Here is a 57,113-nt window from a genome sequence, read left to right as displayed (position 1 = left end):
GGTCAGCTCGGCGGGCTTGAGAACGATCGTGTTGCCGGCCGCTATCGCCGGAAGCACCTTCCAGGCGGCCATCTGCAACGGGTAGTTCCACGGCGCGATGGAGCCGACGACACCGATGGGCTCGCGGCGTACGTACGAGGTGTGGTCGGCGCTGTACTCGCCGGCGGACTGGCCCTGCAGATGCCGGGCGGCGCCGGCGAAGAAGGCGGCGTTGTCGACCGATCCGGGCACGTCGAACTCGCGGCTCAGCTTGAGCGGCTTGCCGCACTGCAACGATTCGAGGCGGGCGAACTCCTCCGCCTTCTCGTCGAGGACCCCGGCGAACCGGTGCATGGCGTCGGACCGCTCGCCGGGCGTCGCACCCGACCAGCCGGGGAAGGCCGCACGCGCGGCGGCGACGGCGGCGTCCACATCGGCGGTGCCCGCCAGTTCGTACGTGTAGACCTCCGCGCCCGTGGCCGGGTCGACGACGGCGTGGGTGCGGCCGGACGTGCCCTTGACGAGGCGGCCCGCGACGAAGTTCGCACCGTCCGCGAAGAGTTCCTGTGCCAGTGCGGCCACGTTCTTGGCCGAGGCGGGATAGTCCGAGGTGAGGTGGTCCGAGGTGGGGTGGTGCATGAGTGCTCGCTCTCGCTTCTCCTGCGTCGGCACGTTCCGGGGGCCGACGTAGCTCCAGCCGCAGCTCCGGCCAGCCGTGGCTCCAGCTCGATTTGAGTGCCGATCCTGACAGAGGACCATCGCGCCAACAAGTGATTCCGTTGTTGCCTTTTGGTTACGCGACGGAATCTGTCGACCGGGTGTCGAGTCCACCTGGAAAACGCAGGACGGATTGTCAGTGGTGCGTGCCAGACTCGCGTGTATGGAGATCGACAGCAGGGAATCGCTGGTCACTGCCCTGGCGGCGGGGACAAGTGTGCAGTACCTGCACTTCTGGGGGCATACGCCGCGTAAGGACGGTTCGATCGGGGCGAGTTGTCTGAGTCAGTGGTGGCGTTCGCCGTTCACGGTGGCGGGCGTGGAGTACGCGACGGCGGAGCACTGGATGATGGCGGAGAAGGCGCGCCTGTTCGGTGACGCGGAGGCGGAGCGCCGCGCGATCGCCGCCGGGCATCCGGCGGAGGCCAAGAAGGCGGGGCGGCTGGTGCGCGGCTTCGACGGCGCGGTGTGGGAGCGGGAGCGCTTCGGCGTGGTCGTCGAGGGGAGCGTCCACAAGTTCGCGGCGGATCCCGGGCTGCGGGAGTTCCTGGTGGGGACGGGTGACCGGGTGCTGGTGGAGGCGAGTCCGACGGACAGCGTGTGGGGCATCGGGATGGCGGCGGACGACGCGGGCGCGGCGGATCCGGAGGCGTGGCGGGGGCTGAATCTGCTGGGGTTCGCGCTGATGGCGGCGAGAGAGCGGCTGCGCTGATCCGGGGGCCGTCCCCGGGGCTCAGGCCAGGACGGCGATCCCGACCCCGACTGCCGACAGCAGCCCGCCCACACCGCAGATGAGCCCGCCCAGCGCCTGCCCGCCGTTGGTCGCGGCCCCGCGCCCGGCGCGCCGCCTGCCGACGACGCCGAAGATCACCGCGAGTACACCCGTCACGATCGCGAGCGGCCACAGCACGAAGCCGATCGCGGTGACGATGCCGAGCACGAGGGCCGCGACACCGAGTCCGTTGCGGGGCGGCGGGGCCCCCGGGACCCCGTGGCCGTACGCGTACCAGTAGGCCCCGTACGGGAACGGTGTCGGCCCCTCCGGGCCGATGGGCGGTGGCGGTACGGGCTCGTCCGGCGCCGCGTACGGATTGGCGTACCCGTACGCGGAGGGCGCGGGCGGCGCGCGCCACGGGTCGTACTCGCTCATCCGCTCATGCTAGGCACCCCGTCCGTGCCCTGGGTCTCCCCGCATACGATGACGAGGCCCCGATCAGCCGATCACCCAAGTTCCTGGGGAGGAAACCGTGAGCCAGAGCCCGAGTCACAGCGAGAGCCAGAGCCCGAGCCAGGGCCTGCAAGCCTTCATCACCGGACTGCCGAAGGCGGAACTGCACGTCCACCACGTGGGCTCCGCCTCCCCCAGGATCGTCTCGGAGCTCGCCGCCCGGCACCCCGACTCGAAGGTCCCTGCGGACCCCGAGGCGCTCGCCGAGTTCTTCACGTTCACGGACTTCGCGCACTTCATCCAGGTGTACCTGTCGGTGGTCGACCTGATCCGCACGCCGGAGGACGTCCGCCTCCTCACGTTCGAGATCGCCCGCGACATGGCCCGGCAGAACGTGCGGTACGCGGAGCTCACCCTCACCCCCTTCTCCTCCACGCGCCGCGGCATCGACGCCCGCGGCTTCATGGAGGCGATCGAGGACGCGCGCAAGTCGGCGGAGGCCGAGTTCGGCACGGTGCTGCGCTGGTGCTTCGACATCCCCGGCGAGGCCGGTCTGGAGTCGGCCGAGGAGACGGCGCGGCTCGCCACGGACGACGCGCTGCGCCCGGAGGGCCTGGTGTCGTTCGGGCTCGGCGGGCCCGAAGTGGGCGTGCCGCGCCCGCAGTTCAAGCCGTACTTCGACCGGGCGCGCGCCGCGGGCCTGCGCTCGGTGCCGCACGCGGGCGAGACGACCGGGCCCGAGACGGTGTGGGACGCGCTGAACCACCTGGGCGCCGAGCGCATCGGACACGGCACGTCGGCGGCGCAGGACCCGAGGCTGCTCGCACACCTCGCCGAGCACGGCATCCCGCTGGAGGTGTGCCCGACGTCGAACATCGCGACGCGCGCGGTCCGCACCCTCGAAGAGCACCCGCTCAAGCAGTTCGTGGACGCGGGCGTGACGGTGACCATCAACTCGGACGACCCGCCGATGTTCTCCACGGACCTCAACACCGAGTACGCGGTGGCGGCCCGCCTCCTCGACCTCGACGAGCGGGGCGTGGCGGAGCTGGCCAAGAACGCGGTGCGGGAGTCGTTCCTCGACGAGGCCGGCAAGGCGCGCATCGTCACGGAAATCGACACGTACACGGAGAACTGGCCCGCATAGAGCCCCTGCGGCGATTGAGCAGCGGGGTCCGGGGCAGAGCCCCGCGACCGATCGCCGGGTGACGCCCACCCACTGCCGCTCAAGGCCACAATGGTGGCCATGCGCACTGTGACTGCCGTGGCCCACCGAGGCGACCCCTACCGAGTCCGTGAGAACACCCTCCCGTCCCTGCGCTCCGCGTTGGAGCGGGGCGCGGACGTGGTGGAGATCGACGTACGACTGACGCGGGACGCGGTCCCGGTACTGCTCCACGACTCCACCCTGGAGCGCCTGTGGCAGCACGAACGCCCGCTGTCGGCGCTCTCCGGCGACGAGGTGCGCGGCCTTACGGAGGGCGGCGTGCCCACCCTTGCGGACGCCCTGGAGGCGTGCCGCGACGCCCGCGTCATGATCGACCTGCCGGGCGCCGACGCCCGTACGGTACGCACGGTCATCGGCGCCGTCCGCGACTGCGGCGCGGAAGACCGGGTCTACTACTGCGCGGGCGCCGAGACGATGCTCAAGGTGCGCGCCGCGTCGTCCTCCGCCGAGATCGCGCTCACCTGGACGTCGCTGGCCCCGCCCCGCCCGGCCGTCCTCGCGGCGATCACCCCCCGCTGGCTCAACTACCGCTTCCCGCTGGTGACCCGGGACCTGGCGACCCGCGTCCACCACGACGGCTACCTGCTGTCGGCGTGGACCCCGGACACCAGGCGCTCGGTACGCAGGCTGCTCGACATCGGCGTGGACTCCATCACGACAAACCGAATCGACGTCCTGACGTCGCTGCGCACGACCTGACCAACCGATGCGCCACCCCATGCGAGACCGCCGTCGCCGCGGCCGCCCAGGCCACCCCGGCGACGACGTCACGGGCCCGGCCAGGGCGCAGCACCCCGGCCTGCCCCAGCCGCCGCCGCGCCCACAGGGCGAACGGCACGACGAGTACCGGCGAGGTCGCGACGCCCGGGGTGTAGCCGCGCACGGCGAAGGACTGGCCGATGTGCAGCAGACCGTGCGCCCCGAAGCCGTTCAGCACGGCCTGGTACGTGGCGTTGCGGCCGCCACTCGCCCATCCGGCGAAGGCCCCCGCGCCGACGATCCCGGCCATGACGCCGACGGCGGCGGTGAACTCCCGCTCGTCGGCGCCCTCCACGACCCGCCACACCCGCTCGGGCGCGCCCGGCCACCGTTCGCGCAGCCGCGGCACGTTCTTCCGGATCCAGCGCGAGGCCGTGAGCACCTCTTCGGTGTCGTGCAGCGCCCAGGCGGCGAACAGCCCCAGGGTCACCGCGGCCCCGACGGACGACTGGTCATCAGCGGTCATGGCGACAGCTTATGGCGGCCTCAACTGGGCTCCCTGTAGGCCCTGTTGTGACGTGCGTCGCGGTTCACAGCCCCGCGATCCTGTTCCACCGCTTCGAGAACTCGGTCCGCTCCGCCGGCCTGATGTCGCGGGCGATCGCGAGCCGCGAGCGCATCCGGTCGTCGGGGAAGATCAGCGGGTCCTCGGCGAGCTCGGCGGTCTCCTTGTCCTTGGACGAGGCGAGCACGTCCCGAGCCGCCGGCACCGGGCACACGTAGTTGACCCACGCGGCCAGCTCCGCCGCGACCTCCGGCTGGTAGTAGTAGTCGATCAGGCGCTCGGCGTTGGCCTTGTGGTCGGCGAGGTTGGGGATCATCAGGGATTCCGCCCAGAGCTCGGCGCCTTCCTCCGGGACGACGAACTCGATGTCCGGGTTGTCGGCCTGGAGCTGGATGATGTCGCCGCTGTACGCCTGGCAGGCGAGGACGTCGCCGCTGGACAGGTCCTTGATGTAGTCGTTGCCGGTGAAGCGGCGGATGTGCTTCGCCTTCACCAGCTTCTCGACCTGTTCGCAGATCTTGTCGAAGTCGGCGCCGGTCCACTTGGTGATGTCGACGCCGTTGCCCTGCATGAGCAGGGCGAAGGACTCGTCGAGGCCGGAGAGCAGGGTGACCCGGCCCGCCAGATCGTCCGCCCACAGGTCGGAGACGTGCTTGATCTCGCGGCCCAGCTTCCGCTTGTTGTACGCGATGCCGGTGATCCCGGACTGCCACGGCACGGTGTACTTGCGGCCCGGGTCGAAGGCGGGCGAACGCAGCAGCGGGTCGAGGTACTTGGTGACGTTCGGCTGGTGCGCGCGGTCCATCTCCTGGACCCAGCCGAGGCGCACGAACCGCGAGCACATCCAGTCGGAGATGACGATGAGGTCGCGGTCGGTCTTCTGGTGGTTCATGAGCGACGGGCTGATCTTGCCGAAGAACTCGTCGTTGTCGTTGATCTCCTCGGTGTACTTGACCTGGATCCCGGACCGCTTCTCGAACGCGTCGAGGGTGGGCCGCTTCGAGGGGTTGTCGTCGTCGACGTCGATGTAGAGCGGCCAGTTGGCCCAGGTGAGCCGCTTCTCACCGGCGGACAGATCGTGGCCCGCCCGCTCACCCGGCGAGACGTACGCCGCGGGCACCCCGCAGCCGGCGGCGAGGCCGCCGACCGCCGCTGCCACGGCACCACCGCCCGCGGCGCGCAGCAGGGAACGACGGGTGGCCTGGTGGGATATCGGGTTCGCTGGCACGAACTCAGCCTCTCGCTCGGGCGCTTGGCCTCACAATGGACGCTGCGTCGAGCGGGGCCGTTCCCGGCGGACACCTTGTCGATGTCGAACGCCGCGCCGTTCTCACGTCACGGGGATCCGCCCCGGACCCCGCCGCTCAATCTCCCCCAGCTACCGCTGGGAGGTGCCCCCTGCAGAGGTTTGAATGGCCCGCACGTATCGGCCCGTCACCCACCTCTGCACGGCCCGCGCCGCCGGCCCGCCCACCCGTGCGTACCACCGCCCCGGCCGCGAGAACGCCCGGATCCGGAACCACACGGACCCGTCCGCATCCCGCTCGACGAGGAACGCCTCCTCGCCGCACTCGGGATGCCCCGGCAGCGTCCCGTACGCGAAGCCGATCCGGGATCCGTCACGCACGACCCGTACCACCCGGCAGGGAATCCGCAGGAACAGCGTCCGCAGCCGCACGTCCGCGCCCTCCCGGACATCGTCGCCCGGCGTCACCCGGAGCCCGGCCCCGCGCTGCGCGCCCCACGAGAGGACCGCCGCACCGGCCCGCTCGAAGCACTCCTGCCCCGAGCCGAGCCGGACGCGGCGGTCCAAGTGGGCGTACCCCGGCGGCAGTTCGCCTGCCACCAGGGTCGCGCCGACCTCCGCGTACGTAAGAGGGATCACGCGTCGAGCGACGTCATCACGTGCTTGATCCGCGTGTAGTCGTCGAAGCCGTACGCCGACAGGTCCTTGCCGTAGCCCGACTTCTTGAAGCCGCCGTGCGGCATCTCGGCGACGAGCGGGATGTGGGTGTTGATCCACACGCAGCCGAAGTCGAGGACCTTGGACATCCGCATCGCGCGGCCGTGGTCCTTCGTCCAGACCGAGGAGGCAAGGGCGTACTCGACGCCGTTGGCGTAGGACACCGCCTGCTCCTCGTCCGTGAAGGACTGGACGGTGATGACCGGGCCGAAGACCTCGTTCTGGATGATCTCGTCGTCCTGCTTGAGGCCCGAGACGACGGTCGGCGCGTAGAAGTAGCCCCGGTCGCCGACCCGGTGGCCGCCGGCCTCGACCTTGGCGTGCGCCGGGAGCCGCTCGATGAAGCCGGTGACCTGCTTGAGCTGGTTGGCGTTGTTGAGCGGGCCGTACAGGACGTCCTCGTCGTCGGCCGCGCCGGTCTTCGTCTCGGCGGCGATCTTCGCGAGCGCGGTGACGAACTCGTCGTGCACCGACTCGTGGACGAGGACGCGGGTGGCGGCGGTGCAGTCCTGGCCGGCGTTGAAGTACCCGGCCTCGGCGATGCCCTCGGCCGCCTTCTGGAGGCCGGCGTCCTCGAAGACGACGACCGGGGCCTTGCCGCCCAGCTCCAGGTGGACCCGCTTGAGGTCCTTGGCGGCGGACTCGGCGACCTGCATGCCGGCGCGTACGGAGCCGGTGATGGAGGCCATCGCCGGGGTTTTGTGCTCGACCATCGCGCGGCCGGTGTCGCGGTCGCCGCACACCACGTTGAAGACGCCCTTGGGCACGATCGAGCCGATGATCTCGGCCATCAGGACGGTGGAGGCGGGCGTCGTGTCCGACGGCTTCAGCACGACCGTGTTACCGGCGGCGAGCGCGGGCGCGAACTTCCACACGCCCATCATCATCGGGTAGTTCCACGGCGCGACCTGCGCGCAGACGCCGATCGGCTCGCGGCGTACGAAGGAGGTCAGGCCCTCCATGTACTCGCCGCCGGAGCGGCCTTCCAGCATGCGCGCGGCGCCCGCGAAGAAGCGGATCTGGTCGAGCATCATCGGGATCTCTTCGCTGCGGGTGAGCCCGAGGGGCTTGCCACAGTTCTCCGACTCGACGGCGATGAGTTCCTCGGCGCGCTCCTCGAACGCGTCCGCGATCTTCAGGAGGTACTTCTGCCGCTCGCCCGGGACCAGGTCGCGCCAGGCCGGGAACGCGGCCTCGGCGGCGGCCATCGCGGCGTCGACGTCGGCCTGCCCGGACAGCGGCGCGGTCGCGTACGCCTCGCCCGTGGCGGGGTCGACCACCTCGGTGGTCCGTCCGTCGGCGGCGTCCTTGAACTCACCGTCGATGTAGTTGCGCAGACGACGAAGCTCACTCGTGCTCACTGCCGGCCCTCCTGACTGTTCGCTGTCCAAAGATTGAGACGCCCACCCTAGACCGAGGACCGACGTTTTCGACACCCCCCACCCCTGCTGAACTACGGAATTAGTGAGGTTGAACCTCGCAGACAACGAATTTCATCGATCTGGGCTTGCGGAACAGCGGAGTCCTCGTGCACAGTGAGGCCGTGGCCAGTCGCAGCGCAGATCCCAAGGGGCCCAGTTCGAGGAACGGCAGCAATCCGCCGCTCGACTCCGTCTCCCTCGCCATCATCGAGCAGCTCCAAGAGGACGGCAGGCGTCCGTACGCCGCCATCGGAAAGGCCGTCGGCCTCTCCGAGGCGGCCGTGCGCCAGCGCGTCCAGAAGCTGCTCGATCAGGGCGTGATGCAGATCGTCGCCGTCACCGACCCGCTCACCGTGGGCTTCCGACGGCAGGCGATGGTCGGCATCAACGTCGAGGGCGATCTGAATCCCGTGGCGGATGCGCTCAGCGACATGCCGGAGTGCGAGTACGTCGTGATGACCGCGGGCTCGTTCGACCTGATGGTGGAGATCGTCTGCGAGGACGACGACCACCTTCTGGAGGTCATCAACCGACGCATCCGGGCCCTCCCCGGCGTGCGCTCCACCGAGAGCTTCGTCTACCTGAAGCTCAAGAAGCAGACCTACATGTGGGGAACCCGATAGCCGTGAGCAAGGACCTCAGCCGAACCGCGTACGACCACCTGTGGATGCACTTCACCCGCATGTCGTCGTACGAGAACGCGCCCGTTCCCACCATCGTGCGTGGCGAGGGCACCTACATCTACGACGACAAGGGCCAGAAGTACCTGGACGGCCTCTCCGGCCTGTTCGTGGTGCAGGCGGGCCACGGTCGCCGCGAGCTCGCCGAGGTCGCCGCCAAGCAGGCGTCCGAGCTGGCGTTCTTCCCGATCTGGTCGTACGCCCACCCCAAGGCCGTGGAGCTGGCCGAGCGGCTGGCCCACTACGCGCCGGGCGACCTCAACAAGGTCTTCTTCACCACCGGTGGCGGCGAGGCCGTCGAGACCGCGTGGAAGCTGGCGAAGCAGTACCACAAGCTCAACGGCAACCACCAGAAGTACAAGGTCATCTCGCGCGCGGTCGCCTACCACGGCACGCCGCAGGGCGCCCTGTCCATCACCGGCCTGCCGGCCCTCAAGGCCCCCTTCGAGCCGCTCGTCCCGGGCGCGCACAAGGTGCCGAACACGAACATCTACCGCGCCCCGATCCACGGCGACGACCCCGAGGCCTTCGGCCGCTGGGCCGCCGACCAGATCGAGCAGGAGATCCTTTTCGAGGGCGCGGAGACGGTCGCGGCCGTCTTCCTCGAGCCGGTGCAGAACGCCGGCGGCTGCTTCCCGCCGCCGCCCGGGTACTTCCAGCGTGTGCGCGAGATCTGCGACAAGTACGACGTGCTGCTCGTCTCCGACGAGGTCATCTGCGCCTTCGGCCGTCTCGGCACGATGTTCGCCTGTGACAAGTTCGGCTACGTCCCGGACATCATCACCTGCGCCAAGGGCATGACGTCCGGCTACTCCCCGATCGGTGCGGCCATCGTCTCCGACCGGATCGCCGAGCCGTTCTACAAGGGCGACAACACGTTCCTGCACGGCTACACGTTCGGTGGCCACCCGGTCTCCGCCGCCGTCGGCCTCGCGAACCTGGACATCTTCGAGCGCGAGGGCCTCAACCAGCACGTCCTCGACAACGAGGCGAACTTCCTCAACACGCTGCAGAAGCTGAACGACCTGCCGATCGTCGGCGACGTCCGCGGCAACGGCTTCTTCTACGGCATCGAGCTCGTGAAGGACAAGGCCACCAAGGAGACCTTCACGGACGAGGAGTCGGAGCGCGTGCTCTACGGCTTCGTCTCCAAGAAGCTCTTCGAGTACGGCCTCTACTGCCGCGCCGACGACCGTGGCGACCCGGTCATCCAGCTCTCCCCGCCGCTCATCTCCGACCAGGCGACCTTCGACGAGATCGAGGGAATCATCCGACAGGTTCTCACGGAGGCCTGGACGAAGATCTGAGCCCAGCCCGAAGCCAGGGCGTCCACGGAACGTCAACTGGCTTGATACGCGGCCCGGTTGCACCCATCCGAGTGAGATGGGGGCGGCCGGGCCGCGTCTTTTCTCCGCCTTCCACGGCGGATACCTACCGTGCCCAGTGACCGATCGGCCGCGTCTTCGTTCCCCCGTACGGGGGAAGGCAACTGATCTGAACCGAGGTGTACGTCATGGTGGCCCCGCCGGACAACGACGTGCTGTGGGCGCGTGCCCTGCACTACGCGCACAGCGGATCGGACAGCGGTTCCCCCGCCCTCACCGGTGTCTCGCTCGGTGTCCGCGAGGGCGAGATCCTCGCCGTCACCGGGCCCCGCGGCAGCGGGAAGACGACGCTGCTGCGCTGCCTGTCCGGTCAGCTCCTGCCGCAGCAGGGCGAGGTGTGGTTCAACAGCACGCCCGTGCACACGATGGGCCCCCTGGTGCGCGAACGGCTGCGCCGCGACCGGTTCGGCTGGATCGACCCCGAGCCCGTCCTCGTACCCGAGCTGAACGTGTGGGAGAACGCCGCCCTCCCCCTGATGCTGCGCGGCACCGCCCGCCGCCCCGCCAAGACCGCCGCCCACGAGTGGCTCGACCGGCTCGACATCGGCCGGCTCGCCCGCAAGCGCCCGCACGCCCTGTCCGTCGCCGAGCGCCAGCGCGTGTCCATCGCGCGCGCCCTCGCGCACGCCCCGCACGTGGTGTTCGCCGACGAGCCGACCGCGACCCTGCACCGCGCCGACAGCGCCCACATCCTGCGCACCCTCACCGCGGCGGCCCGCTCGCACGCCATCACGGTCGTCCTCGCCACGCACGACTCCGCGGTGGGCGCGCTCGCCGACCGCACGGAGTCGCTGCTCGACGGGCGCCGCGTGCACACCGTGCCGCTGCCCGAGAAGGCCACCGAAGGGGAAGGCCGGGCCGCGTGCTCAGTCTCCGTCTAGCCCGCGGCGCGCACCCGCTGGTCCAGCTGCGCAGACTCCTGGTGGCCGCCGCCTCGGCCGGCACCGGCTTTCTGCTCCTGTGCACGCTCGGCCACGCGCTCGGGCACCCGGAGACCGCGGCCAACTCCCTGCTGCGCCTGGCCTGGTGCGTGCTGCCGATCGCCGCGACGGTGTACTTCGCGGTCGCCGTGGCCCGCTCCGACCCCGGTACGCGCCCGCGCGCGGGCCTGTCCGCCGTGGGCCTGGGCCCGGCCCGCCTCACGCTGCTCGCCGCGATCTCCACGGCGATCGCCTGCACGCTCGGCTCGATGCTGGCGCTGCTGTTCTTCCTGCATCTACGGGGCGATCTGACGGGCCTCCCGTTCGACGGCGCGGCCCGCGGGCTGCTCGCCGCCGACCGGCCCCTGCCGCTCGCCGCCACACTCACCCTGCTGACGTGGGTGCCGCTCGCGGCGTCCGCGGCCAGCGCCCTCGCGCTGCGCCCGCGGCCCGCGGGTCCCTCCGACGACAAGACGGAAGCGGCGGAACCGGCCACAGCCCCGACCGGCCTGCCGTGGGGCTTCGCCCTGCTGGCCGCGGGCCTCGCCGTGGAGACGTACGCGGCGAGCGCGCGCGGCGCCGCGGGCTCCCGGCTGCCCGGCGGCCTCACCGGCAGCCCCACGGGCGTGCTCGCCGGGTGGACGCTGACCGCGCTCGGCCTGGCGCTCGCGGGACCCGGGCTCACATATCTGTGCGGGCGCGCGCTGCAGTCCGTACGCCCCTCGGCGGTGCGGCTGCTCGCGGGGCGGGGGCTCCAGGAGGAGGCGCGGCGCGTGGGCCGCCCGCTCGGCGTGGTGTGCGCGGTGGCGTCGGGGGCGTTCGCGGCGGCCACGGTGTACGGGGAGCGCGAGGGGGCGGCGGCCGGTGTCGGACCCCTTGCGACGCTCGGCGCGGTGCTGGTCGTCGGCTGCGCCGTGGCGACGCTGGTGACCGCGTCCTTCGAGGCCCGCCAGGCGCGGCGGCACACGACGGAGGCGCTGCTGCGGATCGGGGCGCCCGCCACGGCGCTGCGCGGGGCGGTGGCGCTCAGGGCCGCCGCGCTGCTCGCCGTGTTCGGGCCGCTGACCTGGCTCGTCGCGGAACTTTCGGCGGCTCCGCTGACAACCCGATGAGTTTTGCCGAGATTGGGCGTCTACCTGTTCGTACGCACCACACCACTTCATTTCGCTTCAGCGAGAAGGCGACGGACACATCATGAGCGAGTACCAGCAGATGATCTTCCCGAACCTGGCCGTGAACGACCTGGCCGCGTCGACCAAGTTCTTCACGGAGCTGGGGTACGAGCGCAACGCGCAGTTCTCGGACGACACCGCCGCCTCCATCGTGATCAGCGAGCACATCGTGATCATGCTGCTCACGAAGGAGAAGTACGCGGCCTTCACCAAGAAGTCGATCGTCGACTCGACGAGCGGCAGCGAGGTCCTCCTCGCGCTGAGCGCCGAGAGCCGCGGAGCCGTCGACGAGCTGGTGGACCGGGCGATCGCCGCGGGCGGCACCGAGACCGGCGAGAAGCAGGACCACGGTTTCATGTACGGGCGGGCCTTCGACGACCTCGACGGGCACACCTTCGAGGTCATGTGGATGGACCCGTCGGTCGTCGAGGGCTGACCTCTCGAGAACCGACCAACGGCCGGGCGCCCGCCCGTGCTTAGCATGGGCGGGTGCCGACTCCAGAGCATTCCTCCGAACCGTCCGTGCCTTCCCCCAAGCTCTCAACTACGTTCGAGCAGGGAGGTACCCCCTTCACCTCCGACCGCGAGATCGAGACGCTCGCGGAGTTCGACGAGGTGGTGGCCGCGCGCGCCACGCTGACCGGGCACCGTGTGCAGGCCGTCGACCTGACCACCCGCACCGAGCAGCTGCGCCGCGCCGAGGTCGAGGGCGCCATATTCCTCGGCTGCCCGATGGACCCGCAGGCGGCGGCCGAGGTCAGGGCACGCGGCGCACTGGTCTTCCCGCCGGTCCCCGGCCTCCCCTTCGACCCGTACCGCGGCCGCCTCTACGCCCCCGCCGAGCTCTTCGACGGCCTCTCCTCCGAGGGCGGCTACGCGGCCACTCCCGATGCCCGCGCGTACGACTGGTTCCAGCGCACCAAGGCCGACGGCGACGTGTTCGCGTCGATGCTGCGCGCCGTGCACGACGACTCGGTGTCCGACGCGCTCGACGAACTCCTCGTCGGGGCCCGGGTGGTGGGCGTCATGGGCGGTCACGCGATGGCGCGCGGCACGGACGCGTACGCGGGCGCGGCCCGGCTCGGTCGGACGCTGGCGCGCGCCGGGCTCACGGTGGCGACGGGCGGCGGTCCCGGCGCGATGGAGGCCGCGAACCTGGGGGCGTACGCCGCGCCCTTCGCCGACCCGATGCTCGACGACGCGCTCCAACTCCTGGCCAAATCCCCCTCCTTCACCCCGTCGATCACCGACTGGGCGGAGGCGGCCTTCGCCGTGCGGGAGCGCTGGCCGGGCGGCGGGCCTTCGGTGGGCATCCCCACCTGGTTCTACGGGCACGAGCCGCCGAACGCGTTCGCCGAGCACATCGCCAAGTACTTCGCCAACGCCACCCGCGAGGACGGCCTGCTGGCCCGCTCCAACGCGGGCGTGATCTTCCTGCCGGGCGCGGCGGGCACGGTCCAGGAGATCTTCGACAACGCGACGCCCAACTACTACGAGTCGCGCGGCGAACCGACCCCGATGGTCCTGGTCGACCGCGCCCACTGGACCGAACGCCTTCCCACCTGGCCACTGCTCCAGGCACTCGCCCGTGAGCGGTCCATGGAGGACCGGATCGCGCTGGTGGACACGGTCGAGGAGGCGGGCGAGGCGATCGAGCGGCTGGGTCAAGCAACGGTCAAGAGTGACGGCTGACGCCCTCGGGCCATTGACGCTGCGTCACGGTCACCGATAAACCAGCGGTGACCGTGGGGGTGTTGAGCTTCGAGGTGCGTTCGCGCCGCGCCACACCCCCCTCTTCCCAGCACATGTGAAGGACAGCCGTGTCCGTAGCCCCCCGCATATCTCAGCGCATCTCCACCAGAGCGGCCCGCTACGCCGGTGTGGCCGCCGCCGCGACGGCCCTGACGCTCGGCGTCGCAGGCTCCGCATCGGCGTGCAACATCAGCGAGTTCACCGCCAAGGCCGGCTGCGACGGCCAGCAGGGTGTCATCTCCGTCACCGACGTGGACGCCTCCGGCACCCCGGCGACCGTCACCGTCTTCCGCACGTCCGGCGGCTCCGAGGAGCAGGTCGGCTCGGAGGTCGTGAAGGGCTCCAAGGAGGGTGCCACGATCACCTTCAAGGAGGACTGGAAGCCGGGCGCGACCTACCGCGTGCACGTGAAGACCGACCGCTTCGACGTCGACGACGACGTCGCCGGCGGCGTCACCGCCCCGGCGAAGGCGTGCGCCACCGAGAAGCCGTCGACGCCTCCGACGTCCGCGGCGCCCAGCACCCCGGCCCCGGCGCCCTCCCAGAGCAGCTCGGCCGCGGCCCCGGCGCCGGCGCCGAGCAACTCGGCCTCCCCGGCGGGCGATTCGAACCTCGCCGAGACCGGATCGAGCAGCAACACGCCGGTGATCGCCGGCATCGCGGCCCTCCTGGTCGTCGCAGGCGGCGGCGTGGTCTTCGCCCTCCGCCGCAAGGGCTCCGCACAACGCTGACCCCCGGTCGGGTGGCCCACCCAGGGCCACCCGACACGGTCGACCGCCCCTACGCCTCGGGGCTCCGCCCCGGACCCCGCTGGCTCTCGTCCAAGAGCGGGGCTTGAAAGATCGGGGCTCCGCCCCGGACCCCGCGCCTCAAACGCCGGCGGGGCTTGAATTGCCTCGCCTTGGGCAACCCGCCCCCCCTGATCGGCTCCCCACCCGACGCGGTCAACCGCCACCGCCTTGGACAATCTGCCGCCTTGGGCGGCAGGGTGGGCAAGGCGGCACCCCGGTGCCGCGCAACGAGAACGGTGGCGCTAAGAAGTCTCCGCTCCCAGCACCACGATCTCCGCCGCGTCGAAGGCGACCCCGACCGCATCCCCCGGCTCCGGCGCGGAGCGCAACGCGCAGGCCGCCTCCAGGCGCGGCGCATCCCCCGGTTGCAGGTGCAGCGCGACGTGCGTACCCCGGAAGGTGCGCCCGGTCACGGCACAGGTCAGCTGGGCCTCGGCGGCAGGCACGAGGCGTACACCCGCGGGCCGCACGAGGAGCCGGCACTCCCCCTGCTCCGACCCCTCCGGCACCGGAACCTTCCCCCACGGCGTATCCGCGACCGCCCCGGTCACCGTCGCCTCCACCACGTTGTCGAACCCGAGGAACCGCGCCACGAACTCGTCCGCCGGCTGCTGCCACACCTCAAGTGGCGTACCGCTCTGGGCGATCCGCCCGTCCCGCATCACCACAACCCGGTCGGCGAGCGCGAAGGCCTCCCCCTGGTCGTGCGTGACGGCGAGCACCGTCGTCCCCAACTCGCCGAATAGTTCCCGCAGTTCGACGACCAGCCGCTCGCGGAGCGTCCGGTCGAGCTGCCCGAGCGGCTCGTCCAGCATCAGCAACCGCGGCCGCGGCGCGAGCGCCCGCGCGAGCGCGACCCGCTGCTGCTCCCCGCCGGACAACGCGCCCACCGCACGCCGCTCGGCGCCGGGCAGCCCGACGAGCCCCAGCAACTCCCGTACACGATCCGCCTGTTCACGCTTGCCCGCACCGTGCATCCGCAGCCCGAAGCCGACATTCTGCCCCACATCGCGCTGCGGGAACAGCTGGTGGTCCTGGAACATCAGGCCGACGCCCCGCTTGTGCGCGGGCACCCCGGCCTGGTCGGCGCCGCCGAGCAACACCCGCCCGCCGTCCAGGGGTTGCAGCCCCGCGACAGCTCTCAGCAGCGTCGACTTGCCGCTGCCGCTGGGCCCGAGCACGCATACGATCTCGTGCTCGGCCACCTCCAGAGCCACGTCGTCCAGCACGGCGCGCCCACCGAACCGTACGGTCGCGTCGTCCAATTCCAGCAGCGACATCAGAACTCCCCGGTCGAGGCCTTGGCGGGCCGAATCCGTTCAAGGGCGAGCAACGAGGCCGCACAGACGACCATCAGCACGGTCGAAAGCGCCATCGCCTGCCCGTAGTTGAGGTCACCCACCCGCCCCAGCAGCCGGGCCACGGCGACCGGCAGCGTCGGATTGTCGGGCCGCGCGATGAACACGGTCGCCCCGAACTCTCCGAGCGACACGGCGAACGCGAACCCGGCCGCGACGAGCAGCGCCCGCCGCACCATCGGCAGGTCGACCTCCCGCCAGGCCCGCAGCGGCGAGGCCCCGAGCACGGCGGCGGCCTCCCGGAGCCGCCCGTCGACGGCCCGCAGCACCGGCAGCATCGTCCGCACCACGAACGGCACCCCGACGAGCGCCTGCGCGAGCGGCACCAGAATCCACGTGGACCGCAGGTCGAGCGGCGGCTCGTCGAGCGTGATCAGGAACCCGAACCCGACGGTCACCGCCGACACCCCCAGCGGCAGCATCAGCAGCGCGTCGAACCCGCGCACGAGCCGACCCGCACGCCGGGTGAGCGCCGCGGCGGCGAGCCCGCCGATCACCACGGCGATGGCCGTGGCGGCGAGCGCGTACTCCAGCGAATTCCAGATCGCGTCGATCGGCGGCACGAGGAAGGTCCCGCCGTCGGCGTCCGTGAGCGCCCGGAAGTACCCGAACCCGTACCCGCCCGGAGCGTCGAGCGAGCGCTCGACGAGCACCCCGAGCGGCAGCACGATCAGCAGGGCGACGCACGCCAGCACCCCGCCCAAGAGCGCCCACTGCCCGGCCCCACGCGGCCTGCGCGCCGTATGCGCGGCATCGACGAGCCGCAACGCGCTCTCCCGCCGCCGCACGGTCCACGCATGAACGCCAAGAATCAGCCCTACGGCGACGAACTGCACGATGCTCAGCACGGCGGCAGTGGACAGATCGAAGATCTGCGCGGTCTGCCGATAAATCTCGACCTCAAGAGTCGAGAACCCCGGCCCGCCCAGAATCTGCACGACACCGAACGACGTGAACGTAAACAGAAACACCATCAACGCCGCAGCCGCGACAGCGGGCCCGAGCGCCGGCAACGTCACCCTCCGCCAAGCCGCGAACCGCGAGGCACCGAGCATCCGCGCGGCCTCCTCCTGCCGCGGATCGAGCTGCGCCCAAAGCCCGCCAACAGTCCGCACCACAACCGCGTAATTGAAGAAGACATGCGCCAGCAGAATCGCCCACACGGTCGTGTCGAGCCGCACGCCCCACACCTCATCGAGCAACCCGCCCTTGCCGACGAGCGCGAGAAACGCCGTCCCCACGACCACGGTCGGCAGCACGAACGGCACGGTGACGACGGCCCGCAGCACCTGCTTGCCCGGGAACTCGAACCGGGCGAAGACATACGCCCCCGGCAGCGCGATCAACAGCGTAAGAAGGGTCGACGCCACCGCCTGCCACACCGTGAACCACAGCACGTGCCGGATGTCGGACTGCCCGAGCACGTCCAGGATCCGCCCGAGCTGCCAGCCACCGTCGACGTGCAGCCCGCGCTCGACGATCGCGACGACCGGGTAGGCGAAGAACAGCCCGAAGAACACGACAGGCAGGGCCATGAGCCCGAGCCGCGCCGCGCTCCCTCTTTGCGGGGCGACTACTTCAGTACGAGCGACGTCCACGACTTCACCCAGTCGTCCCGGTTGTCCGCGATCTTGCGCGGGCTCATGGTCTCCGGATCGTCGATCTGCACCGCGTACTTGGTGTAATCGGCGGGCGCACTCGCGTTCTTGGTCACCGGGTCGACGAACATGTTGAGCGGCATGTCCTCCTGGAACTTCTTCGAGACCAGGAAGTCGAGCAGCGCCTTGCCGCCCTTCTCGTTCTTCGCCCCGTCGAGCAGCCCCGCGAACTCGACCTGCTGGAAACAGGTCCCCTTCGCGACCCCGACCGGCGAGGTCTTCGGCTGCGGATCGGCGAACACGGCCTCGGCGGGCGGCGAGGACGCGTACGACACGACGAGCGGCCGGTCACCGCCGGCCTTCTTCCCGCCGGCGCTTCCGCTGAACTCCTCGTTGTACGCCTGGTCCCAGCCGTCCACGACCTTGAGCCCGTTGGCCTTCAGCTTCTTCCAGTACGGCTGCCAGCCGTCGTCGCCGTACTTCGCGGCGGACCCGAGCAGGAAGCCGAGACCGGGCGACGAAGTGGCCGCGTTCTCCGTGACCAGCAGGTTCTTGTAGGCAGGCTTGGCGAGATCGGCGAAGGACGAGGGCGGCGCCAGATCATGCTTCTTGAAGTACGCCTTGTCGTAATTGACGCAGAGCGACCCGGTATCGACGGGGGTAACGCGCGCCTTCCCCTTGTCGAGCTGATACTCGCTCCTCACCTCATCAAGCCCCTTGGCCTTGTACGAGGAGAAGATTCCATTGTCGAGCGCACGCGAGAGCAGGGTGTTGTCGACGCCGAAGAAGACGTCGCCCTGTGGGTTGTCCTTGGACAGGATCGCCTTGTTGACGGCCTCGCCGGCATCCCCGTCCTTGAGGACCCTGACCTTGTACCCGGAGCGCTTCTCGAAGTCCTTCAGCACACCCTTCGAGACAGCCCACGAATCGTGACTCACGAGGGTCACGGTCTTGGAGTCCCCACCCGCGGCACCGGAGCCACCGCCCGACGACCCGCACGCGGACAACGTGACGAGCCCGAGCCCCACGACCACGGCGACGTACGCCTTCTTGCTCACTTGAATTCCTCCTGGGAGTGACCAGGAGAAGACGCGGCCCTGCCCGGAGCCTTCGACAGTCCATTGGCAAGGACGGCCAGGGCTCCGGGCAGGGCGCAACAGCTTGAGTGGTGTCCGAACTTCCTACCCGGAATGACCCGGGCAAGGTTCAGAGGGTCTGCGGCCGATGCCGCACTCTCAGCGCTGTGGCGCTCCCCTGTCGGAATGCAGATTCAGTTGTCGTACTTACTGATGATGGCCAGGCTACCTCTCGGTGGCCGCCAACTGTCCACAGGCTCCGTCGATCTCCTGGCCACGGGTGTCCCGGACGGTCACGGGGACGCCGTGCGCGGCGATCGCGTTGACGAAGGCCTTCTCGTCCTCGGGGCGCGAGGCGGTCCACTTCGAGCCGGGAGTCGGATTCAGCGGAATCAGGTTCACATGCACGGGCTTCCCCTTGAGCATCCGCCCGAGCCGGTCACCACGCCATGCCTGGTCGTTGATGTCCCGGATGAGTGCGTACTCGATGGACAGCCGACGCCCGGACTTCGCGGAGTACTCGAACCCGGCGTCGAGCACCTCCCGCACGTTCCACCGCGTGTTCACGGGTACGAGGGTGTCGCGCAGCTCGTCGTCAGGAGCGTGCAACGAAATCGCGAGCCGGCACTTCAGCCCCTCATCGGTGAACCGGTTGATGGCGGGCACCAGCCCGACCGTCGACACGGTGATGCCGCGCTGACTGAGCCCGACCCCGTCCGGCTCCGGGTCGGTGAGCGCGCGAATGGCCTGGATGACCCGCTTGTAGTTGGCGAGCGGCTCGCCCATGCCCATGAACACGATGTTGGAGAGCCGGGCCGGGCCGCCGGGAATCTCCCCGTCCCGCAGCGCGCGCATCCCATCAACAATCTGATGCACGATCTCGCCGGTCGACAGATTCCGGTCGAGCCCGGCCTGCCCGGTGGCACAGAACGGACAGTTCATGCCGCAGCCCGCCTGCGACGAGATACACATCGTCACGCGATCCGGGTACCGCATGAGCACGCTCTCCACGAGCGTCCCGTCGAACAGCTTCCACAGCGTCTTGCGCGTGGTGTCCTGGTCGGTCGACAGATGCCGCACGACGGTCATCAGCTCCGGCAGCAACGCCTCCCGCAGCTTCTCGCGCGACCCCGCGGGGATGTCGGTCCACTCCGCGGGATCGTGCGCGTACCGCGCGAAGTAGTGCTGCGAGAGCTGCTTGGCGCGAAACGGCTTCTCACCGATCGCGGCAACGGCTTCCTTCCGCTCAGCAGGCGAAAGATCAGCAAGGTGCCGCGGCGGCTTCTTGGCTCCGCGGGGGGCGACAAACGTGAGTTCTCCGGGCTTAGGCATAGCCCATCCAGTGTCGCAGATCTACGAGGGTGGCCTGCGCGCCCGTGGGATCAGGGGCGATCAGGGGCCCGACGGGGTGCGGATGGCCGCGATGTCGAACTGGAGGCGGACCTTGTCGCTGACCATGTTGCCGCCCTGGGCGAGGCGCGCGTTGTACATCAGGCCCCAGTCGGTGCGGTTGATGGTGGTGGTGCCGTCGAAGCCGACGCGTTCGTCGCCGAAGGCGTCCGTGACGAAGCCGATGTAGGTGAGTTCGAGGACGACGGGGCGGGCGACGTCCTTGATGGTGAGGTCGCCGTGCATCCGGTAGACATCGTCGCCCGCCAGTTCCACCGCGGTGCTCTTGAAGGTCATCCGCGGGTACTGGGAGGCGTTCAGGAAGTCACGGCCCATCACGTGGGCGTCCCGCTGCTCGACACCGGTGTCGACGCTCGACGTGGCGAGGACGAGCTCGGCGGACGAGCGGGACGGGTCGTCGCCGTCGAAGTAGAGGCGGCTCTGGTACTCCGTGAAGGCCCCGCGCACGGTGGTCACCATGGCGTGCCGGACGGAGAACCCGATCCTGCTGTGCGCCGGGTCGACCATCCAACTGCCGGTGAGCGCCGCCATGGACGGGTCGTGGCCGGCCGGGTCGGGCAGTAGCGCGGTGCCGGCGGCCCCCGGAGCAGCGGATCCCTCTGCGCGCCGGGATGAGAAGCTGCGACCGAAAATGTTCATGAGGCATGTTGTTACTTGAGCGTAAAGAACACCCGCAAGCCCCCCTCAACGAACCCGCCCACCTTCGCGAACAGGTCTTCACATCTCTCGCAGGGGCGGATACGAAGAGCCCCCGTCCGGTTACGGACGGGGGCTCTCGCGTGGGCGTTCTTAAGAGGCCTCAGCGTTCGTCAGGGGCTCAGGAACCGACGAACAGCACCAGAAGCAGCCATACGACCGGGGCCGTCGGCAGCAGGGAGTCGAGCCGATCCATGATCCCGCCGTGGCCCGGCAGCAGCGTCCCCATGTCCTTGATCCCGAGGTCCCGCTTGATCATGGACTCGCCGAGGTCACCGAGGGTCGCGCTGGCCGCGACGAGCGCGCCCATGACGAGGCCCTGCCACCACGTGCCGTCGTCCACCAGGAACTGCATGCACAGCACGCCCGCCACCATGGCGAACGAGACGGCGCCCAGCAGCCCCTCGCGGGTCTTGCCGGGGCTGATGCGCGGCGCGAGTTTGTGCTTGCCGAAGCGCCAGCCGACCGCGTACGCGCCGGTGTCGCTGACGACCGTGAGGATCAGGAACGTGAGCACGCGCCACGCCCCGTCGTCCGCGGTGAGCATCATCGCCACGAAGGTCGCGAGGAACGGCACGTAGAAGGCCGCGAAGACCCCCGCCGTGACGTCCTTCAGGTACCCCTCGGGAGGCTCCGTCATCCGCCACACGAGGACCGCGAGAGCGGTCAGCGCCATCGCCACCCAGGCGCCCTCGGCGCCCCGTACGTAGCCGGCCACCACCATGGCCGCGCCGCCGACGGCGAGCGGCACGAGCGGCGCCCTGATGCCCTTGCGCTCCTCGAGCCGCGAGGTCAGCTCCCACAGGCCGACGACGACGGCGACCGCTATCACGCCGACGAACACGGCCTTGACGACGAAGAGCGAAGCGATGACCACCGCACCGAGCCCGACGCCGACACCTATGGCCGATCCGAGGTCCCGGCCCGCGCTCTTCTTCTTGCGCGGTACGGACTGCGAGGACCCCGAAGGCTCCGCGGACGGGGCGGGCTCCGGCAGGACGGGCGCCTCGTCGCGGAACAGGGGACCACTCAGCCGAGCGACCCCCCGGTCGTCCTGGTCGCCGCCCCTTCCGTCACCGGAAGGCGTTCCGTCACCAGAAGGCGTATCAGGCATATCGGGCACGATGGGCATGGGCCGAGTCTCATCGACCGCGTGCCGTTCGTACGCGGGACCCGCCGGAGCGCGCCCGTGGTCGTACGGCGGCCCTTGGTTGTACGACGGCTCTTGGCCGTACGCCGGCACCTGCCCGTACGCGGGCCCCTGACCAGGGGCGGACCCTTGGCCGTCGGTCGGTCCCCACTGTCCGGGCCCGGTCGGCGCACCCCAGGAAGAGTCGTTCACGGATTCCTCGAACCTCGATCTTCCGCGCTCGCTCAGACTTCGAGCAGCTCGGCTTCCTTGTGCTTGAGCAGCTCGTCCACCTGGGCCACGTACTTCGTGGTGGTGTCGTCCAGTTCCTTCTCGCCGCGCCGGCCCTCGTCCTCGCCGACGTCGCCGTCCTTGATCGCCTTGTCGATGACTTCCTTGGCCTTGCGGCGCACCGAGCGGATGGACACCTTGCTGTCCTCCGCCTTGGCCTTGGCGACCTTGATGTAGTCGCGGCGGCGCTCTTCGGTGAGCTCCGGGAAGTTCACCCGGATAATGCTTCCGTCATTGCTCGGGTTGACGCCGAGGTCGGAGTCGCGGATCGCCTGCTCGATGTTGCGCAGCGCGCTCTTGTCGAACGGGGTCACCACGGCCATCCGCGGCTCGGGTACCGAGAACGAGGCCAGCTGGTTGATCGGCGTCAGCGCGCCGTAGTAGTCGGCGACGATCTTGTTGAACATCGCCGGGTGCGCACGTCCTGTGCGGATCGCGGCGAAGTCCTCCTTGGCGACGACGACGGCCTTCTCCATCTTTTCCTCGGCCTCGAGGAGGGTCTCTTCGATCACCACTTGCTCCTGCGTGTCTTGAGTGAGGCCCGGCCGGGCACGGGGGCGCGGTCGGCTGCGTCGCGGTCTTTCCTGCACGGTGTCCGACCGGCAGGACATTGTCCATCCCTCGGGGAACCTTCGAGGACACAGGGCTCCCGGGGGACGGAAGGGGGTCAGGCGCGGGTGCCCTCTTCGCCTACGAGGGTCCCGATCTTCTCACCCTTGACGGCACGGGCGATATTGCCCGACGTGATGAGCTCGAAGACGAGGATCGGCAGCTTGTTGTCGCGGCACAGGGTGATCGCGGTCATGTCGGCGACCTTCAGGTCGCGGGTGATGACCTCGCCGTAGCTGAGCCCGTCGAACTTCACGGCCTCGGGGTTGGTCTTCGGGTCCGAGTCGTAGACGCCGTCGACCCCGTTCTTACCCATGAGCAGCGCCTGGGCGTCGATCTCCAGGGCGCGCTGCGCGGCGGTGGTGTCGGTGGAGAAGTACGGCATGCCCATACCGGCGCCGAAGATGACGACGCGGCCCTTCTCCAGGTGCCGCACGGCGCGCAGCGGGATGTACGGCTCGGCGACCTGCCCCATGGTGATGGCGGTCTGCACGCGGCAGTCGATGCCCTCCTTCTCCAGGAAGTCCTGGAGGGCCAGGCAGTTCATGACGGTGCCGAGCATGCCCATGTAGTCGCTGCGGGCGCGGTCCATGCCGCGCTGCTGCAGTTCGGCGCCGCGGAAGAAGTTGCCGCCGCCGATGACGACGGCGATCTGGTAGCCGCTCCGTACGACGGCCGCGATCTCACGGGCAATGGCGTGCACCACGTCGGGGTCGACGCCCAGACCCCCGCCCCCGGCGAACGCCTCACCGGAAAGCTTCAGCAGAAAGCGCCCCGCGCCTTTGCCTTCGTCGCTCTTGTCGCCTTTATCGGCTGTGTCGGCCTGGGTGGTGGTCATGGGATTCTCGCCTCTTTTACTTGGCACACATACGAAGAAGGCCACTGCCGATGGGGTGGTTCGCATCCCATGCGCGGCAATGGCCTCCTCGTCACAACTGCGGTCGTCCGGCGCGTTCCCGGACGACTGCTGTCGACCCTAGCGGGGTCTCGCGTCTGGCGCGGTACTGACTCAGATGCCGACCTTGATGCGCGAGAAGCGCTTCAGGGTGACACCGGCCTCCTGGAGGACCTTCTCGACGGACTTCTTGTTGTCGAGGGCGTACGGCTGACCGAGCAGCGTGGCCTCCTTGAAGAAGCCGTTGACGCGACCCTCGACGATCTTCGGGAGCGCGGCCTCCGGCTTGCCCTCGGCGCGCGTGGTCTCCTCGGCGACGCGACGCTCGGACTCGACGATCTCGGCCGGAACGTCCTCACGGGTGAGGTACTTCGGCGCGAAGGCGGCGATGTGCTGAGCGATGCCCTTGGCCAGCTCGGCGTCGGCCTTGTCCAGCTCGACCAGAACACCGATCTGCGGGGGCAGGTCGGGCATGGTGCGGTGCATGTAGGAAGCGACGTACGCGCCCGAGAACTGCGCGAAGCGGTCCAGGACGATCTTCTCGCCGAGGTTGGCGTTGGCCTCGTCGACGAAGGCCTGGACGGTCTTGCCGGCCTCGATCTCGGAGGCGAGCAGCGCCTCGAGGTCGGCCGGGGCCGTCTTGGCGACGTGGGCGACCAGCTGGTCGGCGACGGCCTGGAACTTCGGGCTCTTGGCGACGAAGTCCGTCTCGCACTTCAGCTCGACGAGGACACCGGAGGTGTTGTCGTCGGCGATGAGGGAGACGACCGCGCCGTTCTCGGCGGAACGGCCCTCGCGCTTGGCGACGCCCTTCTGGCCCTTGATGCGCAGGGCCTCGACGGCCTTGTCGACGCTGCCGTCGGCCTCGTCGAGCGCCTTCTTGCAGTCCATCATGCCGGCGCCCGTGAGCTCGCGGAGCTTCTTGACGTCAGCGGCGGTGTAGTTCGCCATGATCCTGGTTTTCTCTCTACGAAGTCTGAAGCAGTGTGAGAACGAAGGTGACGGTTACGGGTGAAGGCGGGGGTCGCAGTCGACCCCCGCCGTCACCTCATGAAACCGAATCCCGTGCGGGTCAGGCCTGCTCGGCGTCCGCGGCCGGAGCCTCGACGGGGGCCTCAGCCGGGGCCTCGGCGGGGGCGGCAGCCTCGGCGGCCGGGGCCTCCGCAGCCTTCTCCTCGGCCTTGTCCTCGGTCTTGACCTCGGCCTCGGCGGGCTTCGCCTCAGCCTTGTCGTCGGCCTTCTTCTCGCCCTCGAGCAGGTCGCGCTCCCACTCGGCGAGGGGCTCGCCGGCGGCCTTCTCGCCCGGCTTCTGGTCGCCCGTGGCCACGCCGGAGCGGGCGATGAGGCCCTCGGCGACGGCGTCGGCGATCACGCGGGTGAGCAGGGTGACGGAGCGGATCGCGTCGTCGTTGCCCGGGATCTTGTAGTCGACCTCGTCGGGGTCACAGTTCGTGTCGAGGATCGCGACGACCGGAATGTTGAGCTTCCGGGCCTCGCCGACAGCGATGTGCTCCTTCTTGGTGTCCACGATCCAGACGGCGCTGGGCACCTTGGACATCTCGCGGATACCACCGAGGGTCTTCTCCAGCTTGGCCTTCTCGCGCGAGAGCACGAGAAGCTCCTTCTTGGTGAGACCGGACGCGGCGACGTCCTCGAAGTCGATCTGCTCGAGCTCCTTGAGGCGCTGCAGACGCTTGTAGACGGTCGAGAAGTTGGTGAGCATGCCGCCCAGCCAGCGCTGGTTCACGTAGGGCATGCCGACGCGGGTCGCCTGCTCGGCGATGGCTTCCTGCGCCTGCTTCTTCGTGCCGACGAACATGACCGTGCCGCCGTGGGCGACGGTCTCCTTGACGAACTCGTAGGCGCGGTCGATGTACGACAGCGACTGGAGAAGGTCGATGATGTAGATGCCGTTGCGCTCCGTGAAGATGAAGCGCTTCATCTTCGGGTTCCAACGACGGGTCTGGTGACCGAAGTGGACGCCGCTTTCCAGCAGCTCCCGCATCGTGACGACGGCCATGGCCGTACTCCTCTGGTGTTCTCGGTTGTTTCCTGACGCCCACTGCGTGTGCCTGCCGCGTACGCTCGCGCTCTTGCGAGGCGGTCGTACGGGACCGATAGGCCACTGACACGAAACCTGTGAGGGCCGGTGTCGGGGCGTGCGAAGTCGATCCGGTGGGCCGGATCGCCACATGAAGTGTACGGGACCCGCGAGGTACCGGGTGACGCCGCTGTCCACAACCGCTCGGTAGTCCACGTTTCCCGGCCATGATCCCCGCGGGGCCGCTCCGCCGGGGAACCTGAGCGCCATGCGAAAACTACTCACGGTGATGATGGCGGGGGTCCTGCTCGCGGTCCTCGGCCCTGCGGCCTGGGCGGGTGACGCCCACCTCTGGCCGGTGGGCGAGCGGCCACGGGTGGTCCGGCCCTGGGCACCGCCGGCTTCGCCCTACGGCCCCGGCCACCGCGGCGTCGACCTGGCGGCCCCCATCGACGCCCCCGTACACGCGGTCGCCGACGGCCGGGTCTCCTTCGCGGGAGAGATCGCGGGCAGGGGTGTGCTCTCCGTCGCACTCTCGGACACCGGCGACCCGCCTCTGCGCACGACGTACGAACCGGTGACACCGCTGGTGAAACGGGGGGCCGAGGTCACAGCGGGCGAGGTCGTGGGCACCCTCCAACTCCCCACAGGCCACTGCCCTCCCGCATCCCCGTCGTGCCTCCACTGGGGCCTGCGCCGAGCCGCGACATATCTGGACCCCCTGTCCTTGCTGGACGCATCGGCACTACGCGGCCGCCCGTCGCGGCTGCTGCCGGTGTGGGGGTGGGCACAATCCGTCGGCCGCACCCCGCCTTGGGCAATCTGCCGCCTTGGGCGGCAGGGTGGGCAAGACGGGGTGCGGTGCCGCGTAACGCTCACGGGGGCGCCGACCACGGCACCGCTACAGGACCCCGGTGCCGCGCAACACGAACGCCGGGTCCGGGCCGGACTCAGCCGCGAACGCCCCGCAGCGCCATACCCACGGCCGCGTCCACGATCACGCCGGGCTCCTCCGCGGCCCCCAGCTCGATCCTGCGCACGGCCGCGTCCACCACACCCTGGACCAGCATCGCGGCGAGCCGGGGCTGCGCATGCCCCATCTGCTCGAGCGCCTCGACGATCATCGCGACGAGCCCGCCGTGCGCGGCCCGGATCTTCTCCCGCGCCCCGGCGTCCAACTCGCTCGCGGAGATGGCGACGACCGCCCGGTGCCGCCGGTCCCCCACCAGCGCCAACTGCTCCCGCACATACGCCTCGACCTTGCCCTCGGGCGTATCGGCGCGCGCCATCCCGGCCTCGACCTCCGCGGCCCACACCGGGAAGTCGACCTCGCACAGCTCCTCGACCACGGCCGCGCGCGACTTGAAGTATTCATAGACGGACGAGCGCGCGAGCCCCGTCCGCTCCGCGAGCGCGGGGAACGTCAGCGCGTCCGTCCCGCCCTCGGACAACAGGGAACGCGCCGCGTCCAGAAGGGCGCCGCGCTGCATCGACCGGTGCTCGGCCACGGAGGCCGCTCGAATCCTAGGCACGTCTCCACTTTACGAAGAGACGGCCCGCGACGGGAGCCGGTAGGGCCTCAGGGGCGCCGACCGGAGTCGGGCACGCGGCAGGCACGATTCGCCGGACCGCGGGGCCACGCCCCCTCACCGCCCGAAACTCGCCAGCTTCGCCCGCAGCTGCAGCACGGACTTCGTGTGGATCTGGCTGACCCTGCTCTCCGTGACCCCGAGCACGTTCCCGATCTCGGCCAGCGTCAGGCCCTCGTAGTAGTAGAGCGTGACGACGGTCTTCTCGCGCTCCGGCAGCGTATTGATCGCCCGCGCCAGGAAGCGCCGCAGCTCCCGGTCCTCCGCGACCTCCACCGGGTTGTCCGCGGCGTGGTCCTCGAGCGTGTCCAGGACGCTGAGCCGGTCACCGCCGCCCTCGCCCCCGACGTGCAGCAACTCCTCCAGCGCCACCACGTTCGCCAGCGACAACTGACTGAAAACCGCGTGCAGTTCCTCGAGCGCGACCCCCATCTCCGCGGCCACCTCGCTCTCGGAAGGAGTGCGCCGCAGCTGGGCCTCGAGGGTGGCGTAGGCGCGCTCCACGTTGCGCGCCTTCTGCCGCACGGACCGGGGAATCCAGTCCAGCGCGCGCAGTTCGTCGATCATCGCGCCGCGGATCCGGGTGATCGCGTACGTCTCGAACTTGATCTCCCGCTCGATGTCGAACTTCTCGATCGCGTCGATGAGCCCGAAGACCCCGGACGAGACGAAGTCCGCCTGCTCCACATTGGGCGGCAGCCCCACGCTGACCCGGCCCGCCACGTACTTCACCAGCGGCGAGTAGTGCAGGATCAGCTGCTCCCGCAGCCGCTCGTCGCCCGTCGCCTTGTACGACCTCCACAGCTCCTCGAGGGAGGAGGGAGCCGGAGGCCGCACGCTGGAGCCGCGCGCGGCGGGGGGTACCGCCGCCCGGTCGGACCCTGAGGTGTGTTGTGGCATGCGCCGCCTTGTGCCGTTCTGCTGCTGCGTCCCCAGGAAACCGAGGGTGCTTGACGTACTGGTCGCTGTGATCGCTCTGCCTGTGAAGATGCCGTGTTGCCCGTCTGGTGATGACTGGTACCGAGCTACCCACCTGATTCCGGATGGAGGGGACGAACCCGGATCCTGGTGAGCGTAGCGTGACTGGAGCGTCGCAGTGTGCGAAGGGTGGGAGATCACCGTTGCGCAGATACGTTCCCTTCGTCGCCTCGCGTGGACGGTTCCGTCGCCCCGGCCAATCACGACGGAGCGCCAACTGCCGGAATTGCCAAGGCCATCGGGGGTCATCCGGACGGCGCAACGCACCGCGTCAGAACAGCTCCCCTCCGGGAAAGACCGAATCGATCGCCTGGCGTGTCAACTGCCAGCCGTCGCCGTGTCGTTCGACGAACCCCAACGAGCGCAGTTCGTACAACCTCCCGATCGTCTCGTCCTGGCTCGCCCCCGCGCCGCGGCCGGCCTCGGCGACGCTGCACACCCCGTGGGCGGGAAGCGCGGCGAGCACCCGCGCCGCACCGGGTGGCAGCAGATCGCGGGGCAGCACCGGTCCACGCCGCTCGGGGGCGAGCTCGCCCATCTCCCCGACCAGCTCCACGACTTCCGCCGCGTCGGTCACCAGCACCGCTTCCTTGCGCAGCAGTTCATGCACTCCCGCGGAGACGCTGCTGGTCACCGGCCCCGGAACGCCCATGGCGTGCCGCCCGAGGCGCTGCGCCCAGCGGACCGTGCCCAGCGCTCCGCTGCGATAGGCCGCCTCCACCACGACCGTTCCTCTGGTGAGCGCCGCGATCACCCGGTTCCGGAGGATGAACCGGGTGGGCGTCGGATGGTCCCCGGGCGGCAACTCCCCGATCACGAGTCCCTGTTCCGCGACCCGGTCGATCAACTGGGCGTGCCCCCGCGGGTAGATCCGGTCGATGCCGCAGGCGAGCACGGCCACCGTCGCCCCGGTCGCACCGAGCGCCCCACGATGCGCGGCGGCGTCGACCCCGTAGGCCCCGCCCGAGACGACGACCCAGCCACGCTCGGCGAGTCCTGCGCCGAGGCTCGCGCCCATCCGCACCCCGTAGTCCGTGCAGGCCCGCGCGCCCACCACGGCGACCGAGCGCAGCGCCCACATCCGCAGGTTGGGCCCGCCCCGCACCCAGAGCCCCACCGGCCGCCCGTCCCCCAGGTCGTCCAACTGTCCTGGCCACTCGGCGTCTCCCGGACACACGAACCGCGCCCCGGCCGCCGTCGCCCGCGCGAGATCCCGCTCGGCGGGCGGCGCGTCCGCGGCCCGCGCGACGAGCCCCGCCCAGCGTTCTGCCCGCGCCCCGGGCAGCGGTTCCTCCGTCCCTCCTGCCTCGATGCGCCGCACCGTCTCCACGGCGCCGAACTCGCGCAGCCACTGCCCGGCGACCTCCCAGCCCGGCTCCACGATCCGCGTGAGCCGCACCCGCGCCAGCCGCACCTCGTCACCACTCCCCACACCCATCACGCCCCTCCCTCCTTCATCGCCGGGGCCCCACGTCGGACCCAATCCCCGGAACCCCAATCCCCAGGCCCCCACGCGGGCGCCGCGCAAGGCGTGACCCGTGAACGATCCCGGCCCCCGTCACGCCCCCGCCCCGATCGTCATCGGCACGCCGCGTGAGATCCCGGTCCGTAGTTGCAGCGCGAGTGCCACGTCCTGGGCGAAGGGGCGGTCCCGCCGGGCGAGGTCGGCCACGGTCCAGGCCACCCGCAGCACCCGGTCAAGACCGCGCGCGGTGAGGAAGCCGCGCTCCAGGTCGAGCTCCGCCTCGTCGAGCGCGCCGGGCGCCGCGGGCCAGCGGGTGCGCAGGACGTGACCCGGCACCTCGCTGTTGGTCCGCCACGGGGTGTCCGCGAACCGGGCCGCCGCCCGCTCTCTGGCCTCCCGCACCCGGTCCGCGACGACCTTGGTGCTCTCGCCCCGCGGCCCGTACCCCGCCAGTGCGTCGCGTGTGACGGCGTCGACCTCCACGCGGAGGTCGACCCGGTCCAGCAGCGGCCCCGAGAGCCTGGCCTGGTAGCGGCGGACCGTGGCCGGCGGGCAGTCGCACTCGCCGCCCAGCAGCCGGTACTGCCCGCAGGGGCAGGGGTTCGCGGCGAGCGCCATCAGGAACCGCGCGGGCAGCCGCACCACCCCGGCGCTGCGCGCGATCACCACGTACCCGGACTCGAGGGGCTGGCGCAGGGCATCGAGTGCCTTGCCACTGAATTCAGGTGCCTCGTCGAGGAACAGCACACCCCGATGCGAGAGCGACACCGCTCCAGGCCGCGCCACCCCCGGCCCGCCCCCGACGAGGGACTGCATGGTCGCCGAGTGGTGCGGTGCGCAGTACGGCGCGGTGTCGATCATCGATGTGCCCGGCGACAGCATTCCCGCGACCGAGTGGATCGCGGTGACCTCCAGGGCCTCCTCACGGGTGAGCGGCGGCAGGATGGCGGGCAGCCGCTCGGCCAGCATCGTCTTGCCCGCTCCCGGTGGCCCCGACAGCATCACGTGGTGTCCGCCCGCCGCCGCGACCTCGATCGCCGTGCGGGCGGACAACTGCCCGACGACCTCGGCGAGATCGAGCCCGGGCCCGTCGTGCGAGGCCCCGCCGAACCCCGTGCCCACTCCGGTGCCGGGCATGCTCAGGCCCGCCAGCATCGGATCGGGACGCCCCCGCTCTTCCGCCGGCTCCTCGTCCGGCACCGGATCGTCCGTGAGCACGGCGATGAGCTGACGCAGGCTGCGCACACCGAGGACCGAGACCCCCGGCACGAGGGCCGCCTCCCCGGCCGTGCACTCCGGGACCACGACCTGCTCGTAACCGGCGTCGGCCGCCGCGAGTACGGCCGGGAGCACGCCCCGTACCGGCCGCACCCGCCCGTCGAGCCCCAGCTCCCCGATCATCACGATGTCGGCGAGGATCTTCGGATCGATCCGCTCGGCAGCGCCGAGCACGGCGCACGCGACAGCGAGATCAAAACCCGAACCGCTCTTCGGCACGGACGCCGGGCTCAGCCCCACCGTGAGCTTCTTCTGCGGCCAGTCACCCCCGGAGTTGACCACCGCCGCCCTGACCCGGTCGCGGCTCTCCACCAGGCTCTTGTCCGGCAGCCCCACCAGCGTGAACGCGGCGATGCCCGGCTCCAGGTCTGCCTGTACCTCGACGACGACGCCCTCGACTCCCACGAGGGCCACGGAACACGTACGCGCGAAGCCCATCAGGACACCCCTCGCACATGCTCGACGCAGGGCGCTCCGCGCTCCGGCAGCAGCACGCCGATGAGATCGATGCGGACGCCACCGGGCGGCGCTCCCCCGTGCTCCTGCACCCAGCGCTCGGCGAGATCACGCAGCCGCGCCGCCTTGACCGGTGTGATCGCGGCCATCGGGTGCTCGAAGGCCCCGGCCTCGCCGCTGTGTGCGCCGGCGCTGTGTCCGCTGCGGGTCTTGACCTCGCACACGACGATCGCGTCGCCGTCCCGCGCCACGATGTCGATCTCGCCGGACCTGCCCGCACGCCAATTGCGCGCGAGCACCGTCATCCCCGCCTCGGTCAGCCGCCTCGCGGCCAGATCCTCGCCGTACTTCCCCAGTGCTCCCCGTGCGTTCACGTCGGCACCACCTCCGGCACCCACGCTGACGCCCGGGCAGCAAAGAAGTGGATCTTGGTGAACTACTTACAGGTTGTGGAAAACTCCGTCACCCGCCGCGCGCCCCACGGGTCAGCTGCCCGGAAGCTCCAGATCGGTCTTGTTCAGCTCCTCGATATTCACGTCCTTGAACGTGAGTACGCGAACCTGCTTCACGAAACGAGCGGGCCTGTACATGTCCCAGACCCAGGCATCCGCCATCGACACCTCGAAAAACACCTCGCCCTGGACCGAGTGCACCTGCATCTCGTAGTCGTTGGTGAGGTAGAAGCGCCGCTCGGTCTCGATCACGTATTTGAACAGACCGACGACGTCGCGGTACTCCCGGTAGAGCTTCAGCTCCATCTCGGTCTCGTACTTCTCGAGGTCCTCGGCGCTCATGGCATGTTCCCCTTCAGCCGTGCGTCCCCCTATTGTGCGCCAGCCCCGTGGGCCTCTAGACGATTTCCGTGTCGAGGACCTCGGGCCGGCTCGGGGGACCTTCGTCGAGCAGCCGCTTCAGCAGCCCGGCGAGTCTGGTCGGATACACCGTCTCATGCGCCTCGGCCAGTTCCCGGCACGTCCACCAGCGTGCTCCCGCGACGCTGCGGCGCTCCAGGTCGGTCAGGCCCGTCCCCTTGATCTCTCCGAGCTCCGCCGAGGGCGTCCTCGTACGGGCCAGGAAGTACCACTCGTCCTGGTCCCAGCGCCGACCGTCGAAGGGGAAGGAGCAGATTCGCTGCCACAGCACGGGCCCCAGTTCCACGTCGGTGATGCCGGTCTCCTCTGCCAGTTCCCGCAGGGCGGCCTCTTCACGCGTCTCGTCGCCCTCCAGGCCGCCGCCCGGCGTGAACCACCAGTCGTCCGCCATGTCGCCCGGCTCGTGCCCGTGCAGGAGCAGGATCCGCTCCTCAGGGTCGAGCAGCACGACGCGGGCGACCTTGCGCGGTTCGCGGCTGGGGTCAGACACGGGCCGGCTCCGGGGACGCCCCGCGCGAGCGCCGTGAGCGCTTCGCGATCGGCCCGTACGCCGCTCCGCCGAGCACCAGTACCGCGCCCGCCACGATGGCCGCGAGCACCGTCTTCACCGGTCCCGGCTGCGAGATGCCGCCCGACAGCGCCTCGAACCCGGTGGGCTTCTGCATCCCGGCCATGGGCCACGCCAGGGCGTCCACGCGGCCCTGTACGGCGCCGCGCTCCACCGAGCCGTTCTCGCTGTCACCGATGTGCGCGCTGGAGTCCAGCGAGTCGGCGCGGTGGTCGCCGAGCAGGAAGAGCCGGCCCTGCGGGACGGTCGTCGTCTTGATGCCGGTAAGTGAGGCGCTCTCACCCTTCGGGAGGTACGGCTCGTCGATCTGCTCGCCGTTCACGGTCAGCTTCTTCTGCGTGCAGCAGGCGATCTTGTCACCGCCGACGCCGACCACGCGCTTGACCATCGGAACGTTTCCCCAGGAGTTCTCCTGGAAGACGACGACATCGCCGCGCTTGACCTCGCCGCCGTCGATCCGCTCCGCGAGCACCCGGTCACCCGCCTTGATCGTCGGGTCCATGGAGTCGGTGGGCACGGTGTACGGCTGGTACAGAATCGCGCCCCAGACGAACCCACCCAGGAACAACACACAGCCGAGGGCCACGGCTATACCGGACAGCGCGCTGCCGGTCCTGCCGTGACCCTCATTCGTACGACGTGTCCTGCTCATCCCAGTTGCTCCCGCGGTTCGGAGAAATCGATCTCGTCGAACCAGCCCCGGAACGGTGCGGACCACGGAAGATCGGCGATCTGGGACGGCACCCTACCGGGCGCCACCAGCCGCAGAAACCCTGGTGTTCCCCTCGGTAACGCGCTGATTGATCTTGCGCCTGCGCCACAGCACCAGCGGCGCCGCACCCGCGAGCCCGAGCGCGCCCGGAGCCGCGTTCGCCACGGCGTTGAGACCGGACTGGTCGAAGGTGTCCGGCACCGGCAGCATCGACCAGTGCGTGGGCGGCCAGGCTACGACGATGGCGCGACCCACGACGTTGTCCACGGGGACGAAGCCGCCGTTCTTGTCGTTCTGGTGGTAGCGCGAGTCCATGGAGTCCTGGCGGTGGTCACCCATGGCCCAAACTTTGCCCTGGGGAACCTTCACCTTGAACGTTCCACCGGCGTTGTCGTCGCTGCACGGGGTGTTGCCCGGGTAGACGTACGGCTCGTTCAGCGCCTTGCCGTTGACCTTGAGCGGTCCCGTGCCGTTGCACTCGATGGTGTCGCCACCGACGCCGACGACGCGCTTGATGAGGTCCTTCTCGTCCGCGGACGGCATCAGGCCGACCCAACTGAGCACCGTCTGGACGGCGTTCGGCTCCGGCGTCGGCTCGCCCTCGAGCCAGCTCGCCGGGTCGTGGAAGACGATGACCTCGCCGCGCTCCGGCTCCGAGCCGAACCACGGGGTGAGCTTGTCGACCAGCACCCGGTCGCCGATCTTCAGCGTGTTCTCCATCGACGCCGAAGGGATCGAGAACGCCTGGACCAGGAACGTCTTGATCACCAGCGCGAGGACGAGCGCGATGACGATGAGGAGCGGCAGTTCCTTCCAGAAGGAACGCGCCTTCTTGGGTCCGCCCTTCGACCCACTGCTCGACTCCGCCTCGCCCATGGGCCCGGCCGTCGAGCCGTCACCCGCCTCGGGCGCCCGGCCCGCGGGGTCCTGACCCGCCACGTCGTCGGATCGCCCGGGCTCCTCTTCGGGGCCATGCCCTGACCGTGCGCCGACCGCCAAGTCCCCCACATCCACTCCTCACTCCGTGCCGCCGCCTGATCCGTATCCGATGCAGGCCCACCACTCCCATAACGAGCGGGAGTTCCGCAGGGGTCGGGAGGGGGATAAATCGTTCCGAATCCGAAGCGTTCGAGCCCGGTCCGGCACCGTACGTGGAGGCCACCCTATGCGACGTTCCTGAGGCGGCGGTCGACCCGCCTCCTTGCGCGTCGGCCACGGCCGCGAAGGTCGGCGGCTCCGACAGCGAGGTCCAGTGACCGATCGGCCACCCGATGAACCGGGCCCGCCCCACGACGGACTCCTCCGACACCGTCCCGTTGAAGGCCTCGGTGAGGTGATAGCGGGAATCCGCGGAGTTGGCGCGATGGTCGCCCATCACGAACAGGCGCCCCTTGGGCACCTTCACAGAGAAGTCGAACTTCGAGGGGGCGTTACCGGGATGGATGTACGCACGCTCTTCGAGCGGTGTCCCGTTCACCGTGACGCGGCCCTTTGTGTCGCAGCACTTCACGGTGTCGCCGCCGACGCCCACGACCCGCTTGATGAGGTCGCGTTCATTGTCGGACGGCAGCAACCCGATCCAGGTCAGGCCTTCCTTGACCTGCTTCACGCCGACCGGGGGCTCCGTCTTCTGGCCGGCCTCCTGCTCGAGCCACTTCCCCGGGTCGTTGAAGACGACGACGTCGCCGCGCTGCACCTGCGCGCCGAACCAGGGAGTGAGCTTGTCGACCAGAACCCGGTCGCCGATCCTGATCGTCTGTTCCATGGAGCCCGACGGGATGACGAAGGCCTGCACCAGGAACGTCTTCAGGACGAGCGCGATGGCCAGGGCCACGCCTATGAGGAGGGGTATTTCCTTCAGTACGGAGCGCCGTCGGCGGCGCTTCACCTTGCGGGCGAGCTTGCGCCGCTCGGCCCTGCCCTGCTGCTCGGGGCCGCTGGTGGGCCGGCTGCCGGTGGGCAGCCGCTCGTCGCCGCGGTGACTGCGCGATTTGCCCCGCCTACCCATGCGCGCCGCCGGGTGCAGGCACGCGCGCGTAGAGGTCCGTACGGGACAAGGAGTGCCAGTGCCCGGTCGGCCACGCGATCCACTGGGCCTTGCCGATGACCTGGTCCAGGGGGACGAACCCGCCGCCAGGTGCGCCCAAGTAGTCGCGGGAGTCACGGGAGTCGCTGCGATGGTCACCGAGCAGAAAGAGGGTGTCCTCGGGAACCACGATGTTGAACGGCACCTCCGAAGGCGCGTCCGTGGCGTGCAGCACGGCGCGCTCGTCCACGGACTTCCCGTTCACCTCGATCCTCCCCTTGCTGTCGCAGCAGACCACCCGGTCTCCCCCCGTGCCCACGACGCGCTTGATGTAGTCGCCCTCGCCGAAGTACCCGCTGCCGTCGAAGACGACCACGTCGCCACGGGTCGGCTCGGCACCGAAACGGTACGCCAACTTATTTACGAGAACGCGGTCCCCGACCCTCAATGTGCTCTCCATGGAGCCGCTGGGGATCTGGAACGGCTGCGCCACGAAGACGCTGAGGGCCAGCAGGCAGGCCAGGCACAGCAGCAGGGTCAGGGTGATGCGGCCGCCCGGCAGCCAGTCGACCACCCCGGAGAGCAAAGAGGAGCGCGACCGGTCCTCCTCGCCCGGTGAGGTGTCCTCATGGGGCTCGGAGGAGCGGTCGCGCTCCTCATGCTGTGCTTCGGTGTCCATCGAGGCCAGATGCTATCCGGCCGCACTGTGGACGCCGCAGGCGAGATGCGCCGACGCCCTCTGGGGGCGTCGAGCGGCTCAGTTCTCGCGCTTCTCCTTGATCTTCGCGGCCTTGCCGCGCAGGTCACGGAGGTAGTACAGCTTGGCGCGGCGGACGTCGCCCTTGGTGACGAGCTCGATCTTCTCGACGATCGGGGTGTGCACCGGGAAGGTGCGCTCGACGCCGACGGAGAAGGAGACCTTGCGGACCGTGAAGGTCTCGCGGACGCCGGCGCCCTGGCGGCGGATGACTACGCCCTTGAACTGCTGCACACGGGAGCGGTTGCCCTCGATGACGCGCACGTGGACGTTGACGGTGTCGCCGGGGCGGAAGGCCGGGACGTCGCTGCGCAGGGAAGCGGAGTCGACGGAGTCGAGCAGGTTAGCCATGATCGTCTGCTTTCTTCGCCGATGCCACAGGTCATCGGCGGGAGGTATGCGATGAGTTTCGGTAGCTGTTCGCGTCGGGCCTTGCGTCGTTCCCCCTGTGGCAGGGGCGCAGGCTGGACGTACAGCAGCGGCCTATTCTTCCACGATCTCGGGCGTCGGCCCAAATCGTCCGTCGGGGCGCGGCCCCCAGCCCAGGATCGAGAGCATTTCGCGGTCCTTCTTGTCGAAGGCCTTGGGGTCGGTGCGCTCGATCAGATCGGGCCGGTGGCGCACGGTGCGGCGCAGCGCCTCGTCGCGGCGCCAGCGGGCGATCTTGCCGTGATGGCCGCTGAGCAGCACGTCGGGGATGTCCCGGCCGCGCCACTCGGGAGGCTTCGTGTAGACGGGCCCCTCCAGGAGGTTGGCCATCGCGCCCGGTGCGAAGGAGTCGTCCTCGTACGAGGAGGCGTTGCCGAGTACGCCGGGCAGCAGGCGCGCCACGGCCTCCGTGATCACGAGCACGGCGGCCTCCCCGCCCGCGAGGACGTAGTCACCGATGGAGACCTCGTAGACCGGCATACGGGTCGTGTACTCGTCGATGACGCGGCGGTCGATGCCCTCGTAGCGCGCGGGCGTGAAGACCAGCCAGGGGCGCTCGGAGAGCTCCACGGCGAGTTCCTGGGTGAAGGGGCGCCCCGAGGGCGTGGGGACGACCAGGACGGGCCCCTGAGCGCCACTCTCGTACCCTTCGGCGAGTACGTCGTCGAGGCATTCGCCCCACGGCTCGGTCTTCATGACCATGCCGGGGCCGCCGCCGTAGGGGGTGTCGTCGACCGTGTTGTGCCGGTCGTGGGTCCACTGCCGCAAGTCGTGCGCGTGGACGTCGAGTTGACCACGCGCGCGTGCCTTGCCGACGAGGGAGACGTTCAGCGGCTCAAGGTACTCGGGGAAGATCGTGACGACGTCGAGCCTCATGCGGACCCGTCCCCCTCTTCCTCTTCGCGCGGCGACTCCTCGCGCGACGACGCGATCTCCGCGCGGTCGTCGATCAGCCCGGGCGGCGGGTCGATGACAGCCTTCTGCTCTTCGAGGTCGATCTCGGTGACGATCTCCTCGACGAACGGGATCATGACCTCGCTGCCGTCGGGCCGCTCCACGATGAACAGGTCCTGCGAGGGCAGGTGTGAGATCTCCGTGATCCGGCCGACCTCGGTGCCGTCGGCGAGGACGACGTCGAGGTCCATGAGCTGGTGGTCGTAGAACTCGTCCTCTTCCTCGGGCAGTTCCTCGGGGTCCACCGCGGCGATCAGGAGGGTGTTGCGCAGCGCCTCGGCCGCGGTCCTGTCCCGTACGCCCTCGAAGCGCAGCAGCAGCCGGCCGCTGTGCACCCGGCCGGACTCGATGGTGAGCGGCCCGGTGGAGGCCGGGTCGGTGGCGAGTCGCGCGCCGGGGCCGAGCCGCAGCTCGGGCTCGTCGGTGCGCACCTCGATGGTGACCTCACCCTTGATGCCGTGGGCGCGACCGATGCGCCCGACTACCAACTGCACGTCGGAAACTCTCCTGTCAGGCCGCCGAAGGCGGCTCAAACGAATCGGGCCGGGGACGGCTCGTAAGCCCTCCCCGGCCCGAGCCGGTGTTCAACTTTTCTCAGCGAACCTGGTCGACGTCGACGAGGTCGACGCGGACACCACGGCCGCCGATGGCACCCACGACGGTACGCAGAGCGCGCGCGGTGCGGCCGTTGCGGCCGATCACCTTGCCGAGGTCGTCGGGGTGGACCCGGACCTCGAGGACGCGCCCCCGGCGCAGGTTGCGCGAGGCGACCTGCACGTCGTCGGGGTTGTCGACGATGCCCTTCACGAGGTGCTCAAGAGCCTCCTCGAGCATGCTCAGGCCTCGGTCGACTCGGACGGGGCCTCAGCGGCCTCGTCCTTCTTCTCAGCCTTCTTCTTCTGGGTGATGGCCTCACCCTTGGGACCGTCCTCGGTGGCCAGCGCCTCGAAGGAGGGGCGGGCGGCCTTCGGCTCGGCGACCTTCAGCGGCGCGGGGGCGGGCAGACCCTTGTGCTTCTGCCAGTCACCGGTGAGCTTGAGGATGGCCATGACCGGCTCGGTCGGCTGCGCGCCGACACCCAGCCAGTACAGCGCACGCTCCGAGTCGACCTCGATGCGCGACGGGTTCTGCACCGGGTGGTACAGGCCGATCTCCTCGATCGCACGGCCGTCACGGCGGGTGCGGGAGTCGGCGACGATGATGCGGTAGTGAGGCGCGCGGATCTTGCCCAGACGCTTCAGCTTGATCTTGACTGCCACGGGAGTGGTGTCTCCTGGTCTTGACGTGGGTGGGCACGGCGAGATTGCCGCGTGGGGTTGCGGTACCCGAGTGCCCGACGGACGCGTCAGCCGGAGGAGAGAGGGGTCCTATGCGACTGTCGAGTACAGCTAGCCATTGTGCCACATGCCGTGGGGGTGACCGAACTCCGGTCCGGCCCCCCACCAGGAACACGGCCCTCAGCCCGCCGCGACACCGACGATCTCCGGGATGCGGAACGGCTTTCCGCAGCCGCCGCACATGATCGGGGCCTGGGCGAGCACCGACGGCACCACTCGGACGTTGCGCCCGCAGTCGCAGACCGCCTTGACGCGGACGCCGCCCCCGGAGGAGCCGTGCCGAGCGGCGGGGCCGCGGAAGCTTCGCTTGGTGTCCGCGGCGGTCGCCACGGTGTGCGCCTTCAGTGCGCGCTGGATCCGCTCGATCGTCTGGCGGTAGCGCTGCTTCGCCTCCGGGTTGAGCGTGACCAGCGAGAAGCCGCTGCTGGGGTGTGGTTCCTCTGGATGGTCGAGGCCCAACTCCTCGGCGATGGCCAGGAATCTGCGATTGTGATAGCGGCCGGCGCGCGAGGTGTCGCGGATTCCGCGCGCGGCTGCGATGCCGTGGACTGCCTCATGAAGGAGTCGTTCGAAGGAGAGCTCGCGTCCACAGGCGGACGACGACTCGCCGATCAGGGATTCGGGCGCGGCAAGATCCGGCAGCTCGGGGTGGTGCCGCTGAATGTCGGCCCACGCCCCTGCCAGTTCTGCGGCGAGGACAGGTGGTGTCGTGCTCACGTCGTGACAACGAGCCGGGGGGCCTCCGTGTTCCTATTCCGGGGCATCCCAAATAATTTGCACGTACCAGTCAGTTCCCACTGATGCGTCCCGAGGAGGGCGGGTGCGCAAATGTACGGAGAAGGCGCACAGCTCACACCAAGGTGGTGCGTAGTGGCACGTACGCCTTCACGAACGCCCTCCGTCTTCGCGGGCGCCCTCCGGCTACGCGCGCCTAGTAGGCGCGTGCGACGACCGCGACGTTACCGGCCGCGTCGTCGGCGTCCGGCACCGCCCCTTCGGGGGTGATCAGACACCGTACGGAGACGCCGTGCCCGGCGAGCTCGTTCTCGCCCGCCTCCCCGAGGGTGGCCCACGGGATGCGCGCCCAACCGCCCGCGGAGGTCGCCTCCAGGGCCTCGGCGACCGTGGCCACGTCGGTCGTCCGCAGCCGCCGCCGCTCCCGTGACTGCGCGAGCAGCAGCGCCTGGTCCTCCTCCAGGATCTTGGGCACCACGGCGACCAGCGCCTCCAGGGCGACCGGGGTCTTGCCGCCGGGGATGCGCCGGGCGAGCATCGCGGTGCCGTTCTCCAGGTCGCGGGGCCCGACCTCGACGCGTACGGGCACGCCCTTCAGTTCCCAGTCGACGGCGCGGCGGCCGAAGGGGGTGTCGGTGCGGTCGTCCACGTGGACACGGATTCCCGCCTTCTTAAGTACGTCGCCGATTTCGCGCACCTTGTGGAGCACCGCCTCGTCGTCCTTGACGGCGAGCACGACGACCTGGGTGGCCGCGAGGCGGGGCGGGACGCGCAGCCCGTTGTCGTCGCCGTGCATCATCACCAGCGCGCCGATCATGCGGGTCGTCGAGCCCCAGGAGGTCTGCCAGACCAGCTCCTCCGTGCCGTCCTTGGACAGGAAGCGCGTGTTGAACGCCTTGGCGAAGTTCTGGCCGAGTTCGTGGCTCGTGCCCATCTGGAGGGCCTTGCCGTCGCCCATCATCCCTTCGAGGGTGAGGGTGTTGATGGCGCCGGCGAAGCGCTCCTTGGTCGTCTTCCGCCCCAGGAGGACGTCCATCGCGAGGACGTTCTCCATGAAGTCCGCGTAGACGTCCCGGTGGATGCGCGCCGCGAAGTCGCGCGCCTCTTCGTAGGTCGCGTGCGCCGTGTGGCCCTCCTGCCAGAGGAATTCCGTCGTACGCAGGAAGAGGCGGGGCCTGAGCTCCCAGCGGACCACGTTCGCCCACTGGTTGATGAGCAGCGGCAGGTCCCGGTAGCTCTGCACCCACTTGGCGAAGGAGGCGTTGACGACCATCTCGGAGGTGGGGCGGACGACGGCGGGCTCCTCCAGCACCTTGCCGCCGCCGTGCGTGACCACGGCCAGCTCGGGCGCGAAGCCCTCGACGTGGTCGGCCTCCTTGGTGAGGTACGACTGCGGGATCAGGAGCGGGAAGTACGCGTTCTGCGCGCCCGTCTCCTTGATGCGGTCATCCATCTCCCGCTGCATCCGCTCCCACAGGCCGTAGCCGTACGGTCGGATGACCATGGTGCCGCGCACCGGGCCGTTGTCGGCCAGTTCGGCCTTGGTGATCAGGTCCTGGTACCAGCGCGGAAAGTCTTCCGTCCGGGGCGTGAGAACGCGGGGTTTGGCCATGGCGCGGATGCTACGGCGCGGGCCGTGGAGCACTCGAATCCTTTTCGCCCGTATGCCCGGGGCCACCCGCGTGCGCCCGTCATATGACCTCCCGGGGGCGCACGACGGTGCACACGCGCATTGTCGCCGCGCCTGCCAATCACCCCCTAGACGCGGCGGACGTTGCGGAGTTTTCTGGCTTACGGGGGGGGGAGCGCGAGCAGCGCGCGAACACGGTCGGACGCCACGCGTACGGGCAGTCGGCACGGCGACAACTCTCGGTATCTCTCGGTGGATTGGGGCACTTTCGATGACACCTACGCTCGTGCGGCGGCACCTCCCTCACACGGCCCCCGCGCCGCGGACGGATTTGTGCGCACGCGCGCGTGACTGGGCGGAGATTCAGGAACGGATGCTGGTGCCGCTCTACGAAGCGGTCTACGAGCGCCTGGAGGTCGGTGCGGGCACCCGGCTCCTCGGGCTCGACTGCGGCTCCGGGCTCGCGCTCCTGATGGCGGCGTCGCGCGGCGCGGCCGTCACCGGCGTCGAGCCCTCGCATCCCGAGCTCCTCGCCCTGGCCGAGGAGCGGCTGCTGCCCGACGCCTCCGCGCCGCGGGAGGCCGCGGACGCCCGGCTCACGACGGCCGACGCCGCCGATCTCACCGCGACCGATCCCGGCGGAGCCCCGTACGACGTGATCACCGGATTCCGGCCGATCGGGTGTGTGGCCGGGGACTCCGAGGGGCTTTCGGCGCGCCTGGAGAGCGTGGCACCCCTGGCAGACCGGGGCGCCGCCGTGGTGCTCGTCGGCTGGGGCCCTCCGGAGCGCTGTGCCACCTCGTCCGTCCTACGGGTGGCCACAAAACTCGCCGACCCTCTACGTAGTACGGGTAGTTGGCGCCCGGCACTCCGTGACGACCTGGAGGAGGTCGCTCAGCGGGCGGGGCTGCGGCCCGACGGTTCCGGCCGGGTGGCGTGCCCCTTCGGGTACGCGGACGCCGAGAGCGCGGTGCGCGGGCTGCTTTCGACGGGCCTGTTCGACGCCGCCGTGGGGGCGACGGACCCGGCGCAGGTCGACAAGGAGGTGTCCGAGGCGCTGCGGGCCCATGTGCGCGCCGACGGCACGGTGTGGATGCCCAATGTGTTCAGGTACCTGATAGCCCGCACGCCGTGAGACGCCACAACACGCCGTGAGACACCACGAGGAGACGCCACAAGCCGAAGGCCCGCACACCATGCGGCGTGCGGGCCCGAGGGACAGGCTGCCGGTTCAGTCCTTGGTGAAGCGCGCGACGCCGGCGATCCGGTACGCGTCCGCCTCCTCCAGCGTCTCGTTCTCCATGAGCGCCTCGGCCAGTGCGTCGAGCTTGTCCCGGTTGTCGCGCAGCTTCTGGCACGCCTCCTCGTAGCACTCGTCCACGATGCGGCGCATCTCGCCGTCGATCGTGTCGAGGGTGTCGGGGGCGGCGGACAGCCCGTACGCCTGCTGGGCGTCGCTCGGGAGGGCGGACAGGCGGCCGACCTTCTCGCTCATGCCCCAGCGGGCGACCATGCCGCGGGCGATGTTGGTGACCTGCTCCAGGTCGTTCTCAGCGCCGGTCGTGATGACTCCGTAGACGACGTGTTCGGCCGCCATGCCTCCGAGGGCGCCGATGATGCGGCCCCTGAGGTACTCCTCCGTGTACGCGTACTTGTCGGAGTCCGGGGTGGAGAGCGTGACGCCGAGGGCGCGGCCTCGCGGCACGATCGTGATCTTGCGGACGGGGTCGGCGCCGGGCTGCAGCATGCCGAGGAGGGCGTGGCCGCTCTCGTGGAAGGCGGTGCGGCGGCGCTCGTCGTCGGGCATCACCAGCGGCCGTTCGGCGCCGAGCTGGACCTTTTCGAGCGCTTCGGACAGCTCCGACTGGCCGACCTGCTTCTCCTTGCGCTTGACGGCGAGCAGCGCGGCCTCGTTGGTCAGGTTCGCGAGGTCGGCGCCGGTCATGCCCGGGGTCGTACGGGCGACCTGGGTGAGGTCGACATCGGGGGCCAGCGGGATGTCCCGGGTGTGGATCTTGAGGATGGACTCGCGGCCGTCGCGGTCCGGCGGCGAGACGGTGACCATGCGGTCGAAGCGCCCCGGCCGGGTCAGCGCCGGGTCGAGGACGTCCGCGCGGTTGGTCGCCGCGATGACGATGACGCCCTCCGAGCCGGAGAAGCCGTCCATCTCCGTGAGGATCTGGTTGAGGGTCTGCTCGCGCTCGTCGTGGCCGCCCATGCCGCCGCCACCGCCGCGGGCCCGGCCGATGGTGTCGATCTCGTCGATGAAGATGATCGACGGGGCGACCTTGCGGGCCTCGGCGAACAGCTCCCGTACGCGCGAGGCGCCGACGCCGACGATCATCTCGATGAACTCGGAGGCGGAGGCCGAGAAGAACGGCACTCCCGCCTCGCCGGCGACCGCCCGCGCGAGCAGCGTCTTACCGGTGCCGGGCGGGCCCGCGAGGAGCACGCCACGCGGCATCTTGGCGCCCATGGCCCGGTAGTCCTGCGGGTTCTTGAGGAAGTCGACGACGTCGTCGAGCTCGCCCTTGACCTCGTCGATGCCGGCGACGTCCTGGAAGGTGGTGCGCTTCTTGCCGGGTTCGAGCTCGACGGGCTTGGGCGGCTGCTTGCGGCCGAGCATGCCGCCGGCGCCGCCTCCCATGCCCCCCTGGCTCATGCGCCGCGCGATGAACACCCACAGCACGACGAGGAGGAGCATCGGGGCGAGCGAGATGAGCAGGTTGGACAGGAAGCTGCGCTCCTGGACGACGGGTTCGGCCGTCACCGTGACGTCGTGCTTCTCCAGGTTGGCCCAGAGGTCGTCATCGGCGAAGGCCGGGCGCTGCGTCGTGAACTTGGTGTAGTTCTTGCGCTTGCTGTCGCTGTCCTTGGGTGTGGGCTTCTCCTTCTTGAGCTCGCCCTGGATCGCGTCGCCCTTGGAGTAGATCTTGGTGACGTTGTCGGCCGCGACCTGCTTGCTGAACTCGGTGTACGAGACCGTCGGCTCGTCGCCCTCGTTGAAGAACGACAGCACCAGGTTGGCGATGAGGTAGACGATCAGGGCCGTCAGGATGAGGCCGCCCCAGCCGCCGGGCATCTTGCGCTTGGGCCCCTGCGGGGGCGGAGGGGGCGGCGCGCCCTCGGACCGCCAGGGCTGATCCGTCCGATCGCGCGGGGGTACGGGGTTCGCCACGCCTGCCTCTCCTCCTGCCACCTGCGGCCCTCGGGTGCCGTCACGGACCCAAGGCCTTCCGCCCATGACCGCACAGGTGCAGGGGGCGCGCCACTCGTGGACATGCGTAAGGGGCGCCCGCAATGGCGGACGCCCCTTACAGCGGCTGAGGTCTCAGCCCATGAACTTCTTGAACTCGTCGGGGAGCTCGAAGTCCTTCGGGTCCTGCTGGCCCGCGCCGGGCAGGCCGAGGGCGCCGCCCGCCTCGGCGGCGGCCGCGCGCCGGGCGGCCTCGTCCTTCTCCTGCTGCTGACGCTTCATGGGGTTGCCGGAGCGCTGCTTGCCCTTGGCCTTCTTCTGCTGCTTCTTCTGTTTGCCGGGGCCACCGCCCGAGCCGGGCATGCCCGGCATCCCCGGCATGCCGCCGCCCTGAGCCATGCGGGACATCATCTTGCGGGCCTCGAAGAACCGCTCGACCAGGTTCTTGACCGCGCTGACCTCGACGCCGGAGCCCTTGGCGATACGGGCGCGACGCGAGCCGTTGATGATCGCGGCGTCCGCGCGCTCGGCCGGGGTCATCGACTTGATGATGGCAGCCGTGCGGTCGACATCGCGCTCGTCGAGGTTGTTGATCTGGTCCTTCATCTGGCCCATGCCGGGCATCATGCCGAGCAGCTTGGAGATGGAGCCCATCTTCCTGACCTGCTCCATCTGCGCCAGGAAGTCGTCGAGCGTGAAGTCCTGGCCCTTCTTGGAGGCCAGCTTCGAGGCCATCTTCTCGGCCTCTTGCTGCGAGAAGGTCTGCTCGGCCTTCTCGATCAGCGTGAGCATGTCGCCCATGCCGAGGATGCGGGACGCCATGCGGTCCGGGTGGAACGCGTCGAAGTCGTCCAGCTTCTCGCCGTTGGAGGCGAACATGATCTGCTTGCCGGTGACCTGTGCGATGGAGAGCGCGGCACCACCACGGGCGTCACCGTCGAGCTTGGAGAGCACCACACCGTCGAAGCCGACTCCGTCACGGAAGGCCTCGGCCGTGTTGACCGCGTCCTGACCGATCATGGCGTCGACGACGAAGAGGACCTCGTCCGGGCGCACGGCGTCGCGGATGTCCGCGGCCTGCTGCATCAGCTCCTGGTCGATGCCGAGGCGGCCCGCGGTGTCGACGATGACGACGTCGTAGACCTTGGCCTTGGCGTGCTCGATGGAGTCCTTGGCGACCTTGACCGGGTCGCCCACGCCGTTGCCCGGCTCGGGCGCGTAGATGCCGACGCCGGCGCGCTCGGCGACGACGCTCAGCTGGTTCACGGCGTTCGGGCGCTGGAGGTCACAGGCGACGAGCAGCGGCGAGTGGCCCTGGGACTTGAGCCAGAGGCCCAGCTTGCCCGCGAGGGTCGTCTTACCCGCACCCTGCAGACCCGCGAGCATGATCACGGTCGGGCCGGTCTTGGCGAAACGCAGCCGGCGGGTCTCGCCGCCGAGGATGCCGATGAGCTCCTCGTTGACGATCTTGATGACCTGCTGGGCGGGGTTCAGGGCCTGGGAGACCTCGACGCCGGTCGCCCGCTCCTTGATCTGCTTGATGAAGGCGCGGACGACGGGCAGGGCCACGTCGGCTTCAAGGAGGGCGATCCGGATCTCGCGCGCCGTGGCGTCGATGTCCGCCTCGCTGAGGCGCCCCTTGCCGCGGAGGTTCTTGAATGTCGCTGCGAGGCGATCGGAGAGAGTGTCGAACACGGCGGTCGCGAATCCTCGGGTCGGGGGCTTAAGGGACAGGTCGCTCTCCAGGGTATCCGCCCGCGGTGCCGTGGTCAGTGGCCCGGTGCCGATGCGCCCCACAGGTCGCACCCACGTACGAAAAAACAGTGCATACGCCTCCATATCCGCCGCGGACACCCCGGCGTGACCAGGGCGTGACCAGGACGTTCACCATAATTACGGTCCCAGCGGTTCCGTAAACCCGTGCACATCAGTGGCGCCCGACTGGGTAGGCGCCTTCAGGTTTCGACACCACCCCTCTCCTTCGCCCCGGGCCGGGGCGTGCCCGGTCGTGTCCGGAACCGCCACCAACAGCCGTGCGGCAGACCGCCGTACACACCTCTGACGTGAACTGGAGCTCACAGATGACCTCCCTCGCTCCCTCTGCGGACCGGCCGTCACGGCCAGTACGCAGGCCACCGGCACCCCAAGGGAGGCCGTCGTGAACTTCTTCGACTACTTCCAGGGCAACTGGCCCGATGTGCTCGACGCCACGCTCGCGCACATCCTGCTGGTCCTCGAAGGACTGGCCCTCGCCGTACTCATCGGCGTGCCGGTGGCGATCCTGACGTACCGGACGAAGGCGCCGCGCGCCGCTGTGCTCGGAACGGCCGGGCTGCTGCTGACGATCCCGTCCTACGCGCTGTTCGGCCTGCTGATCACGCCGCTCGGCCTGGGCACGGGCCCCTCCGTGGTGGCCCTGACGCTGTACGCGCTGCTGCCCGTCATACGTAACACCGTGGTCGGCCTGCGCGAGATCGACCCGGCCGTCGTCGAGTCGGCCAACGCCATGGGCATGACCCGGCTGAAGGTCCTCGCCACCATCGAGTTCCCGCTGGCCTGGCCCGTGGTCGTCACCGGCCTGCGGGTCGCGACGCAGATGCTGCTCGGCATCGCCGCGATCGCTGCCGCCGTGAACGGCCCCGGTCTCGGCAAGCTCATCCTCGACGGACTCGCCAGCGCGGGCACCCCGTTCGCCGTCTATCTGACGCTCGAGGGCGCGCTCGCCATCGTCGTCCTCGCGCTGCTCTTCGATCTGCTCTTCGCCCTGCTCAACCGTCTGACCACTCCGAAGGGGGTCACCCGATGATCCGGCTCGACCGGCTGACCAAGTCCTACGCGGGGCAGGAGCGTCCGGCGGTGGACGACCTGACGTTGGAGGTCCCCGAGGGGAAGATCGTCGTCTTCGTCGGCCCCTCCGGCTGCGGCAAGACCACGACGATGAAGCTGATCAACCGGCTGATCGAGCCGACGTCCGGCCGCATCCACCTCGCCGACGAGGACGTCACGACGATCCCGGTGCACGAGCTGCGCCGCCGCATCGGTTACGCGATCCAGCAGTCCGGGCTCTTCCCGCACCAGACGGTCGCCCAGAACATAGCCACCGTGCCCGGCCTGCTCGGCTGGGACAAAAAACGCGTCCACGCGCGCGTGGACGAGCTGCTCGACATGGTGGGCCTGGACCCGGACACGTACCGCGGCCGCTACCCGAAGCAGCTCTCCGGCGGCCAGCAGCAGCGCGTCGGCGTCGCCCGCGCGCTCGGCGGCGACCCGCAGGTGATGCTCATGGACGAGCCCTTCGGCGCCATCGACCCGCTCAACCGCGAGGCGTTGCAGAACGAGTTCCTCAAGATCCAGTCGAAGCTGCGCAAGACGATCGTCTTCGTCACCCACGACATCGACGAGGCCGTGAAGATGGGCGACAAGATCGCCGTCTTCGCCGAGCACGGCAATGTCGTCCAGTACGACACCCCGGAGAAGATCCTCGCCGAGCCCGCCAGCGAGTTCGTCACGGACTTCATCGGGTCGGGCGCGGCCGTCCGCCGTCTCTCGCTGACCCGGCTCGGGAACGTCGACGTGCCGCTGTGGCCCACCGTCGCCGAATCGGCGAGCGCCGAGGCGCAGCAGGACGCGGCTGCCGACAGCGACCGCGAGTTCGTGGTGGTCCTGGACGAGGACCGCCGCCCCGTCGGCTGGCTGCCCGCCGGTGGTGGCACGCGGCTGCCGCTGATCTCTCCGCTCGGCCCGGCCACGAGCCTGTACGACGCGCTCGACGAGTTGCTCGCAGTGAACGCGTCCGCGCTGACGGTCGTGGACGACATCGGCCGCTACCGGGGCGTCGTCACCCTGGACACCCTGCGGACGCTGATCCACACCGACGGCGCCTCCGGACTGCTCCAGGGGGCCCGGCCGTGACCCAGGCACTCGTCGAGGACGTCCCCACGGTCGCGAAACCATCGGACCGCACCCGCGTCCTGCCGCCGCTGTGGCGCCTCGTCCTCACCCCGCTCGCCCTCGCCGTGGTCCTCGCGCTCCTCGCCTGGTACGTCTCCGGGCAGGAGAAGGACCAGATCGAGCTGCGCAGCCTGAACGCGGACTACCTGCTCAGCCGCACCCTCACGCACCTCGAACTGACCGCGGTCGCCACGGTGTTCATCCTGGTGATCGCCATCCCGCTCGGCGTGCTGCTCACCCGCCGCTGGGCCCGCCCCCTCGCGGGGCCCGTCCTCGGACTCGCCAGCATCGGGCAGGCACTGCCCTCGCTCGGCCTGATCGTGCTGCTCGCGGTGGCCTTCGTCAGCCTCGGGGTGACGCAGATCGCGCTGATCGCGTTCGTCGCGTACGGGGTGCTGCCGGTGCTGCGCAACACCATCGCGGGCCTTCAGCAGGTCGATCCGTCGGTCCTCGAGTCCGCCCAGGGCATGGGGATGACGAAGTGGGAGGTGCTGCGCCGGATCGAACTGCCGCTCGCGGTACCGGTGATGCTCGCAGGTATCCGTACGGCACTGGTGATCACGGTGGGCACGGTCGCGCTCGCGACGTTCATCGGGGCCGGCGGCCTCGGCGATGTGATCTCGAACGGGATCAACTCCAGCCGGAACCTGGTCCTGGTCACCGGCAGTGTGCTCGTGGCCGTACTCGCGCTGCTCGTGGACTGGGTCGCCGGGATCGTCGAGAACCTGCTGCGCCCGCGCGGTCTGTGAGAAGGGGCCTGTGAGAGAAGTGAAGACATCCATGCGAAGCGGACCGGCCACTGCGCGCGCCAAGGTCTCGGTCGTCCTGTGCGCCGCCCTGCTCGGCGGCGCCGCGCTGACCGGCTGCACGGACACCGGCGGATCGGGCGGGACCGACAACCTGCCGCGGACGGCGAGCCAGAAGCAGCTCGACGGCGGCTCGATCGCCAAGGACGTCGACCTGAAGGGCGCGCACTTCGCGGTCGGCTCCAAGGAGTTCACCGAGCAGCAGATCCTCGGCAAGATCACGAAGTACGCGCTGGAGGCCGCCGGGGCGAGCACCAAGGACCAGACGGGGCTGCAAGGCACGACGATCGCGCGCAGCGCGCTGCAGGGCGGCGACATCGACATGTACTGGGACTACTCCGGCACCGGCTGGACCCAGTTCCTGCAGCACGACAAGCCCGTGCAGGGCAGCACCGCGCAGTTCGCGGCGACGTCGAAAGAGGACCTGAAGAAGCACAAGATCAAGTGGCTGGGCCCGGCCCGGTTCGGCAACCAGTACACGATCGCCCGCGCCTCCGACGCGACGGGCCGTGCGGGCAGGGTCGACTCGATCAGCGACCTGGCGAAGCTGGCGAAGGACCACCCGGAGGACGCCACGCTCTGCGGGGCCTCGGAGTTCCTGGACCGTGAACTGTCGGCGCTGGAACAGAGCCCGTACAAGCTGAAGTTCGGGGCGCCGCAGGTCTACCAGAACGCGTTCGCGCTGAACTTTGTGAACGTGGCGAAGGGCAGCCCCTGCAAGTTCGCCGAGGTGTTCACGACGGATGCCCGCCTGGAGTCCCTGGACCTGAAGGTCCTGGACGACGACAAGGGGCACTTCACGACGGAGCTGGCCGCGCTGACCGTGCGCGACGAGACCGCGAAGAAGTACCCGCAGCTCACGAAGTTGTCGAAGAAGCTCGGTGACGCGCTCACCGAGAAGACCATCATCAAGCTCAACGGGATGGTCGACCTGGAGGGGAAGAGCGCCGATCAGGCCGCGCTGTACTTCCTGCGTACGAACGGTTTCATCGGCAAGTGAGACGGCCGGGGCCGGGGTGCGCACTCCCCGGCCCCGCTCACCCATGGCTCACCCCCGCAGCGCCTCCTCCACGCCCCGCGCCACGGACACCGCCTCCTGCGAGGGCAGCGGCCCGCCGTCGCCCCCGGCCACGTAGAACGCGTCGACCGCGTTGGCGCCCAGCGTCGACACATGCGCCGAGCGCACCCGCACCCCGGCCCCCTCGAGCGCCCGCCCGATGCGGTGCAGCAGACCCGGCGCGTCGTGCGCCCGCACCTCGATCACCGTCGCCCGCCGCGAGCCCGCGGAGGCCACCGTCACCCGGGCCGGCGGCGCCACCACACCGCGCCTGCGCGGATACGCGGCGTCCCGCTCGGCGAGCCGCGCCGCGATGTCGAGCGAGCCGTCGAGGGCCCGTACGAGATCGGCGCGCAGCCGCGCGGCCTGCGGCAGCGAGCCATACTCGGCGGCGACCCGCCAGTCGAGCAGCAGGGCGACTCCCTCCACCCCCTCCGGAGGTGTCAGCGCCCGCAGCTCCGCCGTCCGCACGGTCAGCCGGTGCATCGCGAGCACCCCGGCGACGGCCGGAAGCACCCCGTCCTGCTCCGGCACCGCGATCACCAACTCGACGCCGAGCGGCTCCGGTTCGGCGTCTCCCTCCGCCTCGGTCGGTACGGCGTCGGTCTGCGCCCGCAGCGCGAGCACGGGCCCGCCCGTACGCAGCGCCTCCACCGCGAGCCGTTCCTGCTCGGCGGTCGGCTCCGCGTCGTCCGGGTCGACCGGCTCGTCCCCCGCGAGCACCGCCGCGACCCGCTTGACCAGATCGGCGACGAGCGAGCCCCGCCAGGACGACCACGCGGCCGGGCCGGTCGCCAGGGCGTCCGCCTCGGTCAGCGCGTGCAGCAGTTCGAGCGTGCCGACCGAGCCGACCGCGTCCGCGACGGACCGTACGGTCGCCGGGTCCTCCAGGTCGCGCCGCGTGGCGGTCTCGACGAGCAGCAGGTGGTGCCGTACGAGGGAGGCGAGCACGGCGACATCGGCCCGGTCGAAGCCGATCCGCGCGGCGACGTCCCGCGCGATGGTCTCGCCCGCGACCGAGTGGTCCCCCGGCCAGCCCTTGCCGATGTCGTGCAGCAGCGCCGCGACGAGCAGCAGGTCGGGCCGGTGCACATGGCGGGTCAACTCGGATGCCTGGACGGCGGTTTCGACGAGGTGCCGGTCAACGGTCCATGTGTGCACGGCATTTCGCTGCGGGCGGCACCGCACCCGCTCCCAGTCCGGGATCAGCCGGGTGATCAGTCCCTCGGCCTCAAGGGCTTCCCACACGTCGATGGTCGGCCGGCCCGCGCCGAGCAGCGTGACCAGCTGTTCGCGGGCTTCGGCGGGCCAGGGCGCGGGCAGCGGGCGGGCAGCGGCGGCCATCCGCCGTACCGCGTGCGGGGACAGCGGCAGTCCGGCCTGGGCGGCAGCGGCGGCGGCGCGCAGCGGCAGCACCGGGTCGCGCTCGGGCTTGGCGGCGCGGGCGAGCACCACCTCCCCCTCCATCTCGACGACGCCCTCGGCGAGCGGCGAACGCTCGACCGGCGCCGACTTCCCGCCGCCGAGCGCCCGCCCGTCGCCCACCACCGCCCTTCTAAGGAAGTCGCTCCGCTCCCTTGCCAATTTTCGCAGACGCGGCTTGACGGAGCGGGACTTGAGCACCCGCCCCACCTCCCGCCAGGTGACGTCGCTGGCGTACGACACCGTGCGCGCGGCCTCGTACACCTGCCGCAGCAACGTATCGGCGTCCAACAGGCCGAGTTCCGCGGCGACCTGGTCCTGCTCCTGGAGCGCGAGCCGGTCGGTGGCGCGCCCGGTCGCCAGATGCAGGGCGTCCCGTACGTCGAGGAGCCGGCGCCGCGCGTCGGCGAGGCCCTCGCGGGGGGCGTCCGCGAGCCAGGAGGCGGCGACGGCGCGCAGCGCGGTGGCGTCCCGCAGCCCGCCCCGCGCCTCCTTCAGGTCGGGTTCGAGGAGGAACTGCAACTCGCCCTGGCGCCCGGCCCGTTCCTCGCACAGCTCGCGCAGTTCGGGCAGCCGCCGCACCGCCTGGTTGCGCCAGTCCGCGAGCACGGCGGTGCGCAGGCCCGCCGTGAGCCCGAGGTCACCCGCGAGGTGCCGGGCGTCGAGCAGGCCGAGCTGCACCTTGAGGTCGTCGCCCGCGGTCTTGCGCGCCTCCGAGGGCGTACGGACGGAGTGGTCGAGGGCGAGGCCCAGGTCCCACACCGGGTACCAGATGCGGTCGGCGAGCGCGGCAACCTCCTTGAGGTCCGCCGAGCCGTCGTGCAGCAGGAGCAGGTCGAGGTCGCTGCGCGGGGAGAGTTCGCCGCGCCCGTACCCGCCGACCGCCACGAGGGAGACGCCCGGCGCCCCGGCGCCGAAGAGTTCGGCGAGCCAGTCGTCGGTCAGCTCCGCGAGGGCGGCACGGCGCGGCGGCCCGGACCGCGCCTCCCCCTGGAGAAGGCGCAGCCGGGCCGCCGCATAGCCGCCGAGTCCGGAATCCTCTGATTCAGCACGTACGTCGTTCACGCTCGTCACCCGGCGACTCCCGTTCCGTCCATGTCCGTTACAGCGCGTCCGGGCCACGTTCGCCGGTGCGCACCCGCACGGCCGTCTCGACGGGGACCGCCCAGACCTTGCCGTCGCCGATCTTGCCGGTCCGCGCGGCCTTCACCACGACATCGAGCAGTTGCTCGGCGTCGTCGTCCTCGACCAGGACCTCGATACGGATCTTGGGTACCAGATCGACGGTGTACTCGGCGCCGCGGTAGACCTCGGTGTGCCCGCGCTGACGGCCGTACCCGCTGGCCTCTGTCACGGTCAGGCCCTGGACGCCGAAGGCCTGGAGGGCCTCCTTGATCTCGTCGAGCCGGTGCGGCTTGACGACCGCGGTGATCAGCTTCATGCGTCGACCTTCTTCGTGTTCTGTGGGTCCTTCGGGGCGGGGACGGCCTGGCGGGCGACGGTGCCGCCGCCCGCGCCGCTGTAGTCGTACGCGGTCTCGGCGTGCTCGGCCTGGTCGATGCCGGAGACCTCGTCGTCCTCGTCGACCCGCATGCCGATGGTCTTGTCGAGGGCGAGGGCGAGGACCGCGGAGACGATCAGCGAGTAGGCGAGGACGCCGCCGACGCCCGCGCACTGCTTCCAGAACTGGTCGAGGCCGCCTCCGTAGAAGAGGCCTGCCGCGTCGGACTGGCCGCCGCCCGTGGCGAAGAAGCCGACGAGCAGGGAGCCGACGACGCCGCCGACCAGGTGGACGCCGACGACGTCGAGCGAGTCGTCGTAGCCGAACTTGTACTTGAGGCCCACGGCCATCGCGCACAGCACACCGGCGATGGCGCCGATGGCGATCGCGCCGAGCGGCGAGCAGGAACCACCGGAAGGAGTGATGGCGACAAGCCCTGCGACGGCGCCGGACGCGGCGCCGAGCGAGGTGCACGCGCCGTGCCGGATCTTCTCGTAGGCCAGCCAGGCCAGCATGGCGGCGGCGGTCGCGACCTGTGTGTTGATGAACATCAGCGCGCCGACGCCGTCGTCGTTGCCGAGCCACGAGCCGGCGTTGAAGCCGAACCAGCCGAACCACAGCAGACCGGCGCCGAGCATCGTCCACGGCAGCGAGTGCGGCCGCATCGGGTCCTTCTTGAAGCCGACGCGCTTGCCGATGACGAGGATCACGCCGAGCGCCGCGGCGCCCGCGTTGATGTGCACGGCCGTACCACCGGCGAAGTCGATCACCCCGAGGTCGAAGGCCCAGCCGCCGGTCCCCCACACCCAGTGCGCGACCGGGAAGTACACGATCGTGACCCACAGCGCGATGAACAGCCCCCAGGCGCTGAACTTCACGCGGTCCGCGAGCGCGCCGCTGATCAGCGCGGGTGTGAGCACCGCGAACATCAGCTGGAAGACCGCGAACACATAGACCGGGATCGTGTAGCCGTCCCAGAGCTGGGTGAGGCCGATCCCGCTGAGCCCGACGAAGTCGCCGTCCCAGCCGAGGAGCGAGCCCCTGTCGGTGCCGAACGCTACGGAAAAGCCGTACAGCACCCACAGGATCGTGACGATCCCGAGGCTGATGAAGCTCATCATCAGCATGTTCAGGGTGCTCTTGACGCGGACCATGCCTCCGTAGAAGAAGGCGAGTCCCGGTGTCATCAGCATCACCAGGGCGGAACAGATCAGCATGAAGCCTGTATTGGCGGGCGACAGTGTGGGTGCGTCTGCCGCCAGCGTGATGGCTGCAGCCATCGGCGTCTCCTCGTCATGGGGCCGGTTATGCGCCATGACATTGCTGCAGCGCCGTTTCCGTTCGCGCCCCCTGATGTTTCGCCGTAGTGACGATGAGCCCGCGGGTGTTACGGGTGGATGAAATGCCGGAAACGGACCGACCACGACCTCCGTCCGCGATGACCTGGCGTAGGGGAGCCGAGTCGGGCTGTTTCGGGACGGTGGCCGTGGCCGGTGTCTGTGGGGTGCTCCCCCGCCGTCAGACCGCGGCTTCGGCGGTCTCCGGCAGGTGGAGCGCGAGCTGTTCCGTGAGGTCGATGACCTCGGCGATGTCACCGAAGTCCCGCGTCGCGGTGTCGACGGTCTTGCGGATCCGGGTGTTGACCCGCTCGGAGCGCACCTTCCTGGCGATCTCCAGGGCCTTCCCGGCGAGCACCGTGGACTGCTCGGGCTCCTTCTGCAGGAGGTGCACGGTCGCCATCCCGATCAGGTTCAACGCGTACGAACGCTGGTGCTCGGCGTCCTTCCCGAACAGCTCGACGGCGCGCTTCATCACGGGTTCGGCCATCGACGCGTACGTGGGGCTGCGGCCCGCCACGTACGCGAGATCCCGGTACGAGTGACTGTTCTCGCCGTGCAGTTCGGCCTCGGAGAAGAAGCGGATCCAGTCGGGGTCCGGGTCGTCCCAGTCGTCCGCGTCCGTGAAGGTGTCCTCGGCCATCCGCACGGCGCGCTTGCACTTGCCGGGCTGCCCCATGTTCGCGTACGCGCGGGCCTCCATCGCATACAGCATGGACTGGGTGCGGGGACTGGCGCAGTCGCGACTGCCGTACTGGGCGAGGTGGATGAGTTCGAGGGCGTCATCGGGACGGCCGAGGTGAATCATCTGCCGGCTCATACTGCTGAGCACGTACGAGCCGAGCGGCTTGTCGCCCGCTTCCTTGGAGGCGTGCAGGGCGAGCACGAAGTACTTCTGGGCGGTGGGCTGCAGGCCCACGTCGTAGCTCATCCAGCCGGCCAGCTCGGCGAGCTCGGCGGCGACCTTGAACAGGCGCCGCGTCGTCTCCTCCGGCTGCGGCTCCTGCAGCAGGTCGGTCACCTCGTGGAGCTGGCCGACGACGGCCTTGCGGCGCAGGCCGCCGCCGCACTGGGCGTCCCACTGGCGGAACATCACCGTGGTCGACTCCAGGAGGTCGAGCTCCGGCTTCGACAGCCGGTTCCCACGACGCTGCGTGACCGGCTCCGGCTCCGGCCTGGCCGAGGCGCCGGGGGTCGGCACCAGCCAGCGCTGCATCGGCTCGATCAGCGAGGGGCCCGCGGCGAGCGCGAGCGAACTGCCGAGGAAACCGCGGCGCGCGAGCATCAGGTCGCTGCGGGAGAACTCGCCGATGAGCGCCACGGTCTGCGGGGCCGTCCAGGGCAGATCGACACCGGACACCGAGGGCGCCTGGTGCGCGGCGCGCAGGCCGAGGTCCTCGACGGCGACGACGCAGCCGAAGCGCTCGGAGAACAGCTCGCTGAGGATCCGCGGGATCGGCTCGCGCGGGTTCTCCCCGTCGAGCCAGCGGCGCACGCGCGAGGTGTCCGTGGAGATGTGGTTCGCCCCCAACTGCCGGGCCCGCCGGTTCACTTGGCGCGCCAGCTCGCCCTTGGACCAGCCACTGCGCACGAACCACGAACCGAGCAGCTCGTTCGGGCGCTTCTCGGCGTTCGTGACGCCACCGCCGCTGCCGCCCACTGGAACGCCCCCATCCCTGCCGTCTAAGCCGCTGTGTGTGAAGCCCCGTCGACCATTGTTCTCCACACTCTTGCCCGCAAGCCCTACCAGGATGCCGTCAAACCCGGCTCCCCGTCCGGCAGTTGTCACTCCTCGAACAGGAAACCGACTTGCCTCCGGCATACCCACGGGTGCGTGCACCCTGAGGGCTCATGCACTGAAAGTAATCCTACGATCACCCCTCCGGCGAGGGCGAACACGGAAACGCCACCATTCGCCACCCCTTCGAATGAACCCAGCAGCCGCCCCACGCGATTCACTTGACATACGACAGCCGGAAGTAGGCGGACGAGGGTGGACGGGGGCGCGCGACACCGGGCGCACCACCCCGAATGCGAATCGGCTCCGGTCCGGCCGGGGCGGCGCGCACATCGGGTAACGATCCGATTCCGCCGCGTAACCGTCGGCGTACGGGATGTGTTGGAGGGGGCATGGGCTTCACGATCGGCGGCATGCGTGAGATGCGCACCGGCTCACGTCGCCGCGGCCGCACGTCCGGCCGCGCTTCGGACTGCACCACGGTGGCGGAGTTCACCGGCCTCTGGGGCTGGGACGTGGTGCCCGGCGCCCGCGCCGTCGGCTCCGCGTGCTCCTGCGGAAAGGCCGACTGCCCGGCTCCCGGGGCCCACCCCCTCGACCCGGCCGCGCTGGTGCCGGCGGGGGCCACGCTCGACGAAGTGACCGAGTCCTGGGGCCGGTTCCCCGGCGCCGCGGTGCTGCTGCCGGTCGGCCGGGCCTTCGACGCGATCGATGTACCGGAGGCCGCGGGCCGCCGGGCCCTGATCCGCCTGGAGCGCATGGGCGTCCCGCTCGGA

General features: G+C 70.1%; 56 protein-coding genes and 1 pseudogene (2 of these 57 cut by a window edge). 17 read left to right on the top strand and 40 right to left on the bottom strand.

Annotation, left to right across the window (positions count from 1 at the left end; all coding sequences use genetic code 11):
- A protein-coding gene (locus ACWD2L_RS09740) for a gamma-aminobutyraldehyde dehydrogenase (RefSeq protein WP_351340704.1) crosses the window boundary here: on the bottom strand, positions 1-618 show its start. 948 nt of this gene lie to the left of the window's left edge; the window shows 618 of its 1,566 coding nt (coding positions 1-618); its start codon is at positions 616-618; its stop codon lies beyond the left edge, outside the window.
- 241 nt (positions 619-859) lie between these two features.
- Here ACWD2L_RS09740 and ACWD2L_RS09735 point away from each other — a divergent pair, with 241 nt between their 5' ends.
- Positions 860-1,408 (top strand): NADAR family protein, encoded by a 549-nt coding sequence (locus ACWD2L_RS09735; RefSeq protein WP_351340701.1) that lies wholly within the window; start codon positions 860-862, stop codon positions 1,406-1,408.
- A gap of 21 nt (positions 1,409-1,429) precedes the next feature.
- On the opposite strand, the gene ACWD2L_RS09730 is transcribed toward ACWD2L_RS09735, so the two are convergent.
- Positions 1,430-1,846, bottom strand: a complete 417-nt coding sequence (locus ACWD2L_RS09730; RefSeq protein ID WP_351340699.1) for a DUF4190 domain-containing protein — start codon at positions 1,844-1,846, stop codon at positions 1,430-1,432.
- Positions 1,847-1,943: 97 nt separating this feature from the next.
- Between ACWD2L_RS09730 and ACWD2L_RS09725 the strand changes: the two genes are divergently transcribed.
- Complete coding sequence (locus ACWD2L_RS09725) at positions 1,944-3,011, top strand: adenosine deaminase (RefSeq protein ID WP_351340697.1); 1,068 nt, start codon at positions 1,944-1,946, stop codon at positions 3,009-3,011.
- Positions 3,012-3,110: 99 nt separating this feature from the next.
- Positions 3,111-3,791, top strand: coding sequence for a glycerophosphodiester phosphodiesterase (locus ACWD2L_RS09720; RefSeq protein WP_351340694.1), 681 nt, complete (start codon positions 3,111-3,113; stop codon positions 3,789-3,791).
- Here ACWD2L_RS09720 and ACWD2L_RS09715 read toward each other — a convergent pair.
- The 4 genes from ACWD2L_RS09715 to ACWD2L_RS09700 all read right to left on the bottom strand — a co-directional run bounded on the left by ACWD2L_RS09715 (position 3,745) and on the right by ACWD2L_RS09700 (position 7,680).
- Entirely contained in the window at positions 3,745-4,317 is a 573-nt protein-coding gene (locus ACWD2L_RS09715) for an HXXEE domain-containing protein (protein ID WP_351340692.1), read from the bottom strand. The two genes, ACWD2L_RS09720 and ACWD2L_RS09715, sit on opposite strands and share 47 nt — an antisense overlap.
- A gap of 64 nt (positions 4,318-4,381) precedes the next feature.
- On the bottom strand, positions 4,382-5,584 hold the full coding sequence (locus tag ACWD2L_RS09710) for an ABC transporter substrate-binding protein (RefSeq protein WP_351340689.1): 1,203 nt from the start codon (positions 5,582-5,584) through the stop codon (positions 4,382-4,384).
- A 150-nt stretch (positions 5,585-5,734) separates the two neighbouring features.
- Positions 5,735-6,241: a DUF1990 family protein gene (locus ACWD2L_RS09705; RefSeq protein ID WP_351340687.1), complete on the bottom strand. Its 507-nt coding sequence runs from the start codon at positions 6,239-6,241 to the stop codon at positions 5,735-5,737.
- Positions 6,238-7,680, bottom strand: coding sequence for a gamma-aminobutyraldehyde dehydrogenase (locus ACWD2L_RS09700; RefSeq protein WP_351340685.1), 1,443 nt, complete (start codon positions 7,678-7,680; stop codon positions 6,238-6,240). Before ACWD2L_RS09700 ends, ACWD2L_RS09705 begins: the two co-directional genes overlap by 4 nt.
- Before the next feature lie 167 nt (positions 7,681-7,847).
- Between ACWD2L_RS09700 and ACWD2L_RS09695 the strand changes: the two genes are divergently transcribed.
- From ACWD2L_RS09695 to ACWD2L_RS09665, 7 genes are all read left to right on the top strand, one after another.
- Positions 7,848-8,363, top strand: coding sequence for an Lrp/AsnC family transcriptional regulator (locus ACWD2L_RS09695; protein ID WP_351340682.1), 516 nt, complete (start codon positions 7,848-7,850; stop codon positions 8,361-8,363).
- Positions 8,348-9,727, top strand: coding sequence for an aspartate aminotransferase family protein (locus tag ACWD2L_RS09690; protein ID WP_351340680.1), 1,380 nt, complete (start codon positions 8,348-8,350; stop codon positions 9,725-9,727). The genes ACWD2L_RS09695 and ACWD2L_RS09690 overlap by 16 nt, the downstream gene beginning before the upstream one ends.
- Positions 9,728-9,933: 206 nt before the next feature.
- Complete coding sequence (locus ACWD2L_RS09685) at positions 9,934-10,686, top strand: ABC transporter ATP-binding protein (RefSeq protein ID WP_351340677.1); 753 nt, start codon at positions 9,934-9,936, stop codon at positions 10,684-10,686.
- Positions 10,668-11,837 carry a hypothetical protein gene (locus ACWD2L_RS09680; protein ID WP_351340675.1) on the top strand — a complete coding sequence of 390 codons (1,170 nt, stop codon included), beginning with the start codon at positions 10,668-10,670 and terminating at the stop codon, positions 11,835-11,837. The genes ACWD2L_RS09685 and ACWD2L_RS09680 overlap by 19 nt, the downstream gene beginning before the upstream one ends.
- Positions 11,838-11,919: 82 nt before the next feature.
- Entirely contained in the window at positions 11,920-12,333 is a 414-nt protein-coding gene (locus ACWD2L_RS09675) for a VOC family protein (protein ID WP_351340672.1), read from the top strand.
- A gap of 86 nt (positions 12,334-12,419) precedes the next feature.
- Positions 12,420-13,589 carry an LOG family protein gene (locus ACWD2L_RS09670; RefSeq protein ID WP_351340742.1) on the top strand — a complete coding sequence of 390 codons (1,170 nt, stop codon included), beginning with the start codon at positions 12,420-12,422 and terminating at the stop codon, positions 13,587-13,589.
- Positions 13,590-13,717: 128 nt separating this feature from the next.
- Positions 13,718-14,380: an LAETG motif-containing sortase-dependent surface protein gene (locus tag ACWD2L_RS09665; RefSeq protein WP_351340670.1), complete on the top strand. Its 663-nt coding sequence runs from the start codon at positions 13,718-13,720 to the stop codon at positions 14,378-14,380.
- Positions 14,381-14,682: 302 nt separating this feature from the next.
- Here the strand turns inward: ACWD2L_RS09665 and ACWD2L_RS09660 are convergent, their stop codons facing one another.
- From ACWD2L_RS09660 to rpsB, 10 genes are all read right to left on the bottom strand, one after another.
- Positions 14,683-15,720, bottom strand: a complete 1,038-nt coding sequence (locus ACWD2L_RS09660; protein WP_351336373.1) for an ABC transporter ATP-binding protein — start codon at positions 15,718-15,720, stop codon at positions 14,683-14,685.
- The gene (locus ACWD2L_RS09655) at positions 15,720-17,396 is read right to left on the bottom strand and encodes an ABC transporter permease (RefSeq protein WP_451188142.1); all 1,677 of its coding nucleotides are present in this window, start codon (positions 17,394-17,396) and stop codon (positions 15,720-15,722) included. Before ACWD2L_RS09655 ends, ACWD2L_RS09660 begins: the two co-directional genes overlap by 1 nt.
- Positions 17,372-18,454 carry a thiamine ABC transporter substrate-binding protein gene (locus ACWD2L_RS09650; RefSeq protein WP_351336368.1) on the bottom strand — a complete coding sequence of 361 codons (1,083 nt, stop codon included), beginning with the start codon at positions 18,452-18,454 and terminating at the stop codon, positions 17,372-17,374. The genes ACWD2L_RS09655 and ACWD2L_RS09650 overlap by 25 nt, the downstream gene beginning before the upstream one ends.
- A gap of 243 nt (positions 18,455-18,697) precedes the next feature.
- Positions 18,698-19,804, bottom strand: a complete 1,107-nt coding sequence (gene rlmN, locus ACWD2L_RS09645; protein WP_351336365.1) for a 23S rRNA (adenine(2503)-C(2))-methyltransferase RlmN — start codon at positions 19,802-19,804, stop codon at positions 18,698-18,700.
- A gap of 60 nt (positions 19,805-19,864) precedes the next feature.
- Positions 19,865-20,521 (bottom strand): YceI family protein, encoded by a 657-nt coding sequence (locus ACWD2L_RS09640; RefSeq protein ID WP_351336363.1) that lies wholly within the window; start codon positions 20,519-20,521, stop codon positions 19,865-19,867.
- Positions 20,522-20,699: 178 nt separating this feature from the next.
- Positions 20,700-21,920, bottom strand: a complete 1,221-nt coding sequence (locus ACWD2L_RS09635; protein WP_351336361.1) for a phosphatidate cytidylyltransferase — start codon at positions 21,918-21,920, stop codon at positions 20,700-20,702.
- Positions 21,921-21,952: 32 nt separating this feature from the next.
- Positions 21,953-22,510: a ribosome recycling factor gene (gene frr / locus ACWD2L_RS09630; RefSeq protein ID WP_351336359.1), complete on the bottom strand. Its 558-nt coding sequence runs from the start codon at positions 22,508-22,510 to the stop codon at positions 21,953-21,955.
- Positions 22,511-22,665: 155 nt separating this feature from the next.
- Entirely contained in the window at positions 22,666-23,445 is a 780-nt protein-coding gene (gene pyrH / locus ACWD2L_RS09625) for a UMP kinase (RefSeq protein ID WP_351336357.1), read from the bottom strand.
- Between the two features lie 171 nt (positions 23,446-23,616).
- Complete coding sequence (tsf, locus tag ACWD2L_RS09620; RefSeq protein WP_351336355.1) at positions 23,617-24,453, bottom strand: translation elongation factor Ts; 837 nt, start codon at positions 24,451-24,453, stop codon at positions 23,617-23,619.
- Between the two features lie 121 nt (positions 24,454-24,574).
- Positions 24,575-25,522: a 30S ribosomal protein S2 gene (gene rpsB / locus ACWD2L_RS09615; RefSeq protein WP_351336352.1), complete on the bottom strand. Its 948-nt coding sequence runs from the start codon at positions 25,520-25,522 to the stop codon at positions 24,575-24,577.
- A gap of 289 nt (positions 25,523-25,811) precedes the next feature.
- Between rpsB and ACWD2L_RS09610 the strand changes: the two are divergent.
- A pseudogene (locus ACWD2L_RS09610) lies at positions 25,812-26,204 on the top strand (peptidoglycan DD-metalloendopeptidase family protein); the annotation flags it as partial.
- Positions 26,205-26,493: 289 nt separating this feature from the next.
- Here ACWD2L_RS09610 and ACWD2L_RS09605 read toward each other — a convergent pair.
- From ACWD2L_RS09605 to proS, 18 genes are all read right to left on the bottom strand, one after another.
- Complete coding sequence (locus ACWD2L_RS09605) at positions 26,494-27,051, bottom strand: TetR/AcrR family transcriptional regulator (RefSeq protein WP_326015403.1); 558 nt, start codon at positions 27,049-27,051, stop codon at positions 26,494-26,496.
- A gap of 138 nt (positions 27,052-27,189) precedes the next feature.
- Complete coding sequence (whiG, locus tag ACWD2L_RS09600) at positions 27,190-28,032, bottom strand: RNA polymerase sigma factor WhiG (RefSeq protein WP_351336349.1); 843 nt, start codon at positions 28,030-28,032, stop codon at positions 27,190-27,192.
- A 349-nt stretch (positions 28,033-28,381) separates the two neighbouring features.
- Entirely contained in the window at positions 28,382-29,548 is a 1,167-nt protein-coding gene (gene dprA / locus ACWD2L_RS09595; RefSeq protein WP_351336346.1) for a DNA-processing protein DprA, read from the bottom strand.
- Positions 29,549-29,668: 120 nt separating this feature from the next.
- Positions 29,669-31,291, bottom strand: coding sequence for a YifB family Mg chelatase-like AAA ATPase (locus ACWD2L_RS09590; protein ID WP_351336344.1), 1,623 nt, complete (start codon positions 31,289-31,291; stop codon positions 29,669-29,671).
- Positions 31,291-31,683: a YraN family protein gene (locus ACWD2L_RS09585; protein ID WP_351336341.1), complete on the bottom strand. Its 393-nt coding sequence runs from the start codon at positions 31,681-31,683 to the stop codon at positions 31,291-31,293. Before ACWD2L_RS09585 ends, ACWD2L_RS09590 begins: the two co-directional genes overlap by 1 nt.
- 111 nt (positions 31,684-31,794) lie before the next feature.
- Positions 31,795-32,103 carry a DUF2469 domain-containing protein gene (locus ACWD2L_RS09580; RefSeq protein ID WP_008737534.1) on the bottom strand — a complete coding sequence of 103 codons (309 nt, stop codon included), beginning with the start codon at positions 32,101-32,103 and terminating at the stop codon, positions 31,795-31,797.
- Positions 32,104-32,158: 55 nt separating this feature from the next.
- On the bottom strand, positions 32,159-32,671 hold the full coding sequence (locus tag ACWD2L_RS09575) for an NUDIX hydrolase (protein WP_351336338.1): 513 nt from the start codon (positions 32,669-32,671) through the stop codon (positions 32,159-32,161).
- Positions 32,664-33,401 carry a signal peptidase I gene (lepB, locus tag ACWD2L_RS09570; protein ID WP_351336335.1) on the bottom strand — a complete coding sequence of 246 codons (738 nt, stop codon included), beginning with the start codon at positions 33,399-33,401 and terminating at the stop codon, positions 32,664-32,666. The genes ACWD2L_RS09575 and lepB (ACWD2L_RS09570) overlap by 8 nt, the downstream gene beginning before the upstream one ends.
- Before the next feature lie 93 nt (positions 33,402-33,494).
- Positions 33,495-34,469 carry a signal peptidase I gene (gene lepB / locus ACWD2L_RS09565; RefSeq protein WP_351336333.1) on the bottom strand — a complete coding sequence of 325 codons (975 nt, stop codon included), beginning with the start codon at positions 34,467-34,469 and terminating at the stop codon, positions 33,495-33,497.
- Complete coding sequence (lepB, locus tag ACWD2L_RS09560) at positions 34,357-35,469, bottom strand: signal peptidase I (RefSeq protein WP_351336330.1); 1,113 nt, start codon at positions 35,467-35,469, stop codon at positions 34,357-34,359. The genes lepB (ACWD2L_RS09565) and lepB (ACWD2L_RS09560) overlap by 113 nt, the downstream gene beginning before the upstream one ends.
- On the bottom strand, positions 35,462-36,166 hold the full coding sequence (lepB, locus tag ACWD2L_RS09555; protein WP_351336327.1) for a signal peptidase I: 705 nt from the start codon (positions 36,164-36,166) through the stop codon (positions 35,462-35,464). Before lepB (ACWD2L_RS09555) ends, lepB (ACWD2L_RS09560) begins: the two co-directional genes overlap by 8 nt.
- A gap of 78 nt (positions 36,167-36,244) precedes the next feature.
- A complete protein-coding gene (gene rplS / locus ACWD2L_RS09550; RefSeq protein ID WP_351336325.1) occupies positions 36,245-36,595 on the bottom strand; it encodes a 50S ribosomal protein L19 in 351 nt (116 codons plus the stop codon).
- Between the two features lie 132 nt (positions 36,596-36,727).
- Positions 36,728-37,549, bottom strand: a complete 822-nt coding sequence (trmD, locus tag ACWD2L_RS09545) for a tRNA (guanosine(37)-N1)-methyltransferase TrmD (RefSeq protein ID WP_351336322.1) — start codon at positions 37,547-37,549, stop codon at positions 36,728-36,730.
- The gene (gene rimM / locus ACWD2L_RS09540) at positions 37,546-38,121 is read right to left on the bottom strand and encodes a ribosome maturation factor RimM (RefSeq protein WP_351336319.1); all 576 of its coding nucleotides are present in this window, start codon (positions 38,119-38,121) and stop codon (positions 37,546-37,548) included. The genes trmD and rimM overlap by 4 nt, the downstream gene beginning before the upstream one ends.
- A 100-nt stretch (positions 38,122-38,221) precedes the next feature.
- A complete protein-coding gene (locus ACWD2L_RS09535) occupies positions 38,222-38,461 on the bottom strand; it encodes an RNA-binding protein (RefSeq protein ID WP_014176063.1) in 240 nt (79 codons plus the stop codon).
- 2 nt (positions 38,462-38,463) lie between these two features.
- Positions 38,464-38,886, bottom strand: coding sequence for a 30S ribosomal protein S16 (gene rpsP, locus ACWD2L_RS09530; RefSeq protein ID WP_351336316.1), 423 nt, complete (start codon positions 38,884-38,886; stop codon positions 38,464-38,466).
- 198 nt (positions 38,887-39,084) lie between these two features.
- Complete coding sequence (locus ACWD2L_RS09525) at positions 39,085-39,681, bottom strand: hypothetical protein (protein ID WP_351336314.1); 597 nt, start codon at positions 39,679-39,681, stop codon at positions 39,085-39,087.
- A gap of 214 nt (positions 39,682-39,895) precedes the next feature.
- Entirely contained in the window at positions 39,896-41,311 is a 1,416-nt protein-coding gene (gene proS, locus ACWD2L_RS09520; RefSeq protein ID WP_351336311.1) for a proline--tRNA ligase, read from the bottom strand.
- 289 nt (positions 41,312-41,600) lie between these two features.
- Here proS and ACWD2L_RS09515 point away from each other — a divergent pair, with 289 nt between their 5' ends.
- Positions 41,601-42,464 (top strand): class I SAM-dependent methyltransferase, encoded by an 864-nt coding sequence (locus ACWD2L_RS09515; protein ID WP_351336308.1) that lies wholly within the window; start codon positions 41,601-41,603, stop codon positions 42,462-42,464.
- Positions 42,465-42,560: 96 nt separating this feature from the next.
- On the opposite strand, the gene ftsH is transcribed toward ACWD2L_RS09515, so the two are convergent.
- Both ftsH and ffh read right to left on the bottom strand, forming a co-directional pair.
- Entirely contained in the window at positions 42,561-44,507 is a 1,947-nt protein-coding gene (gene ftsH, locus ACWD2L_RS09510; RefSeq protein WP_351336305.1) for an ATP-dependent zinc metalloprotease FtsH, read from the bottom strand.
- 153 nt (positions 44,508-44,660) lie between these two features.
- On the bottom strand, positions 44,661-46,220 hold the full coding sequence (ffh, locus tag ACWD2L_RS09505) for a signal recognition particle protein (RefSeq protein WP_351336303.1): 1,560 nt from the start codon (positions 46,218-46,220) through the stop codon (positions 44,661-44,663).
- A 463-nt stretch (positions 46,221-46,683) separates the two neighbouring features.
- On the opposite strand from ffh, the gene ACWD2L_RS09500 reads away from it, so the two are divergent.
- From ACWD2L_RS09500 to ACWD2L_RS09485, 4 genes are read left to right on the top strand one after another with little or no spacing between them, the layout of a single operon-like run.
- Positions 46,684-47,331: an ABC transporter permease gene (locus ACWD2L_RS09500; protein WP_351336300.1), complete on the top strand. Its 648-nt coding sequence runs from the start codon at positions 46,684-46,686 to the stop codon at positions 47,329-47,331.
- Positions 47,328-48,437, top strand: a complete 1,110-nt coding sequence (locus ACWD2L_RS09495; protein ID WP_351336297.1) for an ABC transporter ATP-binding protein — start codon at positions 47,328-47,330, stop codon at positions 48,435-48,437. The genes ACWD2L_RS09500 and ACWD2L_RS09495 overlap by 4 nt, the downstream gene beginning before the upstream one ends.
- Entirely contained in the window at positions 48,434-49,225 is a 792-nt protein-coding gene (locus ACWD2L_RS09490) for an ABC transporter permease (protein WP_351336294.1), read from the top strand. Before ACWD2L_RS09495 ends, ACWD2L_RS09490 begins: the two co-directional genes overlap by 4 nt.
- Before the next feature lie 31 nt (positions 49,226-49,256).
- Positions 49,257-50,282 (top strand): glycine betaine ABC transporter substrate-binding protein, encoded by a 1,026-nt coding sequence (locus ACWD2L_RS09485; RefSeq protein ID WP_351336291.1) that lies wholly within the window; start codon positions 49,257-49,259, stop codon positions 50,280-50,282.
- Positions 50,283-50,330: 48 nt separating this feature from the next.
- Here ACWD2L_RS09485 and ACWD2L_RS09480 read toward each other — a convergent pair whose 3' ends face one another.
- The 4 genes from ACWD2L_RS09480 to nsdA form a co-directional block, all read right to left on the bottom strand.
- Positions 50,331-52,835, bottom strand: coding sequence for a [protein-PII] uridylyltransferase (locus tag ACWD2L_RS09480; RefSeq protein WP_351336288.1), 2,505 nt, complete (start codon positions 52,833-52,835; stop codon positions 50,331-50,333).
- A gap of 28 nt (positions 52,836-52,863) precedes the next feature.
- Positions 52,864-53,202: a P-II family nitrogen regulator gene (locus ACWD2L_RS09475; protein WP_266714579.1), complete on the bottom strand. Its 339-nt coding sequence runs from the start codon at positions 53,200-53,202 to the stop codon at positions 52,864-52,866.
- Positions 53,199-54,542, bottom strand: coding sequence for an ammonium transporter (locus ACWD2L_RS09470; RefSeq protein WP_351336285.1), 1,344 nt, complete (start codon positions 54,540-54,542; stop codon positions 53,199-53,201). Before ACWD2L_RS09470 ends, ACWD2L_RS09475 begins: the two co-directional genes overlap by 4 nt.
- A gap of 238 nt (positions 54,543-54,780) precedes the next feature.
- Positions 54,781-56,259, bottom strand: coding sequence for a transcriptional repressor NsdA (gene nsdA, locus ACWD2L_RS09465; protein WP_351336282.1), 1,479 nt, complete (start codon positions 56,257-56,259; stop codon positions 54,781-54,783).
- 470 nt (positions 56,260-56,729) lie between these two features.
- Here nsdA and ACWD2L_RS09460 point away from each other — a divergent pair, with 470 nt between their 5' ends.
- Positions 56,730-57,113, top strand: the 5' portion of a protein-coding gene (locus ACWD2L_RS09460; RefSeq protein WP_351336279.1) for a bifunctional DNA primase/polymerase. 285 nt of this gene lie beyond the right edge of the window; 384 of the gene's 669 nt are visible here — the first part of the coding sequence; it begins with the start codon at positions 56,730-56,732; the stop codon falls past the right edge of the window.

This window comes from Streptomyces sp. NPDC002754, assembly GCF_053592315.1.
Note: the sequence above shows the minus strand (reverse complement) of the source record. Positions and strands in the feature narration are given on the sequence as shown.

Excerpts from the sequence above, each read along its gene's own strand:
- trmD (WP_351336322.1), bottom strand. The coding sequence starts at position 37,549 with ATGAGGCTCGACGTCGTCACGATCTTCCCCGAGTACCTTGAGCCGCTG.
- ACWD2L_RS09730 (WP_351340699.1), bottom strand. The coding sequence starts at position 1,846 with ATGAGCGAGTACGACCCGTGGCGCGCGCCGCCCGCGCCCTCCGCGTAC.
- pyrH (WP_351336357.1), bottom strand. The coding sequence starts at position 23,445 with ATGACCACCACCCAGGCCGACACAGCCGATAAAGGCGACAAGAGCGAC.
- ACWD2L_RS09660 (WP_351336373.1), bottom strand. The coding sequence starts at position 15,720 with ATGTCGCTGCTGGAATTGGACGACGCGACCGTACGGTTCGGTGGGCGC.
- lepB (WP_351336335.1), bottom strand. The coding sequence starts at position 33,401 with ATGAGCAGGACACGTCGTACGAATGAGGGTCACGGCAGGACCGGCAGC.
- ACWD2L_RS09470 (WP_351336285.1), bottom strand. The coding sequence starts at position 54,542 with ATGGCTGCAGCCATCACGCTGGCGGCAGACGCACCCACACTGTCGCCC.
- dprA (WP_351336346.1), bottom strand. The coding sequence starts at position 29,548 with ATGGGTGTGGGGAGTGGTGACGAGGTGCGGCTGGCGCGGGTGCGGCTC.
- ACWD2L_RS09685 (WP_351340677.1), top strand. The coding sequence starts at position 9,934 with ATGGTGGCCCCGCCGGACAACGACGTGCTGTGGGCGCGTGCCCTGCAC.
- proS (WP_351336311.1), bottom strand. The coding sequence starts at position 41,311 with ATGGCCAAACCCCGCGTTCTCACGCCCCGGACGGAAGACTTTCCGCGC.
- ACWD2L_RS09715 (WP_351340692.1), bottom strand. The coding sequence starts at position 4,317 with ATGACCGCTGATGACCAGTCGTCCGTCGGGGCCGCGGTGACCCTGGGG.
- ACWD2L_RS09675 (WP_351340672.1), top strand. The coding sequence starts at position 11,920 with ATGAGCGAGTACCAGCAGATGATCTTCCCGAACCTGGCCGTGAACGAC.
- rpsB (WP_351336352.1), bottom strand. The coding sequence starts at position 25,522 with ATGGCCGTCGTCACGATGCGGGAGCTGCTGGAAAGCGGCGTCCACTTC.
- lepB (WP_351336327.1), bottom strand. The coding sequence starts at position 36,166 with ATGGACACCGAAGCACAGCATGAGGAGCGCGACCGCTCCTCCGAGCCC.
- rplS (WP_351336325.1), bottom strand. The coding sequence starts at position 36,595 with ATGGCTAACCTGCTCGACTCCGTCGACTCCGCTTCCCTGCGCAGCGAC.
- ACWD2L_RS09580 (WP_008737534.1), bottom strand. The coding sequence starts at position 32,103 with ATGAGCGCCGAGGACCTCGAGAAGTACGAGACCGAGATGGAGCTGAAG.
- ACWD2L_RS09485 (WP_351336291.1), top strand. The coding sequence starts at position 49,257 with ATGCGAAGCGGACCGGCCACTGCGCGCGCCAAGGTCTCGGTCGTCCTG.
- ACWD2L_RS09475 (WP_266714579.1), bottom strand. The coding sequence starts at position 53,202 with ATGAAGCTGATCACCGCGGTCGTCAAGCCGCACCGGCTCGACGAGATC.
- ACWD2L_RS09515 (WP_351336308.1), top strand. The coding sequence starts at position 41,601 with ATGACACCTACGCTCGTGCGGCGGCACCTCCCTCACACGGCCCCCGCG.
- ACWD2L_RS09735 (WP_351340701.1), top strand. The coding sequence starts at position 860 with ATGGAGATCGACAGCAGGGAATCGCTGGTCACTGCCCTGGCGGCGGGG.
- ACWD2L_RS09640 (WP_351336363.1), bottom strand. The coding sequence starts at position 20,521 with ATGAACATTTTCGGTCGCAGCTTCTCATCCCGGCGCGCAGAGGGATCC.
- ACWD2L_RS09590 (WP_351336344.1), bottom strand. The coding sequence starts at position 31,291 with ATGGGCTTCGCGCGTACGTGTTCCGTGGCCCTCGTGGGAGTCGAGGGC.
- ACWD2L_RS09720 (WP_351340694.1), top strand. The coding sequence starts at position 3,111 with ATGCGCACTGTGACTGCCGTGGCCCACCGAGGCGACCCCTACCGAGTC.
- ACWD2L_RS09535 (WP_014176063.1), bottom strand. The coding sequence starts at position 38,461 with ATGCTCGAGGAGGCTCTTGAGCACCTCGTGAAGGGCATCGTCGACAAC.
- tsf (WP_351336355.1), bottom strand. The coding sequence starts at position 24,453 with ATGGCGAACTACACCGCCGCTGACGTCAAGAAGCTCCGCGAGCTCACG.
- lepB (WP_351336330.1), bottom strand. The coding sequence starts at position 35,469 with ATGGGTAGGCGGGGCAAATCGCGCAGTCACCGCGGCGACGAGCGGCTG.
- ACWD2L_RS09495 (WP_351336297.1), top strand. The coding sequence starts at position 47,328 with ATGATCCGGCTCGACCGGCTGACCAAGTCCTACGCGGGGCAGGAGCGT.
- rlmN (WP_351336365.1), bottom strand. The coding sequence starts at position 19,804 with ATGCCTAAGCCCGGAGAACTCACGTTTGTCGCCCCCCGCGGAGCCAAG.
- whiG (WP_351336349.1), bottom strand. The coding sequence starts at position 28,032 with ATGCCACAACACACCTCAGGGTCCGACCGGGCGGCGGTACCCCCCGCC.